The organism is Enterococcus sp. HMSC076E04 (assembly GCF_001814285.1).
Classification (GTDB): Bacteria; Bacillota; Bacilli; order Lactobacillales; family Enterococcaceae; genus Enterococcus_B; species Enterococcus_B lactis.
In genome coordinates this window covers 65,030-122,700 of sequence record NZ_KV815628.1, presented here as the reverse complement: position 1 = coordinate 122,700, position 57,671 = coordinate 65,030, and the positions used below count along the sequence as shown (strand labels likewise).

At 38.9% G+C, this 57,671-nt stretch carries 52 protein-coding genes (1 of these 52 cut by a window edge); 8 read left to right on the top strand and 44 right to left on the bottom strand.

Annotated elements, in window-relative coordinates:
• The 3 genes from pyk to dnaE form a co-directional block, all read right to left on the bottom strand.
• On the bottom strand, nt 1–1,336 hold the 5' portion of the coding sequence (pyk, locus tag HMPREF2961_RS11835) for a pyruvate kinase (protein WP_002290965.1). Its footprint begins 449 nt before the window's first position; the window shows 1,336 of its 1,785 coding nt (coding positions 1–1,336); its start codon is at nt 1,334–1,336; the stop codon falls past the left edge of the window.
• A gap of 73 nt (nt 1,337–1,409) precedes the next feature.
• The gene (gene pfkA, locus HMPREF2961_RS11830) at nt 1,410–2,372 is read right to left on the bottom strand and encodes a 6-phosphofructokinase (protein ID WP_002310395.1); all 963 of its coding nucleotides are present in this window, start codon (nt 2,370–2,372) and stop codon (nt 1,410–1,412) included.
• Between the two features lie 167 nt (nt 2,373–2,539).
• Nucleotides 2,540–5,851, bottom strand: a complete 3,312-nt coding sequence (gene dnaE, locus HMPREF2961_RS11825) for a DNA polymerase III subunit alpha (RefSeq protein WP_070704831.1) — start codon at nt 5,849–5,851, stop codon at nt 2,540–2,542.
• A gap of 229 nt (nt 5,852–6,080) precedes the next feature.
• On the opposite strand from dnaE, the gene HMPREF2961_RS11820 reads away from it, so the two are divergent.
• Entirely contained in the window at nt 6,081–6,266 is a 186-nt protein-coding gene (locus HMPREF2961_RS11820) for a YjzD family protein (RefSeq protein WP_002290959.1), read from the top strand.
• A gap of 60 nt (nt 6,267–6,326) precedes the next feature.
• Here the strand turns inward: HMPREF2961_RS11820 and HMPREF2961_RS11815 are convergent, their stop codons facing one another.
• On the bottom strand, nt 6,327–7,523 hold the full coding sequence (locus HMPREF2961_RS11815) for a multidrug efflux MFS transporter (protein ID WP_002290958.1): 1,197 nt from the start codon (nt 7,521–7,523) through the stop codon (nt 6,327–6,329).
• A gap of 169 nt (nt 7,524–7,692) precedes the next feature.
• Nucleotides 7,693–9,129: an NCS2 family permease gene (locus HMPREF2961_RS11810; RefSeq protein WP_002310391.1), complete on the bottom strand. Its 1,437-nt coding sequence runs from the start codon at nt 9,127–9,129 to the stop codon at nt 7,693–7,695.
• 292 nt (nt 9,130–9,421) lie between these two features.
• On the opposite strand from HMPREF2961_RS11810, the gene HMPREF2961_RS11805 reads away from it, so the two are divergent.
• Nucleotides 9,422–10,234 (top strand): Cof-type HAD-IIB family hydrolase, encoded by an 813-nt coding sequence (locus HMPREF2961_RS11805; protein ID WP_002314169.1) that lies wholly within the window; start codon nt 9,422–9,424, stop codon nt 10,232–10,234.
• 303 nt (nt 10,235–10,537) lie between these two features.
• On the opposite strand, the gene HMPREF2961_RS11800 is transcribed toward HMPREF2961_RS11805, so the two are convergent.
• The 5 genes from HMPREF2961_RS11800 to HMPREF2961_RS11780 all read right to left on the bottom strand — a co-directional run bounded on the left by HMPREF2961_RS11800 (nt 10,538) and on the right by HMPREF2961_RS11780 (nt 18,395).
• On the bottom strand, nt 10,538–12,691 hold the full coding sequence (locus HMPREF2961_RS11800; protein ID WP_002341286.1) for a peptidoglycan D,D-transpeptidase FtsI family protein: 2,154 nt from the start codon (nt 12,689–12,691) through the stop codon (nt 10,538–10,540).
• A gap of 305 nt (nt 12,692–12,996) precedes the next feature.
• On the bottom strand, nt 12,997–13,845 hold the full coding sequence (locus tag HMPREF2961_RS11795; protein ID WP_002290869.1) for a MurR/RpiR family transcriptional regulator: 849 nt from the start codon (nt 13,843–13,845) through the stop codon (nt 12,997–12,999).
• A gap of 221 nt (nt 13,846–14,066) precedes the next feature.
• The gene (thrS, locus tag HMPREF2961_RS11790; protein WP_002290867.1) at nt 14,067–16,010 is read right to left on the bottom strand and encodes a threonine--tRNA ligase; all 1,944 of its coding nucleotides are present in this window, start codon (nt 16,008–16,010) and stop codon (nt 14,067–14,069) included.
• Between the two features lie 335 nt (nt 16,011–16,345).
• A complete protein-coding gene (locus HMPREF2961_RS11785) occupies nt 16,346–16,525 on the bottom strand; it encodes a 2-hydroxymuconate tautomerase (protein ID WP_002287649.1) in 180 nt (59 codons plus the stop codon).
• A 46-nt stretch (nt 16,526–16,571) separates the two neighbouring features.
• Entirely contained in the window at nt 16,572–18,395 is a 1,824-nt protein-coding gene (locus HMPREF2961_RS11780; protein WP_002315274.1) for a heavy metal translocating P-type ATPase, read from the bottom strand.
• A 277-nt stretch (nt 18,396–18,672) separates the two neighbouring features.
• Here HMPREF2961_RS11780 and helD point away from each other — a divergent pair, with 277 nt between their 5' ends.
• On the top strand, nt 18,673–20,952 hold the full coding sequence (helD, locus tag HMPREF2961_RS11775; RefSeq protein WP_070704828.1) for an RNA polymerase recycling motor HelD: 2,280 nt from the start codon (nt 18,673–18,675) through the stop codon (nt 20,950–20,952).
• Nucleotides 20,953–21,034: 82 nt separating this feature from the next.
• Here helD and HMPREF2961_RS11770 read toward each other — a convergent pair whose 3' ends face one another.
• The 21 genes from HMPREF2961_RS11770 to HMPREF2961_RS11670 form a co-directional block, all read right to left on the bottom strand.
• The gene (locus HMPREF2961_RS11770) at nt 21,035–21,682 is read right to left on the bottom strand and encodes a hypothetical protein (protein ID WP_002290861.1); all 648 of its coding nucleotides are present in this window, start codon (nt 21,680–21,682) and stop codon (nt 21,035–21,037) included.
• 178 nt (nt 21,683–21,860) lie between these two features.
• Entirely contained in the window at nt 21,861–22,580 is a 720-nt protein-coding gene (locus HMPREF2961_RS11765; RefSeq protein ID WP_024635881.1) for a YebC/PmpR family DNA-binding transcriptional regulator, read from the bottom strand.
• 130 nt (nt 22,581–22,710) lie between these two features.
• A complete protein-coding gene (locus HMPREF2961_RS11760) occupies nt 22,711–23,862 on the bottom strand; it encodes a nucleotidyltransferase (protein ID WP_002315277.1) in 1,152 nt (383 codons plus the stop codon).
• Between the two features lie 219 nt (nt 23,863–24,081).
• The gene (locus HMPREF2961_RS11755; RefSeq protein WP_002315278.1) at nt 24,082–24,822 is read right to left on the bottom strand and encodes a class I SAM-dependent DNA methyltransferase; all 741 of its coding nucleotides are present in this window, start codon (nt 24,820–24,822) and stop codon (nt 24,082–24,084) included.
• Between the two features lies 1 nt (nt 24,823).
• Entirely contained in the window at nt 24,824–25,183 is a 360-nt protein-coding gene (gene rsfS, locus HMPREF2961_RS11750) for a ribosome silencing factor (protein ID WP_079997869.1), read from the bottom strand.
• Between the two features lie 21 nt (nt 25,184–25,204).
• Nucleotides 25,205–25,798 carry a bis(5'-nucleosyl)-tetraphosphatase (symmetrical) YqeK gene (gene yqeK / locus HMPREF2961_RS11745; protein WP_002314176.1) on the bottom strand — a complete coding sequence of 198 codons (594 nt, stop codon included), beginning with the start codon at nt 25,796–25,798 and terminating at the stop codon, nt 25,205–25,207.
• Nucleotides 25,782–26,432, bottom strand: coding sequence for a nicotinate-nucleotide adenylyltransferase (locus tag HMPREF2961_RS11740; RefSeq protein WP_002316969.1), 651 nt, complete (start codon nt 26,430–26,432; stop codon nt 25,782–25,784). Before HMPREF2961_RS11740 ends, yqeK begins: the two co-directional genes overlap by 17 nt.
• Nucleotides 26,433–26,441: 9 nt before the next feature.
• Complete coding sequence (gene yhbY, locus HMPREF2961_RS11735) at nt 26,442–26,753, bottom strand: ribosome assembly RNA-binding protein YhbY (RefSeq protein WP_002315279.1); 312 nt, start codon at nt 26,751–26,753, stop codon at nt 26,442–26,444.
• 15 nt (nt 26,754–26,768) lie between these two features.
• The gene (yqeH, locus tag HMPREF2961_RS11730) at nt 26,769–27,878 is read right to left on the bottom strand and encodes a ribosome biogenesis GTPase YqeH (protein WP_070704826.1); all 1,110 of its coding nucleotides are present in this window, start codon (nt 27,876–27,878) and stop codon (nt 26,769–26,771) included.
• A complete protein-coding gene (locus tag HMPREF2961_RS11725) occupies nt 27,875–28,402 on the bottom strand; it encodes a YqeG family HAD IIIA-type phosphatase (protein WP_002310373.1) in 528 nt (175 codons plus the stop codon). Before HMPREF2961_RS11725 ends, yqeH begins: the two co-directional genes overlap by 4 nt.
• Nucleotides 28,403–28,629: 227 nt before the next feature.
• Nucleotides 28,630–29,415: an acetyl-CoA carboxylase carboxyl transferase subunit alpha gene (locus tag HMPREF2961_RS11720; RefSeq protein ID WP_002310372.1), complete on the bottom strand. Its 786-nt coding sequence runs from the start codon at nt 29,413–29,415 to the stop codon at nt 28,630–28,632.
• On the bottom strand, nt 29,408–30,277 hold the full coding sequence (gene accD, locus HMPREF2961_RS11715; protein WP_002310370.1) for an acetyl-CoA carboxylase, carboxyltransferase subunit beta: 870 nt from the start codon (nt 30,275–30,277) through the stop codon (nt 29,408–29,410). The genes HMPREF2961_RS11720 and accD overlap by 8 nt, the downstream gene beginning before the upstream one ends.
• Nucleotides 30,278–31,657, bottom strand: coding sequence for an acetyl-CoA carboxylase biotin carboxylase subunit (locus tag HMPREF2961_RS11710; protein WP_002315280.1), 1,380 nt, complete (start codon nt 31,655–31,657; stop codon nt 30,278–30,280).
• A 7-nt stretch (nt 31,658–31,664) separates the two neighbouring features.
• Nucleotides 31,665–32,084 (bottom strand): 3-hydroxyacyl-ACP dehydratase FabZ, encoded by a 420-nt coding sequence (gene fabZ, locus HMPREF2961_RS11705; protein ID WP_002310367.1) that lies wholly within the window; start codon nt 32,082–32,084, stop codon nt 31,665–31,667.
• A 24-nt stretch (nt 32,085–32,108) separates the two neighbouring features.
• A complete protein-coding gene (gene accB, locus HMPREF2961_RS11700; RefSeq protein WP_002315281.1) occupies nt 32,109–32,585 on the bottom strand; it encodes an acetyl-CoA carboxylase biotin carboxyl carrier protein in 477 nt (158 codons plus the stop codon).
• A 2-nt stretch (nt 32,586–32,587) separates the two neighbouring features.
• Complete coding sequence (fabF, locus tag HMPREF2961_RS11695) at nt 32,588–33,823, bottom strand: beta-ketoacyl-ACP synthase II (RefSeq protein WP_002315282.1); 1,236 nt, start codon at nt 33,821–33,823, stop codon at nt 32,588–32,590.
• Nucleotides 33,824–33,841: 18 nt separating this feature from the next.
• Nucleotides 33,842–34,579 carry a 3-oxoacyl-[acyl-carrier-protein] reductase gene (fabG, locus tag HMPREF2961_RS11690; protein WP_070704823.1) on the bottom strand — a complete coding sequence of 246 codons (738 nt, stop codon included), beginning with the start codon at nt 34,577–34,579 and terminating at the stop codon, nt 33,842–33,844.
• An 11-nt stretch (nt 34,580–34,590) separates the two neighbouring features.
• A complete protein-coding gene (gene fabD / locus HMPREF2961_RS11685) occupies nt 34,591–35,508 on the bottom strand; it encodes an ACP S-malonyltransferase (RefSeq protein ID WP_002315284.1) in 918 nt (305 codons plus the stop codon).
• A 106-nt stretch (nt 35,509–35,614) separates the two neighbouring features.
• A complete protein-coding gene (locus HMPREF2961_RS11680) occupies nt 35,615–35,839 on the bottom strand; it encodes an acyl carrier protein (RefSeq protein ID WP_002287614.1) in 225 nt (74 codons plus the stop codon).
• 53 nt (nt 35,840–35,892) lie between these two features.
• On the bottom strand, nt 35,893–36,855 hold the full coding sequence (locus HMPREF2961_RS11675) for a beta-ketoacyl-ACP synthase III (protein WP_002315285.1): 963 nt from the start codon (nt 36,853–36,855) through the stop codon (nt 35,893–35,895).
• A 9-nt stretch (nt 36,856–36,864) separates the two neighbouring features.
• Nucleotides 36,865–37,305 (bottom strand): fatty acid biosynthesis transcriptional regulator FabT, encoded by a 441-nt coding sequence (locus HMPREF2961_RS11670; RefSeq protein WP_002310362.1) that lies wholly within the window; start codon nt 37,303–37,305, stop codon nt 36,865–36,867.
• 305 nt (nt 37,306–37,610) lie between these two features.
• Between HMPREF2961_RS11670 and HMPREF2961_RS11665 the strand changes: the two genes are divergently transcribed.
• Complete coding sequence (locus HMPREF2961_RS11665; RefSeq protein WP_025477264.1) at nt 37,611–38,576, top strand: GIY-YIG nuclease family protein; 966 nt, start codon at nt 37,611–37,613, stop codon at nt 38,574–38,576.
• A gap of 56 nt (nt 38,577–38,632) precedes the next feature.
• On the opposite strand, the gene HMPREF2961_RS11660 is transcribed toward HMPREF2961_RS11665, so the two are convergent.
• The 6 genes from HMPREF2961_RS11660 to HMPREF2961_RS11635 form a co-directional block, all read right to left on the bottom strand.
• A complete protein-coding gene (locus tag HMPREF2961_RS11660) occupies nt 38,633–38,863 on the bottom strand; it encodes a YkuJ family protein (RefSeq protein WP_002287607.1) in 231 nt (76 codons plus the stop codon).
• An 85-nt stretch (nt 38,864–38,948) separates the two neighbouring features.
• Nucleotides 38,949–39,836: an NAD(P)-dependent oxidoreductase gene (locus HMPREF2961_RS11655; RefSeq protein ID WP_002341272.1), complete on the bottom strand. Its 888-nt coding sequence runs from the start codon at nt 39,834–39,836 to the stop codon at nt 38,949–38,951.
• Nucleotides 39,837–39,924: 88 nt separating this feature from the next.
• Complete coding sequence (locus HMPREF2961_RS11650; protein WP_024635878.1) at nt 39,925–41,148, bottom strand: glycosyltransferase family 4 protein; 1,224 nt, start codon at nt 41,146–41,148, stop codon at nt 39,925–39,927.
• A gap of 16 nt (nt 41,149–41,164) precedes the next feature.
• Complete coding sequence (locus tag HMPREF2961_RS11645; protein WP_002315289.1) at nt 41,165–42,211, bottom strand: LTA glycolipid anchor biosynthesis glycosyltransferase, IagA/BgsA family; 1,047 nt, start codon at nt 42,209–42,211, stop codon at nt 41,165–41,167.
• Between the two features lie 170 nt (nt 42,212–42,381).
• Nucleotides 42,382–44,109 carry a phosphoenolpyruvate--protein phosphotransferase gene (gene ptsP / locus HMPREF2961_RS11640; RefSeq protein WP_002315290.1) on the bottom strand — a complete coding sequence of 576 codons (1,728 nt, stop codon included), beginning with the start codon at nt 44,107–44,109 and terminating at the stop codon, nt 42,382–42,384.
• Nucleotides 44,109–44,375 carry a phosphocarrier protein HPr gene (locus HMPREF2961_RS11635; RefSeq protein WP_002287602.1) on the bottom strand — a complete coding sequence of 89 codons (267 nt, stop codon included), beginning with the start codon at nt 44,373–44,375 and terminating at the stop codon, nt 44,109–44,111. Before HMPREF2961_RS11635 ends, ptsP begins: the two co-directional genes overlap by 1 nt.
• A gap of 476 nt (nt 44,376–44,851) precedes the next feature.
• Between HMPREF2961_RS11635 and HMPREF2961_RS11630 the strand changes: the two genes are divergently transcribed.
• Both HMPREF2961_RS11630 and HMPREF2961_RS11625 read left to right on the top strand, forming a co-directional pair.
• On the top strand, nt 44,852–47,086 hold the full coding sequence (locus tag HMPREF2961_RS11630) for an ATP-dependent Clp protease ATP-binding subunit (protein ID WP_002315291.1): 2,235 nt from the start codon (nt 44,852–44,854) through the stop codon (nt 47,084–47,086).
• A 283-nt stretch (nt 47,087–47,369) separates the two neighbouring features.
• Nucleotides 47,370–47,690, top strand: coding sequence for a DUF1827 family protein (locus HMPREF2961_RS11625; RefSeq protein ID WP_002315292.1), 321 nt, complete (start codon nt 47,370–47,372; stop codon nt 47,688–47,690).
• Nucleotides 47,691–47,730: 40 nt separating this feature from the next.
• On the opposite strand, the gene HMPREF2961_RS11620 is transcribed toward HMPREF2961_RS11625, so the two are convergent.
• From HMPREF2961_RS11620 to HMPREF2961_RS11600, 4 genes are all read right to left on the bottom strand, one after another.
• On the bottom strand, nt 47,731–47,982 hold the full coding sequence (locus HMPREF2961_RS11620) for a hypothetical protein (protein WP_002315293.1): 252 nt from the start codon (nt 47,980–47,982) through the stop codon (nt 47,731–47,733).
• 290 nt (nt 47,983–48,272) lie between these two features.
• Nucleotides 48,273–49,853 carry a peptide chain release factor 3 gene (locus HMPREF2961_RS11615; protein WP_002343012.1) on the bottom strand — a complete coding sequence of 527 codons (1,581 nt, stop codon included), beginning with the start codon at nt 49,851–49,853 and terminating at the stop codon, nt 48,273–48,275.
• A 396-nt stretch (nt 49,854–50,249) separates the two neighbouring features.
• A complete protein-coding gene (locus tag HMPREF2961_RS11605) occupies nt 50,250–51,626 on the bottom strand; it encodes a hemolysin family protein (RefSeq protein WP_002310348.1) in 1,377 nt (458 codons plus the stop codon).
• A 127-nt stretch (nt 51,627–51,753) separates the two neighbouring features.
• Nucleotides 51,754–52,872, bottom strand: coding sequence for an AI-2E family transporter (locus tag HMPREF2961_RS11600; RefSeq protein WP_002315297.1), 1,119 nt, complete (start codon nt 52,870–52,872; stop codon nt 51,754–51,756).
• Nucleotides 52,873–53,013: 141 nt separating this feature from the next.
• Between HMPREF2961_RS11600 and HMPREF2961_RS11595 the strand changes: the two genes are divergently transcribed.
• Complete coding sequence (locus tag HMPREF2961_RS11595) at nt 53,014–53,448, top strand: GNAT family N-acetyltransferase (protein ID WP_002315298.1); 435 nt, start codon at nt 53,014–53,016, stop codon at nt 53,446–53,448.
• A gap of 80 nt (nt 53,449–53,528) precedes the next feature.
• Here the strand turns inward: HMPREF2961_RS11595 and HMPREF2961_RS11590 are convergent, their stop codons facing one another.
• From HMPREF2961_RS11590 to recX, 3 genes are all read right to left on the bottom strand, one after another.
• A complete protein-coding gene (locus HMPREF2961_RS11590; protein WP_002310342.1) occupies nt 53,529–54,062 on the bottom strand; it encodes a nucleoside tri-diphosphate phosphatase in 534 nt (177 codons plus the stop codon).
• Between the two features lie 93 nt (nt 54,063–54,155).
• Nucleotides 54,156–55,334 carry an A/G-specific adenine glycosylase gene (mutY, locus tag HMPREF2961_RS11585; protein WP_002315299.1) on the bottom strand — a complete coding sequence of 393 codons (1,179 nt, stop codon included), beginning with the start codon at nt 55,332–55,334 and terminating at the stop codon, nt 54,156–54,158.
• The gene (gene recX, locus HMPREF2961_RS11580; protein WP_025477265.1) at nt 55,327–56,124 is read right to left on the bottom strand and encodes a recombination regulator RecX; all 798 of its coding nucleotides are present in this window, start codon (nt 56,122–56,124) and stop codon (nt 55,327–55,329) included. Before recX ends, mutY begins: the two co-directional genes overlap by 8 nt.
• 106 nt (nt 56,125–56,230) lie before the next feature.
• Here recX and rlmD point away from each other — a divergent pair, with 106 nt between their 5' ends.
• Nucleotides 56,231–57,613, top strand: a complete 1,383-nt coding sequence (gene rlmD / locus HMPREF2961_RS11575) for a 23S rRNA (uracil(1939)-C(5))-methyltransferase RlmD (RefSeq protein WP_002315301.1) — start codon at nt 56,231–56,233, stop codon at nt 57,611–57,613.
• The last annotated feature ends 58 nt before the right edge of the window (nt 57,614–57,671 follow it).

The following is a 57,671-nucleotide window of genomic DNA, read 5'->3' as shown; positions in this document are numbered from 1 at the left end:
TTTTAGCTGCTAGTTCAAACATTTCATCAGTTGTTGATGGTTTTTCAGCAACTGTTGGGTAAACACCCCAGTTTAACATCAAACCGCGTTTTGTGCGTTCGTCAAAAGTAACAGCCAAGATATCTGCATCTGGGCGATATTTTGAAATCATTTTTGCAGTGTAGCCTGATTCAGTTGCAGCAACGATTGTTTTGACGCCTAGATTTTTTGCAGCACGAGCTACAGATAAACCGATTGTTTCAGTTACATCTGTTTTATCGAATTCGTTCAATTGGAATGTACCTAATTCTGATAATGCATTTTCAGCTTCTTGGTCGATACGTGCCATTGTTGAAACAGCTTCAACTGGGTAGTCTCCGTTTGCAGATTCACCAGATAACATTGTTGCATCTGTTCCGTCAAATACAGCATTGGCAACGTCAGAAGCTTCCGCACGTGTTGGACGTGGGTTTTCTTGCATTGATTCTAACATTTGTGTAGCAGTGATAACTGGGATACCAGCAGCGTTACATTTTTTGATGATACGTTTTTGAACCATTGGTACTAGTTCAGCTGGGATTTCCACACCCATATCTCCACGGGCAATCATAACACCGTCAGAAACTTTGATGATTTCGTCAATGTTGTCGATACCTTCTTGAGATTCGATTTTAGGGAAGATTTGAACATGAGTCATGTCTTTTTCTTCTAAAATTTCGCGAATATCTAGAACGTCTTGTGCTTTACGTACAAAACTTGCAGCGATAAAGTCGATATCGTTGTCTAAACCAAAACGAATATCGTCCGCATCTTTTGGAGTAATACCTGGCAAACTGATAGAAACGCCTGGTGCATTTACCCCTTTACGTGATCCTAGCATACCTGCATTTTTAACTTCTACGACTAATTCACGGTTTGCTTCGTCTTTTTCAATGATTTCCATGTCGATCAAGCCATCATCGAATAAAACGTGTCCGCCTACGTGAACATCGTCAAATAATCCTGGGTAAGTAACCGCGATTTTTTCTTTTGAACCTACATGTTCAGGATCCATAGAGATGCGTGTTTGATCTCCTACTTCAAATTTGATGTATCCTGCACGACCAAAATCAGCTTCTGTTGTGCCTTGAACAGTTGTACGGATTTCAGCTCCTTTTGTATCTAAAAGAATACCGACATCTTTTCCTGTCTTTTTAACTGCTTCACGGACCATAGTCATACGTGATAATTGTTCTTCATGGTCACCATGAGAAAAGTTAAAGCGGAAGACATTTGCCCCAGATTCAATCAATTGAGAAATAATTTCTACTGAGTTACTTGCTGGTCCTAATGTACTAACGATTTTGGTTTTTTTCATTTAAAAAACTCTCCCATTCAATTTTGTTTATTTAAAGCTGTACACAGCTTAAATAGCTTGGTTTCTTTCACTCTTAAAATGAAAGTGAATTATTTAGATCATATAATGATAAGTCTGGTTTATGCTTGTTGTTTTCTAGTGTATCAATGATGTCAGCTGCAACGATTTCGTTGTCATGGATACCGACACATAATCCACCTTTTCCTTCTTGAAGCAATTCGACAGCGTAAGCACCGAATTTACTTGCTAAGACGCGGTCGCGTGCGCTTGGTGCTCCACCACGGACAACGTGTCCCAAGATAGATACACGTGTATGATAGTCGCCAAATTCTGAAAGTTTTTCAGCGAATTCATTTCCGCCCATTACACCTTCAGCCAAGATGATCAAGCAATGTTTCTTCCCACGATCACGGCCTTCTTGGATTTTTTTAGCAACTGAAGCCATATCAAAATCATGTTCTGGGATGATGATTTCATCTGCTCCGCCAGCTACACCTGACCATAAAGCGATGTCACCTGCATTGCGTCCCATTACTTCGATAACGAATGTACGAACATGAGAAGTCGCTGTGTCACGAATACGGTCAATTGATTCTAGCACTGTATTGATTGCTGTATCAAAACCGATTGTGAAGTCAGTACCAGGAATATCATTATCGATTGTTCCAGGAATACCTACTGCTGGGAATCCACGTTTTGTCAAAGCCATTGCGCCATGATAAGAACCGTCTCCTCCGATAACCACTAGACCTTCGATCCCGAATTTTTTCAATTGTTCGATTCCTTTTAATTGACCTTCTTCAGTTGCAAATTCTGGATAACGTGCAGAATACAAGAATGTACCACCACGTTGGATCTTGTCACCTACATCTGCCACATCAAGACGACGAATATCTCCAGCAACTAAACCGGCAAACCCATAATTGATCCCGTATACTTCCAGTCCTTCGTAAATACCTTTACGAACAACGGCACGAACAGCTGCATTCATTCCAGGTGCGTCTCCGCCACTGGTCAAAATTCCGATGCGTTTCATAATAAACATTCACCTCATTAAAATACTTTATCCTAAGTATAACTTAGGTTTACAACCATTTTTGCGTTAACCACGACTAACATTCTAACATTATTTTTCTCGCTTGTCTTGATTTACGGATAAAAAAATGAAAAAAAATGAAAGCAAGTAGTATTTTTTACCGTAAGTTATTTGAAAACCACATTATCTTCGCCAAGTAGAGAAACAAGTTGCCCCTTTATACTCTTGCTGTCATCCACCCAATAAGCATCCGACAGAACAACTTTTCGTTGTGTTTTTTCGTGGTACATAATTACTGGAATATATCCTGGGTGTTTCTGAAAAATCCCTTGTAATTGTTTCATTATCTCAGGATCTTCCCGTTCTTCTGTAATACGCAAATAGCACGTTTGTGAAGGATACTGTGTTTCTAACTGACGAGGATCAGCAAAGCTTTCTCCAATCAATTGTAGTTCCTGGTTATATTTGCTGATTTCGCTACGCCCTTGAACAAAGATCACTTGATCAACTGCAAACAGGTTACGATATTTTCGATAAAGAGTTGGAAAAACCGTGACAGAAATTTCTCCGCTACTATCGGTTCCTTCCACGAAGGCCATCAGTTCGCCTTTTTTTGTCCGAATCTCTCTAACTTCCTTTATCATCAATAGTAAATTGACTGGTTGATTAGGAACGATATCTGTAATCAGCTGAACCTGTTTAGCTAAACGAAGCCGGTCAAACCCTTCTGCAGGATGACCTGACAAATAAACACCTAAGTATTCCTCTTCCAGCTTCAGTCGTTCTTCTAGTGTATAGTCAGCGACTTCTTCTTCTTTTAATGCCATGATTCCTAGCAAATCTAGACTGCCACCACTGTAAACGATATTTTGGATTTTTCCTTCTAGATCAAGCATCAATTGTTTCCTGTTAGGAGATAATTCATCAAAAACGCCTACTGCTGTCAGTGATTGCAGCAACTCTAATTTCAGCCACCGCTTATCGATCCGTATGAGGAATTGATCTACTGACTTGAACGGGCCATTTTGTTTTCTTTCATTCAATACATCTTCTACAAAATCACGTCGGATGCCTTTTATCGCTGTCAGCCCGAATCTGATTTCTTCCTTATTGACCAACTCAAAACTATAATTGCTTTGATTGATGGATGGTGAAGAAAGTTTGAGTTTATTTTTACGTGCTTCAGCAATATATTCTTTCAATTTCGTTGTGTTATGCCGAACAGAATTCATTAGACTAGTGAAGAAAGCCCCTGGATGATGAGCCTTTAGATATGCCATTTGGAATCCCACGAAGGAATAAGCAAATGCATGCGACCGATTGAATCCATAGTTTGCAAATTTTTCAATATATTCATATACAGTCACTGCTGTTTTTTCCGAATATCCTTGTTGTAATGCTCCTGATACAAAATGCGACTTTTCTTCATCTAATACGTCTTTTTTCTTTTTACTAACTGCCCGCCTCAAAATATCTGACTGTCCTAATGTAAATCCAGCCATAGTCGAGGCGATCTGCATGATTTGTTCCTGATAGACAATCACCCCGTATGTGTTTTTCAAAATCGGGATCAGTGAATCATCGGGGTAGCGAATAGCTTCTTTTCCTTTTTTTCTGGCAATGAAGGTATCGATATTTTGCATAGGACCTGGACGATACAACGCATTGACTGCGGCAATATCTTCGATGTTTTCTGGTCCTAATCTTCGTAAAACGTTTCGAATACCAGCAGATTCAAATTGAAATACTCCTGAGGTTTCGCCTCGTTGAAACAAGAGTAGCGTTTTTGCATCATTTAATGGAATCTCTTTTAATCGGATTTCCTGCCCTTCTACTCGCTTAACAGCCTTTAAAGTAAAATCAATAATCGATAAATTGCGTAGTCCTAGAAAGTCCATTTTCAAAAGACCGATGGCTTCTACCTCATTCATCGTATACTGGGTCAGAAAAGCTTCATCAGAACCGCGTTGGAGCGGTACTAATTCAAGTAGATTCCTATCGCTGATAACTACCCCTGCTGCGTGAGTCGAAACGTGTCTTGGCAATCCTTCTAAAATCACTGCGGTTTTGAATAAAAGCTGGTTTTTTTCGCTTGCCTGAAGTAATTCTACTAGTTGACGCGATGTTTTATAGGCTTGGGTCAATGTGATTTTCAGCTGGTTTGGTATTGCTTTTGACCAGCGGTTTGCTTCACTTTGTGACAGACCAAACACTCTAGCGGCATCTCTAAGAACCATTTTTGCAGCCATTGTACCAAATGTCGCGATTTGCGCCATGTGATATTGTCCATACTTTTCTCGAACATAGTTCAATACTTCCTCACGTCGGTTGTCAGGAATATCCAAATCAATATCCGGCATCGTAAAACGTTCAGGATTTAAAAATCGTTCGAATAGCAAGTCATACTCTAATGGATCCACATCTGTGATTTCTAACACATAGGCTACTAATGAACCAGCAGCAGAACCACGGCCTGCACCGGTAACGATTTTATTTCTATGAGCAAAAGCCATTACATCCCATACGATCAGGAAATAATCATCGAATCCCATTTGATGGATGACAGATAACTCATAGTCCAAACGTTCTCGGTACTCCTTTGTATAATCAACAATCCGATGTTCTACTTGCGAGTAGCATAGCTCTCTTAAATATTCTCCAGCTTGTTTTCCTTGAGGGACAGGATAGTGTGGGAGTAATTTCTGATGAAACTGAAATTCAAATGAAATCGATTCGGCTAAGCGCTGAGCACCTATTACAGCTTGTGAAAGGCCTGCTTCTTCGAATCGTTTGATCATTTCTTGTTCTGAAAGCAGGTAACCATTTGCTGATGGTAAAGGTGCAGATAAACTTTCTAAAGGCATCTGACTTCCCTCTTTGATATGCTTCATCACTTCAAGCGCAAAAAGGTCTTCTTGCTGTAAACTAGCGATTGGATGCAATGCACAAAGCGGATAATTTTCTTTTGTCACATACTGATACCATTCAGGCAATTGATCAGGCGTATTTTCTGACAATCCGATATAAAAATCTTTAGCGAAAACATTTTCAAGCAAAAACTGCCAATGACTGAAAAAATGTTCCTCTTTATTGAAAGCCTCAGAAACAGAATGATTTGCCGGAACGACAAACACTAGATGGTCGGTTTCTATCATATCATCAAGTGCCATTTTTTCTTGGATCATTTTTCGACTGGAAAGTTTCATCAGCTGCTGATAACCTGTCTCATCTTTTGCGTACGCAAGCAAACCATAATTTTTTTCTTCATAAGTATAACTAAGATGTAATCCAATGATTGGCTGTATTCCTTCTTCTACACAAATACGATAGAATTCAGGTGCACCGTATAAGACATCTTTATCCGTTATGGCTAATGAAGTGTAGCCTTGTTTTTTTGCTTCTTGTACATATTCTCGAATACGGATCGTACTTTGTAAAAGAGAATAAGAAGTAATTGTATAAAGTTGTGGGAAAAACATCTTGCATTCCGCCTTTTTTTTCGTTAAAATTCACTAGCGTTAAAAGGTCTGATCCTTTTACTTTCATTAAATAACAAGTGCTGAAGTTGATTATTCTACTTCATTTGCTTGCTTCTAGTCTGTAGGAATGAGTTCTTTCACAAGAACTCGAATTTTATTGAGATTTAGTCTCGTTTCTTTACATTCAAAGAAAATCTGGTAAAATTAAGATAGAAAAGAGGTGTTCTTTATGCGATATATCGTTACATTATTCTGGGCTGTCGTTCTAGGTCAAGTAGTCGGTTATATTGGTGCTGCATTAACAAGCGGAACATATGATTTTACTTTGACAACAATCATTTCATTAATTGCGGGTGTCATTATCCTTTTGATTGGTGCAGTTGCGCCAAGAAAAGAAACCTCTGCCCATTCGTAAAAAACCAGCCAAGAGCTTGAGATATCTCAAGCTCTTTTTTATTTCCAATTTTCACCACTATTATAATCTACTGCGAAGAACTTTACGAAAATTGAATAGAGAAAGAAGAATATTTGACAGGACGAATAAACTTGTCACAATAAAAACAGCACTGTAATTATAAGCATGCGCAACTGTCGACCCCAGCATTGGTCCTAGAACCTGTCCAAAGTTACTGAACATCTGATTATAGCTATAGATTCGGCTAACCCCTTCTTGTGGCGTGATCTTACTGATCAGTGTATTGACAGAAGGCATCAAAGCACCAGTTGAAAAGCCTAAAATAAAACGAAGTATACCTAATTGGAGTGGTGTCGTGACAAACGCCATGGGCAAATAACAGCAAAATGATAAGATGAGTCCGCCAATTAAAACTTTTTGATTCCCAATCTTATCCCCTAGTTTTCCTAGTTTTGGTGAAGAAAAGACTGCAGAAACACCAGCTATCGAAACAATCAAGCCGCTGACAAACAGGATATTTTCTGTACTTCCGCTTAATTCACGAATATATAAGGTCAAAATAGGGCTGATCGTAGTGATCCCTATCTGTAAAATCAAGGTCGTGATGAAGAGACCAATCAAAATAGAGAGATGATCCATTTTTGAAAAAATTTCTTTGGTGCTTATCAGATCTTTTTTCTCGATTGGATGGAAATCTTCTTTGACTAAGAAGATGGTCAGCACCGTTGTGATCATCAACAAAGCCCCTGTGATCAAGAATACATTTTCCATACCAAACCACTGAGCCAATGCACCGCCCATTGAAGGTCCGATCAGATTCCCAGCAATCGCTCCGGTGGATAATGTTCCTAACGCCCATCCGCTCTTTTCTCTAGGCGCTTGTGAAGCGATCATTGCTGTTGCATTTGGAATATACCCAGACAAAATCCCGTTCCAAAAACGCATGATCAAAAGCCAATACGCGTTCGGCACAAAAGCTAAAGAACCCATCGTCAACGTCATCCCAGCTGCTGCACGGATCATCATGAGTTTTCGACCTTTTCGATCAGCTAGATTTCCCCAGATTGGTGCAACCACGGCAGATGCAAAAGCAGTAACAGAGATTGCTAGTCCCGAAAACAATTCGATTTGATCTTTTGGTGTTCCTAGTTGCTCAACATAAACTGGTATGAATGGCATAACTAAACTAATACTTGCACCAGTGAAAAAACAGCCAATCCACGCAATCACTAAATTTTTTCTCCAATTAATCTCCATCTATCATCCCTCTTTCGTCTCTTTTATCATACCTATTTTCGAATAAACAAGCAACGATCTCGCTAGTAAAAAGAGAAAAATCCCGCAAAGATCATTTTATATGTAACGTTCTTTTTATGTAAAACAAAAAGAGACCAGAACAAATGCTGTTCCAATCCCTTCTCTTTATTTAAATCGTTGCTAGAATGATGAAGTTGATGATGAATAAAATATCAACAATCCACAAAGCAACAGAAACTTCATTGAATTTTCCTTTGATTACTTTGACAATTGTATAGAAAATAAATCCTGCTGCAATCCCATAAGAAATGCTATAGCACAATCCCATAAAGATCGATGCAAAGAAGGCTGGTAAAGCTTCTTCCATATCTAGCCATTTGATGTCTGCAAAAGAAGCCATCATCATTACCCCGACCAAAATCAGTGCTGGCGCAGTTGCTTGATTTGGTACGATAGCGATCAGCGGGGAGAACAAACTACTTAATGCGAATAGCACTGCCACTACTACTGAAGTCAAACCAGTACGTCCACCGGCCCCGATCCCAGCTGCAGATTCGACATAAGTTGTTGTATTCGATGTACCAAAGATAGCACCTACGGAAGTAGCGATTGCATCGGCAAATAGCGCTTTATCCATTTTTGTTTTGAACCCGCGACCATCTTCCAATGCGATCTCGTCCTCTTTTGAGAAAATACCTGTGCGGCGTCCTGTACCGATAAATGTTCCGATCGTATCGAATGTATCAGATAAACTGAATGCGATGATTGTCATCAATACTTGAGGGATCTTGGAAGAATCACTGAATAAAGATTGCATTCCTTCAGAACCAAATGCTGCACCGAACGTTGTTCCTAATTCTTTAAATGAATTGCCTAACGAATTCGTTTGCCAATCAATGGAACTTAAATCAACCACACCCATAAAAATCCCAAGGACTGTGGTCGCTACGATACCGATAAGAATAGCACCACGGACGTTTTTTACAACTAAAATGGCTGTCAGTACCAAACCAATCACGGCTAACAAGATAGGTGCGTTGTCAAAATTGGCTAACGCGGGAACGATTCCGCCATTTATCGTAACATTTGTTGCTTTTCCACCTTCAACGACAGAACTCGAAATAGCAGATTGGTCTGCTGAAAAAGATAAGAATCCTGCATTTTTGATCCCGACATACGCAACGAAAATACCGATTCCGCCACCAATCGCATGTTGAAGACTTTCAGGAATCGCCCGAATGATCATCTTTCGGATATTTGTAACAGTAATAAAAATATTGATTAATCCGCAAATAAAAACCATTGCCAGGGCTTGTTGCCAAGAATAGCCAAGCCCGAAAACGACCGTAAAAGTGAAAAATGCGTTCAATCCCATACCAGGTGCCTGAGCATATGGGACATTCGCGAACAATCCCATGACTAGCGTACCAATGATTGATGCAATGATTGTGGCTAGAAATACTGCTTGGAACGGCATACCTGATGCTGATAAAATCGTCGGATTTACGAATAAGATATAACTCATGGCAAAGAATGTCGTTACTCCCGCCATTATTTCAGTTGATACATTTGTATTGTTTTTCTTTAAACCGAAAAACTTTTCCATAAAAAGTTCCACTCCCTGAATTTTTTTCTGATGGAAAACTATAATAATAATAAATATGCAAAATATGGCAAATCCATCGAACAATTTCAAATTATATAGACGTTTCATTCGTTTTTCAACGTTTTTTTAACAAAAAAACCAAAAACAATACTTAATGTTCGTGTTTAGCTCGTATTCATTTATTTACATAGCCATAACTGTATTTTTTGTTAGGAATAACTGATTGCTCTTGTTAATTACCTAAAATATGCTAGACTAAAACAAATGCTAGTTGAGGAAGGAAGGACCTTTATTGAATAAAAAATTAATTGCCATCGATCTGGACGGAACCACCCTCAATCAAGATTCGATGATTACCTCTAAAACAAAAGAGACCCTGAAAAAAGCAATCAATGCTGGTCATCATGTCAGTATCGCTACTGGACGCCCATTTCGAATGAGCCATCAATTTTACCAACAATTAGAGTTAACAACACCGATGGTTAATTTTAACGGCGCACTGGTGCATATCCCTAATCAACATTGGGATGGCGAAAGAGAAACGTTGATTAATCGTGAAATTGCTTTTGAAATCTTATCGCAAAAAAAACAATTGAATCTAGACTTTATCGCTGCTGAAAATCGGGATACTTTTTTTATCGACAGCTTTGACTTCTTTGATGAAAAAATTTTTGCTTCTTCACGTCCTGGAGAGAAAAACTTGCTTTCTCCTAAAAATCTGACGACAAATCCTACATCTTTGCTTGTCCGAACAGACAAGCGTTTTGCAGAAGCTGTATCTGCTGAATTAACACGTCAATTTGGCAGTTATGTGGATGTTCGTACATGGGGCGGTCCCACGGCGATCTTAGAGATTGTTTCAAAAGGAATCCAAAAAGCAAAAGGTGTGCAAGAGATTGCTAACTACCTATCGATTGATCAACAAGACGTGATTGCTTTTGGTGATGAGCATAACGATTTGGAACTGCTGGATTATGCAGGATGGGGAGTGGCTATGGCTAATGGTACTGATCAGCTCAAAGGCATCGCAAATGATGTCACTCCTTTGAGCAATCAAGAAGACGGTTTAGCTGTTTATCTGGAAAAATTACTTAAACTACAATAGAGAATTAGATTCCACTAAAAAAGGTTGTGACAATTTTTGTCACAACCTTTTTTGCCGAGTAAACGGTGCTCAATCAGCTGTCCTTCGGTATTAGCTCAAAAACGGCAAAATATGAGAAGCTATTTTGCCGTTTTGTTTCTCTAATACTCAGGTCAGGGCGCTAATTTCACAACCTCTTCTTTAAACGGTGTTCAAAAGCCAGTTTCTCGGTATGAAGTCAATTTTAAGCAAAAATGTGAGAAGCTATTTTCACAAAATTTTTCTTCATACTCGAAACTAAGCTGCTTTTTCACGACCTCTTTTTTATTTTGCCATGAACATATCATAATACGCGTCCATTATTTCTTTAGCAATCGTCAAGTTCATGTGGTCTTGTTCATCTAATAAGTTCGGCAAGACAACACTGATTGCGATTTCCGGATTGTCTGTTGGTCCGTATGCCACAATATTACTATTGACTGTCGTAATATCTGGGTGACCTTCCGCAACCGTTTCTGCAGTCCCTGTTTTTGCAGAAAGGTCCATTTTCGCACTGGCTAATGGTTTAGCTGTTGTGTAAGGGTCGGTACCATGAACAACCTGATGGAATCCTTCACGGAGGATTGCCATATTTTCTGCAGATATATTGACCGTATTTTCTACTGTCGTGCCAATTTCTTTTTTCACTTCACCCAAATTCCCATTTTCGTCATTGCCATAGATTGCTTTGACTAGGTGAGGCTGTACTCGTTTCCCGCCATTAGCGACTGTTGAAGCATATTGAGCTAATTGGATCGGTGTATATGTGTCAAACTGTCCAAATGCCAAATCGGTAAAGTTACCTGGAGTATACCATTCTTTGCCATTATCCGCATTGAACTTCTTCATATACTCAACAGAGCGTGAAATCCCAGGAGATTCATTCGGCAAATCGATCCCAGTCGTTGTACCAAGACCAAACTCTTTGAAAGAGTCTCTCAATTGTTGATAAGCTTTAGCTTCTTCGTCTAAACTAGGTAGTCCCATTCCAGGAGTATAGTCTAGCCCTAGCATCTTTAATGCCACTTTGATCATATACGTATTAGAAGACAATTCCAATGCTTTGACTGCATCAAGAGCAACTTGTCCGTTTCGGTTAAAGACAGAGCTTTTTTCTGAAGCACCTTGTAGACGAATCGGTTCATCAATCAACACTTGATTTCCGCTGATCGCGTTACTTGCCCAACCTGCTGTCAAAGTACCGGCCTTGACTACAGACCCTGGAGCAAAAGCGCTAGTGATTGTGCCCAAAGCATTCTCGGTGATTTCCTTGGAACCTTGCTCATGACTGAAACCAGTCATGGCTAACACTTCTCCTGTCTGAGGATTCATGGCTACTGCATAAGCACCAGGCGAGTACTGTGCTTTACCGTTATTGATCAATGTTTGATAATTTCTTTTTAAGATTTCTTCTACTTTCGATTGGAATTCTGCATTCATCGATAACATTAAATTAGAACCTTTTTCCCCAGAGAAGATTTCTTTTTGATTCGAAACATTGCCTTCATTATCAAGAGAAACTTCATATTGGGTTTTGGTTCCTTGTAGGACATCTTCATATTGTTTTTCCAAATAACTTTGTCCCACACGATCATTTCGAGAATACCCTTTTGCTAAATACTTCTCTGCTTCATCTGCCGGAAGACCTTGTTTTTCAGTCGTCACACTACCTAAAATACTTTTCAGTGAATCTGCTGCGTTATATTCGCGTGTCCAGTCTGTGCCTGTCGAAACTCCTGGAAGCTCAGAAGCACGTTCCGCCACAACAGCTAATTCTTGGTCAGTAACACCAGAGTTCTTGATATAGACTGTGTTTAATTCGTATGCACTGTTCATCCGTTTAAAGATGGTAGCAATCTTTAATTGTTCCTCGTTCAAGTTGATCTCATCATCTGTTACTTTATTGACCATCGCGCTGTATTGTTCGCTGTTTCCTAATTGCTTTTCTTTTGCCGAAAGTCTTTTTGTGGCTTCCTTCAAATGTTCCGGATCAGCCAGCCAAAAATCTTTTTTATCTCTATCTGTCAGATTTTCATCTGCCGGCACATCAATCAGCGAGTTCAGCTTCGTTGCGATTTCAAGTAGGTCTTTAGCCGTCACTTGTGTGCCCCTCGTATAGGTGATTGCCTGATTCGCTTTATTTGTGACTAACGCTTTTCCTGTGGAATCGTAGATCATTCCACGAGGGGTACTTTCTTGGACTGTAATCGTAGAAGTAGATTTCACTCGCGCTTCCATCTCTTCACCATTCACGATCTGCAAATAGCCCAATCGAGCAATCAACGCAACAAATAACGTAAATATAATGAAAAAAAGAAAATTTAAGCGAAAAGGAACATGCGACCGACGAAACGTTTTGTTTTTAGGCTCTTGTGCCCCTTTTCTTATTTTTTCTATCCAAGAAGTATTTACTATTTTTTTCATAAAATCTTTCATCATTTCCTATCCTTCCGCCTATTTACATTCATGCTTCATTGTACCCAAAAACTTCTTAATAAAAAAGAAAAAATGAGCGGAGCAAGAAATTCTTTACCTAATTTCAAGATAAAATCAACTTTTTGTTTCACAGCAAACCTCTGAAGTTGCATATCCAACTATTTTTTTCATTAAAAACTAAACTTATTTTTGAAAATTATGCTTTCTAAAGTCGTGAAACACTTTAATAGAACATTTCTTTGTGGAAAACTATAAGTTGTTATTCTAAAAAAACTTATATCAAAAATAGTAAGGTAAATTTAGTTTTTTTATTTTGAATCCATAAAATAGTCTTGGATTGCTTCTCTTGTTTTTTTCACTTTTTCACTAAGTGATTCGTTTTTAGCCATATAAAAATAAAAAATGATATCAATCGTAGCGAATTGGGCCAAAAGTGAATTGGTTGCCGCACTTCGATTGGTGATTTCTTTCGGTCTTGATGTTTGTACGAGTACATCGGCTATCTTGCTAAGTGGGTTATTTCCAAATTGCGTCAACGCAATGATCTCGATATTCATATTTTTTGCTAGCTCAGCTAATGCAACTACATCTGCGCTTCTCCCTGAGTTCGAAACAAGCCAAAGTACTTTCTTCTTCTCATTGCTGACAAGTTGTGGGAGCAAGACATGGATATCTTTTTCAAAAATGATTGGCTTACCGACACGAGACCATTTTTGCAGAATGTCTTCTACCACTAAAGAAGAGGCACCAACACCATATAAAAAAACAGACTCAGCCGATTCCAAACATTCTACGACTTTTTGGATCGTTTCTTCTTCCAGAATATCTACTGTTTCTTTTATCGCTACTTGCGCATTGTTCCCAAGTTTGTTTTTGATAGAGTAAAAGGACTCATTTGCTTCGATATCGCTAAATCCTTCATCGATTCCAGTCTGTAGTTCTGTTGAAATTGTGATTTTGAAGTCCGTCAAACTTTGAAACCCGATTTTTTTTGAAAAACGTACAACTGTCGGCGCACTCAAACCTGAAGCTTCCGCTAATTCATTAGCTGTCATTGTGGGGACCTTCTCAATATTTCCAATAATGTAGTTGGCCAACTTTTTTTCTGCTGAAGAATAATCTTCCATCATACTTTCAATACGACTAATTACGCTCATAAGTTCCTCCATCCTTTTAATAATCGTCTATGTAAGTATACCATATCAGTTCCTTGTTAACGGTCGTGTACTGGATAAAAAAACAAAAAAACAATCCGCACGATAGGATAGCTCATTCCATCAATCCCACAAATTCTATTGACCATCTGTGGGATTGTGGAATATCTGTTCTCTATTGTTTGGATTGTTTTTTATTTAGTGCTTTTTTATAGATGTTTTATCTATTTGTTTTCTCTGCTGTAATTTTTGACTTCTGCTTCCATAGCATCAATAAAGATATTCAAATCTTCTACAGCTGTTTCTTTGCTTCCGTAACGACGTACATTCACTGTTGCATCTTCCAATTCTTTATCACCGACAACTAATTGGTAAGGAATTTTTTGTGTTTGAGAGGCACGAATCTTATAGCCCATTTTTTCATTGCGGTCATCGACTTCTACACGTAAACCTTTCATTTGCAAGCGTTCTTTGATTTCATAAGCATAATCGCCATGTGCATCAACAGAAACAGGGATGATTGTCGCTTGTATTGGTGCTAGCCATGTTGGAAAAGCACCTTTGTATACTTCTGTCAAATAGGCGACAAAACGTTCCATCGTAGAAACGATTCCGCGGTGGATAACTACTGGACGATGTGTATTTTCCCCATCTTCTCCAACATATGTCAAATCAAAGCGTTCTGGCAATAAGAAGTCTAATTGTATAGTTGACAATGTTTCTTCTGTCCCAAGAGCTGTTTTGACTTGGACATCTAATTTTGGTCCGTAAAAGGCTGCTTCACCTTCTGCTTCAAAGTAATCTAGCTCTAATTCATCCATAGCAGCTTTCAGCATTGCTTGGGCTTTTTCCCACATTGCATCATCATCAAAATATTTATCTGTATTGTTTGGATCGCGGTAGCTTAAGCGGAAACGATAATCTGTAATATTGAAGTCAGCATATACTGCGACCATCAATTCAAGCGTACGCTTAAATTCATCTTTGATTTGGTCAGGACGAACAAATGTATGACCATCGTTCAACGTCATTTCTCGTACACGTTGTAAACCTGACAAAGCACCTGATTTTTCATAGCGGTGCATCATTCCTAATTCAGCGATACGAATTGGTAATTCACGGTAAGAATGGATGGCGTTTTTGTAGACCATCATGTGATGAGGGCAGTTCATTGGACGAAGAACAAGCATTTCGCCATCTCCCATATCCATTGGCGGGAACATGTCTTCTTGATAATGATCCCAGTGTCCAGATGTTTTGTACAACTCAACATCTCCCATGATCGGTGTATACACATGTTGGTAACCTAGACTAACTTCTTTGTCTACGATATAACGTTCGATCGTACGTCGGATTGTTGCCCCTTTTGGAAGCCAGAATGGCAAACCAGAACCAACTTCTGGAGAAACCATAAACAAGTCAAGTTCTTTCCCTAGTTTACGATGATCTCTTTCTTTTGCTTCTTCACGCAGACGGATATATTCTTTCAAAGCTTTTTTATCAAAAAAGGCTGTTCCGTAAACTCGTTGCATCATTTGATTGTTTGAGTTTCCACGCCAGTAAGCACCTGCCACTGATAATAATTTGAATACTTGTATACGACCAGTAGACGGAACATGTGGTCCACGGCACAAATCGATGAATTCACCTTGTTGATAGGCAGTAATCACTTCTTCTTCTGGCAATTCACTAATCAGTTCTACTTTGTACGGGTCACTTGCAAAAATTTCTAATGCTTCTTGTTTCGAAAGAACACGGCGTTCGATTGGCAGATTTTCTTTGACGATTTTCATCATCTCTGCTTCGATTGCGGGAAGATCTTCTGCAGTTACTTGATTTTGTCCATTGTCTGTATCATAGTAAAACCCTGAATCAATAGCTGGCCCAACACCAAAGTGGATATTTGGATAGAGGCGGCGCATTGCTTGAGCCATCAAATGAGCTGCTGAATGTCGGACTAATCCAAGTGCATCTTCATGGTCTGGTGTGACGATCTCAATACTTGCATCTTCCTCGATTGGACGAGTCAAATCAATAAGTTTGCCGTTCACTTTACCAGCTAAAGCTTTTTTTGCTAAGCTTTTTGAAATACTTTCAGCGATTGCCAATGTTGTTGTACCAGCCTCAAATTCTTTGACTGCACCATCTGGAAAAGTAATTTTTATCATAATAGTTTCCTCCTTGAAATGTTTTGATTGATCAGATCATCAAGCTGAAAAACAAAAAATCCTAGCATCTCTTGAAAAGAGATACTAGGACGAAAAGTTCGTGGTTCCACCTAATGTTCAAACGCACATGCGTTCCTCAAACGTTGTAACGGTCCGACCGCCCTTGCTTCAACAAGGGTTTCGAAAGTGGTCATCCTTTGGTTTTCTCCTGGAAAAGTTTCAGCCTAGCTTTTCCTCTCTTATCGAAGACTCTCAAATTCAGTTGGCTTTCTCATCAATCAATTATGTGTTTATTTAACCACTAATAAATAGAAAAATCAAGTGTGAAACCAAACTTATTTTTTCCATTCCCCATTTACACCGTATGTTCCTTTTTTCATCTCGTTGATGATAACATGGATGTGTTCTTTTGGTGCTTGCGTGTTTTTATGAACAGCTTCCGTGATATCTTTCATCATATTTTCTAATTGTTCCGGACTGCGACCTTCTACTAATTCGACATGTACGAATGGCATAATGTTCTCTCCTCTTTCTGATCGTTCTTTTTTCATCTCGATTCTATCATACTATGTTTGTCTTGGGTACTGAATCCGGAAAAATGGCTGGGTCTTTTTTTGCTCTCAGCGCACTCAGGATAGAGACCGTATCCACGACTTCTTGCAAAACAGCCCCGAATAACGCAGGAACCAGACCCGTACTTGCAATTAACATCAAAAAAATACAAATAAAGATGCCAATCAGTACAGATTGTTTCGCTATTCTCATCGTATCTTTTGAGATCACTACTGCTTTTGCTACACGTAAAAGATCATCTTTCAAGATGACCGCATCTGCACTTTCACTAGCAGCTGTAGAACCATGAGCGCCCATTGCAATGCCGATATCTGCAGCAGCAAGTGCTGGTGCGTCATTCACGCCGTCTCCTACCATCGCCACAGGTCGTTGATCTTTAGGGATACTTTCTAAAATAGTCAATTTGTCTTGAGGCAAGCAATGAGCATGTACAGAATCTAATTTGACTTCCTCTGCAATCGCTTGAGCAATGGCTGATCCATCTCCGGTAATCATCATCAAATTTTTCACACCAAGATTTCTTAGCTCTTTGATTGTCCTTGCTGCTTCTGAGCGAATCTGATCCGAAAATAGGATGGTTCCTGCAAAGGATTGATCAATGGCTACATAGATTGCTGTTTCAGAAGTCTCGATTTCTTCCACTGAAACAAAAGAAGCGCGTCCAATCTTTACGTCATGATTATTGACTACTGCTTGGATTCCTTGACCTGTCACTTCTTTCAGTTGACTAACAGGATACAGTTGGCTGTTTTTCACGTTGTTCACTAACGAACGAGCTAAGATATGGCTAGATTCCTGTTCTGCACTTGCTGCATACATAAGTAGCTCTTCTTTTTTCATTCCATTGACTGGTTGAATCGCCTCTACTTCTAATATTCCTTTGGTAAGCGTTCCTGTTTTATCAAAAGCAATCGTTTTTGTACGTGCGAGCTTTTCAATCGTTGTTCCAGTTTTAACAACAATCCCGTTTTTACTTGAACGGCTCATCCCAGCAACTAAAGCGATCGGCGCAGCTAAAATCAATGGACAAGGCGATGCTACGACCAATACTTCTGCAAAACGCAAAGGATCTTTTGAGAACCACCAAGAAATACCGCCAATCAAATATGCGATCAATGTAAAGGGAACCGCATAACGATCAGCTAAACGGACGAATCGGGCAGGTTTTTCTTTTGATTCTTCGACTAATTTAATGATCATTTGATATTGGCTATCTGCAGCGCGTTTTTCAGCAATCATTTGGATTGATCCGTCTCCATTTAAAGACCCAGACATGATCTGATCTCCAGGTTTCTTTGTTTCTGGACGAGACTCTCCTGTCAAAGAAGATTCATCGACTGATGATTCTCCTTTGATCACTCGACCATCAACTGGTACAAGCTCGCCAGGCTTGACTAGCAGCTGATCATCCACATTTATTTCATCAATTACTATATCCTGCCATCTTCCTTCTTTGAATCGATGGGCGATTCTTGGGGTGTTGTCTAATAAAGATTGCAATTCTTTACCTGCTCGTTTATTCGCGTAATCTTCTAGACTATCTCCACCTGTAAGCATGATCAATATCATCAAACTAGCCCAATATTCTTTGACGGCTAATGTTGCAAGGATTGCGGTAATCGCTAATATATCTACACCATATCTTCCTGAACGCAATGTTTTGATCATTTCCAAAAACATCAAGAAGGCGAGAATCCCTCCAGTAAATGCAACAATCATAAAAGCAAGTCCCGGCTGATGGAAAACAAATTCACTTAACAAAGCTACTCCGCCAATAAATAAAGTAAGTAAAAATTTTTTAAAATGTGTCATAGTTTCTTCTCCTCTTTTTTGTGACTTAGAGGTTAGTCATCCATCTTCAATTGCCTCTCTTTCTCTTAAGCTTAGTCCTTGCTTAACACTTTTTAAAACAATAGGCCTTAATTGAAAACAATTATCACTATCAGCGTTTCCAATAGTCGCCAGTCCGACAAACGAATCTATCGAGCAAAGAGGACTTTTTTCGATTCATCCGTTAAAAAGTACCTTTTTTCGAAAAACTGTGCTATACTTTTAATTCGTTATTTACGGCGGAAGGAGCAAACATGTGATGAATGAGAAACAACTAGAACAAACGCACGTGGATGAAACGATCGAACTAATCCAGATCGAACAAAATATGCTGGATACAAAACAACGAGAATTGACTCAAGAAATGAATCATTCGACAAAAGACACAGCTAATCACAAGATTCGAGCTGGTTCCAATGAAACTTTTTATGAATCTGCTGTTGAATATCGCCAACATGAGCAAGAATTGCTTTTAAAATATCATACTCTTGAGGCGCAGCAAAAACGCCTACAAACGTTGTCTGTTATGAAAGACAGTCCTTACTTTGCCCGTATCGATTTTAAAGAAGACCGTGAAACAGAAACATTGTATCTAGGTATCGCTTCTTTAAGAGATCTAGCAGAAGAAACAATTGTTATTGACTGGCGCGCACCAATTGCCAACCTTTATTATGAAGGTGAGATTGGTCCCGCATTTTATGAAACTGAAACAGATAGAATAGATGTCGATCTGCAGTTGAAACGACAATTTAAAATCCAAGAAGGACGTATTTTATCTATGGTAGATACGTCGGAAGTAATCAACGATGACTTTTTGCTAGAGATATTGGACGAAGCATCAAGCAACCATATGAAAAATATCGTCTCTACGATACAAAAAGCACAAAATGCAATCATTCGGGACACAACAAGTAAAGTGATGCTGATTGAAGGAATCGCCGGAAGCGGAAAAACGTCTGCTCTGCTTCAACGTATTGCTTTTCTGTTGTATCATAATCGCAAATGGCTAGAGGCAGAAAACGTGCTTCTATTTTCACCAAACCATTTGTTTTCTGATTATATCTCGACTGTATTGCCTTCATTAGGTGAAAGCGGTGTGCCTACACAAACATTCAAAAATTATATTTCACAGCTGTTGCCAGAGTTTTCTTTATTAGACGAACAGCAACAAGAAAGTGGTTTTTTGCTAGGCGAAAAAGATCCGATACAAGTGATGAAAAGCGGATTGACCTTAGTGGATCAGATTGATCGCTATATCCAAAGCATCACAAGCTACGGTCCCTTGTTCCGTGATATGAAAATAAATGGCCGTACGATCCTATCAAAGGAATCGATTCGCCAATGGTATAAAGAAACAAATGAACAACTTCCCTTGCATCACAGACTCTCTCTATTACAAACAAAACTACTGAAAAAATTAGGCGGTCTGCAAAAAGATGAAACACGTCAGCAATGGGTCAAAGATCTCGCGGAAGAGCAGCTCCAAGAACTATACGCAACAGATCCTAATCTTGAATATACAGAACAAAAGGAGCGTTCCTTACGTAAAAAACTGGCTAACCAAATCGTACGTAAACGATTCCGTCGAATTCATCGAGGAATCATGAATTATCAATTTGTCAATATAACGAAACAATATCTCCACTTTTTACAAACTGTGCCACTTTCTCTTCTGACACGGCATAAAATCAGCGAGACCAGATGGCAAGAACATTTAGCAACTATTCGTACACATTTGCGTCAAAGAGAGTTGCCCCAAGAGGATGCTGTCCTATTCTTTTTACTGATGCGCCGAACGTATCCGGTGACGGTCACACACAAAGCTCGCTATATCTTTATTGATGAAATGCAGGATTTCGCACCATCACAAGTCGCATTGTTGCAAGCCTTGTTCCCAAAAGCAAATTTGACTTTCTGTGGAGATCTAAATCAAAATGTCTTTGGAAATGAAACAATCGTGGGATCATTGGAAGAACTTTTCGTGGACCGTGAAGTCACCCGTTTCCAATTAACGACAAGCTATCGTTCCACAAAAGAAATCACTGATTTTGCTAATCACTTTATTGCAAAAGAACATCAAGTAGAGACTACAGCAAGAAAAGGCGATTTGCCTTTGCTCATCCAAGGAACAACTGATGATGTCAAACTGAATTGGTTAGCAGATACCATTCGAACGACTCAGGGAAAAGCCCGGTATTGGCGTACAGCAATCATTGCTAAAATCCAAGAAGAATGCGAGACTCTTTATGCTCAACTGCCAGACGAGTTGAAACAACAAGTCCAGCTGATTTTAAATGAGAGTGATTTTATGAAGCGTTCCATTATTTTACTTCCGGCCTTTTTAGCAAAAGGTCTGGAGTTTGACCGAGTTTTCTTGTGGGATGTAGATGCAGATCATTTTTCTTCTCAACAAGACAAATTGATCCTTTACACCATGTGTACACGTGCGATGCATGAATTGACACTTTTTACCTCCAATAATGAAAGTCCTTTGTTAAACAATATGGATATTTCATCTTATGAGAAAAAAGTATTGTAACTAAAAAGACAACTGCTATCGTTAATGTTAGCAGTTGTCTTTTTAGTTACAGTAATAATTGCAGAAAAAGTAATTCTATCATTTATTCTATATATAAATCCAAATCTGTTTCAGGATATTTTAATTTGACAAGCGAAATAATCATTTTCAGTTCTTCCATGTTTTCTGGATATTCTGGGTCAAATACCTTACTATGACGTCCAATACCGCCATTGTCGATCAATCGGTAAATTCGGTTCCATTCAATGAACTGATCGATTGATTGGAAATTGCTGATTGGATACCCCCCACAATCCAAAATTTCTGATACACGAAATGCTAGGTATGCACTATCGACCACTTTATTTTTTTTCGTATCTATCTTCTCATTTCTTTCGATGAGAATTTTTTCAGGATGATGCTTTAAGCTCCACTCCAATAGTAGAAAGAAAGCCTCCATCCGATACTCTTCTTCAAATAACCGAAAGGCTGAATCAGAACGACGAAAAAGCAGCGGAATCAAATATTTTTGTCTATAAATCAGCATTGGTGCGCGGTCCACCATACACTCTAAATAACGGTTCAGATACCCTGTACCGACATAGTTTCCTAATCGATAGCCTTCAACGCCGAATCTTGCGTATTTTTGCGCTAATTTTGAACAATCAGTTACGTTCACTGCTAACTCTTCTACTTTGCGGTAACCGCTTAAGATACGTTCAAAAGGTTCTAAAGTGATTTTTGCTTCCATATTCTTCCCCGTCCATCTTCCACATACTTCATATCATTTCATATGATACTTATGCTCTCATCATACCACAGGTTGAATTAGAATAGAAAATAAATCACACAAAAAAACAAGACAATCTGTTAGTGAGATTGTCCTGCTTTTTGAAAAAGACTGAATGCTTTTCGTTAAAACTGATTGCTTAGTCTTCTAATGCCACATTATGGAACACATGCTGTACATCTTCTAGATCTTCTAGCGCATCAATCATTTTTTCAAATGTTTCTTGGTCTTCTGAAGATAATGTAACTTCGGTTTGAGGAATCATTTGGATCTCAGCAATTGAAAAATCAGTGATTCCTTTTTCTTTTAATGCTTCTTGGATACTATGGAAATCCGCTACTTCACCGTAAACGATGATTTGTCCATCTTCTTCTATCACATCACGAACGTCGATGTCTTTTTCCATTAGATATTCAAGGATCTCATCAGCGTCTTCTCCTGCAAATGCAAAGATCGCTGTATTGTCAAACATATAAGAAACCGCTCCAGAAACACCCATGTTCCCGCCATTTTTCCCAAATGCTGCTCGTACGTCTGCTGCTGTTCGATTCACATTGTTTGTCAATGTATCAACGATCACCATTGAGCCGCTTGGTCCAAATCCTTCATAACGTAATTCAGAGTATGTTTCATCTCCTGCACCTTTTGCTTTTTCGATTGCTCGGTCAATAATATGTTTTGGTACATTATAAGTTTTAGCGCGATCAATGACGAAACGTAGTTTTTGGTTTGCATGCGGATCAGGATCACCTGATTTTGCTGCCGCGTAGATTTCAATCCCAAATTTTGCATAAATCCGGCTATTATTAGCATCTTTAGCAGTTTTCTTTGCTACGATATTTGCCCATTTACGTCCCATATTTTCACTTCGCTTTCTGATTTGATAGTTTCATAACGCAAAAACGTCCTGTTCCATTATACTTGTGAATCACGATTCTGTGAAGCTTTTTTTCTTTCTTCCTTCATTCTTCTCATTTTCAGTCAAAGGTCTATACTTGGATTGGGATTTGTCCGAAATTCTGTTCTGGAATATTGCCTCCCAATTGATAGATTTGATCACTTCTAACTAACAGTTCCGCTTCTTGTGCCTCTTTTTTTCCGATTCGGGAATAAATAGAAATCTCTTTTTTTTCTTTTAAGAATCTTCTTCCAGCATCGGTAAATCCAAGTAGTCGAAGATAATTTTTATTTTGTTGGATAGGAATCTCTTGCTTTTTGATATTCAGCAAGACATAACAAGATAATCGTTGGATCCGCGTCCATGTATATCTCTTTGTTTTTACTTTTGATACAAAATCTGCAAAACCGTTAGCTGTTGCAGCTGCTGTCTTCATGCGAGTTTCTATTCCTTCGGTCATCTGATAGATATCTGTCAATTCCATCAAAGTAGAAGATAACAACCGATAACGCAAATACGGCCAATAGGATTCCCAAGTCTGTAACGAACAAGTGGAAAGATCTTCTTCTGTCTGAAATGGCACAAGTCCAGCGATCCTTTTTCCTTCTTCTAACGCATGGCGAATGGCTGTTGCACTGGCTATTGTTTGATCTTTGATTGTTTTTTCATGATAGCCTGCACTTTTACGCTGGATCGGATGTAACTCCATAGGGTGGATATACTTAGCATTTTCTTTTGCATAACTTAATCCTAAAATATGATTGGGTGAAGAAAAATCAAGCGCAATATCGGGATACAGACTGCGAAAAACTGCAGTCATTTTTTGCGGATAACTATACGTTTGATCAGACAGTTCGTGAAAAGACTCTTCTATCTTATCTTGATTCTGTTGAACAAATCGGCCGAAACTACCATAGTCAAACGAGGTCTCTTCTTCTGTTCCAAAACACAAACTGTCACAGTCCAATGCTTGCAAGATTTTCACTGCACCTTTAGCGAAATAATCAGCTGACTGAACCGCCCATTCGACAGGAAGCTCTACTACTAAATCCACACCATTTTGCAAAGCTTCATTCGCACGATGCCATTTATCGATGATAGCCGGTTCGCCTCGTTGCAAAAAATTCCCGCTCATTACAGCAATGACGACCTCTGCTCCTGTTGTTTTTCGTGCCATTTCAGCATGATAGCGATGTCCATTGTGAAATGGATTGTACTCTACGATAATCCCGCAGCTTTTCATGTCCGTCCTCCTTCATAGTTTATCGATAAAAAAACACTAGAGACAAGTAAGGAAAAGTCAAAAATCAGAAAAAATACCCGAACTATATAAACTATTCTCGCAAACACAATACTTCTGCGAAGAAAAGCTGCACCGCAAGAGCAATGCCTATATCGTTCGGATATATAATTTATGTTGAAGATTTATTCTTTTTCTTGTTAACTCGAGCAGGCAAAATTGCTAGTCTTTGTATGCTACGAAGAACCAGCGCTTTGATTTCTCTGATGCTGCTTCGTCTGTAAAATCAGAAAATGCTTCGACTTTCGAAAACCCACTGTTTTCCAGCATTCTTAAATAGCTTTCCAATGGATAGGTACGCTCTTCATGTAGTTCATCTTCACGGATAAATCGCCCAGATCCTTCTGGTTCCTCAACGAAAAAAGTCAAAAAATGTTCGATGCTGTGTTTCTCACTTCCTGGATAGCTATCCCATAAAAAAGCAAAATTATCCCCTTGATAATGATAGCTATATTCTGGAAAAACCTCGTCTACTTGATAGGTGGAGTGCACGTCAAATAAAAATCGGCCATTTTCTTCTAACGCTTGATAGACTTCATCAAAAACTTGCTGTACCTCTTGTCTATTTTTCATGTAGCACAACGAATCAGAAAAACAAGTAATTGCTTGATATTGACCGATTTCTGATAAATCGAGCATATTGCCTTCTACAAATTGGATCGATGCGTCTTCTTCATATGCTCGCTGGCTTGCGATCATCAACATCTCTTCTGAAAGGTCTAACCCTGTCACTTCATATCCATCTTTTGCAAAGGCAACCGCTAATGCTCCAGTACCGCACGCCAGTTCCAAAATATTTTTTGTGTCTTCTTGCAAATGACGTTTCGAAAAAGCTAACCACTGCTGGTAAAGCATTTCGTCCATCACTTCATCGTAAATGAAAGCAAATGTTTCATAAGCCATGTTAATCCAACCATTCATTAAGATCGACTAACGGCGCATCTGACCATAGTTTTTCCAAATTATAGAAGCTTCGTTCTGGCGCATGGAAAACATGTACGATCAAATCTCCAAGGTCGATCAATACCCATTTTCCGCCTTCTTTTCCTTCAATACGTTTTACTTCATATTTGTTTTCTTCTTCTTTATCAATGATTTCTTCTGTAATTGCGTTGATTTGACGTTCACTATTTGCTGAACAGATCATAAAATAATCTGCTAACAAGGAAACATTTCGAACGTCTAAAGCGATAATGTCTTCTGCCCGTTTTGAATCTGCTGCTTTAACCGCAATTTTTAATTGTTCTTTACTATCTATGATGATTTCCTCCTAATATTGAGTGGCTTATTTTTTTGCTACCCAGTAATTATATGTTTCGATTGTTTTTGGATAAATCTGTTGTTCTTGTGCAAGTAGATGGGATAGCGTATGTTTTGTTTCAAATGCTACTGCTTCATCTAGATCAACCCATGCAATTGTCCGTGCATCTTGCACCCCAGGAAAATCCCGACCTGGTTCAATATAATCTGCTACATAAATGATTTTGTCCAGGAGACTCATTTTAGCAGCGCCAGTCGTATGCACTCGTATCGCGTGAAGAATCTCTGAATCAGTGATTCCTAATTCCCGTTCTACAAATGAAGCACCAACAAGCCCATGCCAGATAGCATTATTATAATTCAATAATTCTGGATCAAAACCGTCTCTTACGATCACCATTTTGAACTCCTCATCTGGTCGTTCTTTCGCATAATCGTGTGTCAATGCAGCGATACTAGCTTTTTCAGGAGAAGCACCGTATTTTTTGGCAAGAGCAACAGCTGTTTCTTCTACTCCAAGCACATGCTTGAAACGTTGTTCGCTCATTCTCATCTGTATTTTTTGCATCAGGTTTTCTCTAGAATAAGCAGTATATTCATTACTATAGTCCATCTTCATACAACCCTTCATTTTGGATATAATCAATTACTTTATCTGGAACAAGATAGCGGATAGAACAGCCTTCTTTGATCTTTTGACGTATTTTTGTGGAACTTATGTCGATTTCAGGTACATCTACCCAAATCACAGGATATGGCGTATCTGTTGTGTAACCTGGTCGACGTATGCCCACAAAATTGACCATCGAAGTCAACTCATCAATTTTATACCATTTTGGCAAATATTCTACCATATCCCCGCCGATAATAAAGTAATAATCTGTATCCGGATTGTTTTGTGTCAATTCCTTCATCGTATCATAGGTGTAGCTTTTCCCACCACGAGCTAATTCAATCGTTTCAATCTGCAAAAAAGGGTTGTCTTCCACCGCTAATTCCAACATGTTGAGTCGGTGTTTTGCATCAATCGTCTCTTTCTCATCAACATGAGGCGGCTGATAAGAAGGCATTAAAAATACGCGGTCAAGACCTAAATTCCGGCCAGCTTGTTCAGCCATCACTAAATGAGCAAGGTGAACGGGATTGAACGTTCCACCTAGGATCCCTACTTGCTTTTTCTTCTCTAAGAATTGAGGCATTTCTTTAGGAAATAGTTGTGAATGAACAAATGTCTTAGCTTGCGTATTCATCATGGTCACTCCTTATATTGCTTTTACTTCATTTGATAACCTTTGATACTTTTCTTTTGTAGAAGGTTTGTATAATACGATCACTCGTCCAATGATTTGGACGATTTCACAATCGATTTCTTTTTCTAATACTTGAGCTGCTTCTTCTGCAACCTCATCTGTATTTTGAAGTAGAGATACTTTGATCAGTTCTCTTTTTTCTAAAGCTTCTTCAATTTGGACGATCATTGCTGAATTAATTCCACCTTTACCGATTTGAAAAATCGGCTGAAGATGATGCGCTTTGCTACGTAAAAAACGCTTTTGTTTTCCTCTTAAACTCATAATTTTCCTTCTTCCTTAAATCAATGCTTTGCGTTTCAATACATCTACACCCTTTGGCGCCCAGCCCGCAATTACTGCTGGCGCTGTTACAGTGATCCAGCCTAGACCGGCAAAAACGATGTCTGTTTTTTCTTTCACAGAAAACTCAAAACGAACAAGCTCCGGAAATGCCTCGACTTCATCAGGACGAGGAGGCTGTAATAATCCACCTACATGTTTTTGATAAAATTCGTCTGCTTTTTCCAGTTTCGTTCGATGAATATTTACATCATTTGACACATAAGCAATAAATGAAGCACGATTGCCGCTGATAAAATCAAACCTTGCAAGTCCACCCAAGAAAAGTGTTTGCCCTTCATTCAGCTGATAAACTTTAGGTTTGATTTCTTTTAACGGGGCAATGATCCGCAAATCTTTTTTACCTAAGTAGTGCGCCATTTGATGTCGATGGATGATCCCCGGTGTATCAATCAAAAAATGTCCATCATCTAAAGGAATCTCGATTTTATCCAAGGTCGTTCCGGGAAACTGTGAGGTTGTGATCACATCTTGTACTCCCGCTGTATTTTTGATGATTTGATTGATAAGCGTTGATTTCCCTACGTTTGTTACTCCGACGATATAGACATCCCGTCCATCGCGGTATTCTTCAATTTTTTCTAATAGTTCCGTCATCTCATGAGATTTCTTAGCACTAGTTAGTAATACATCTACTGGACGAATCCCTGCTTCGTGAGCACGTTCCTTCATCCATTGTGTTAATTTAGGTTTTTTCAATGATTTCGGTAATATATCCACTTTGTTTCCCACTAAAAGTACTGGATTATCACCGACAAAACGGTGTAGTCCTGGAATCAGTGAACCATTGAAGTCAAAAATATCCACCACATTGACAATCAATGCATCTTTTTGCCCTAATTCATTCAGTAAGCGTAAAAAGTCGTCATCCGTCAATGAGACATCTTGGATCTCATTATAATGGCGTAATCTGAAACAACGCTGACAATAGACTTCCCCGGAAGCTAACCCTTTTTCCAAAGCCGTTTGCGGCGTGTATCCTAATTCACCGGGTTTGCTTGTTTGTATAACGGTACCACAGCCGATACATTGTAATTCTTCTGTCATTCGATTCCACCTCGCCAGCCCATATCAGGGTATTTTGCTAATAGATAGGCCATAATTCTTTTTTCCCAAAAACGATTAAATTGTGTCTTCCAACTATCTGTTGCGATGATGGGTTTTACAAGGATGCTACGTATCCCTGCACGGTTGGCTCCACGTATATCAGTCATGATCTGATCGCCTACCATTACTATCTCATCATCTGCTAAATCCAATTGTTTCTTTGCTATGTTGATCCCTCTTGCTAAAGGTTTCATTGCTCGTGCAACATACAAAAGATCAAATTTTTCAATCGCTCGCGCGACACGTTTTGAATTATTGTTTGAAACAACAACAACAGGGATTCCTGCATTTTTCATTTCTAAAATCCACGTAAGCAACTCTTCTGTTCCATCTGGATTATTCCATGCAATCAACGTATTGTCTAAATCTGTCAATACTGCTTTGATGCCTAGATTCTTTAATTGGGCAGGTGTAATCTGATAGATGGCTTCTACCATCCATGTTGGTTTGTAATTTGAAAACATGTTGTCTCCTCATCTGCAAAAAATGAAGGAGCACATAAAGTACTCCTCAACCCCGTATTATACTGCATATCAGCAAAAAAAACTACCTCTATACTCGTTCCTCTTTCAGAAAAAGCATTTCTTTACAAAATGACCAAAAATAAAGATTGATCACAGAAAAATTTAGAAACAAAAAACAACTAAGCGAGCAAGAATCATTCTTTACTCTTTGCTTAGTTGTTAAACACCTAATATTGGCGGAACCTCTTGTATCGTTTTTCCAGTAGTTCATGCTGGTCGAATCGAACAAGTTCCGTCAATTTTTCAATCAACGCTTTTTTCATGATGTGAGCAACTTTTTGCCGTGGCAACTGCTCGCCGTTGAACGTTTCAGGAATCACTCGATCCACGATTCCTAGCTCACGTAGTTCTGGTGCAGTAATTTTCATCAACTCGGCTGCTTCTGCAGCGCGACTGCCGTCTTTCCACAAAATCGAAGCAAACCCTTCTGGGGAAAGTACAGCATAGATCGTTTCTTCTAGCATCCAGACTTCATCCGCTAAACCTAGAGCAAGGGCACCGCCACTTCCACCTTCACCAATGATGACGGCGATGATTGGTACTTTTAAATCAGACATTTCGAGCAGATTTTTGGCAATTGCTTCTCCCTCGCCACGCTCTTCTGCTCCTATACCGCAATAGGCACCTGCTGTATTGATCAATGTAATCACCGGTCTATTGAACTTTTCCGCTTGCTTCATCAGTCGTAAAGCTTTGCGATAGCCTTCAGGATGAGGAGAACCAAAATTTCTGCGGATATTTTCCTGAAGATCCCTTCCTTTTTGAATACCTATCACTGTTACTGGTTTGCCATCTAATCGAGCGATGCCACCAACAATCGCTTCGTCATCTGCAAATAAACGGTCACCATGGCATTCCTCGAAAGAATCGAAGATCTCTTCAAAAAAGTCCAAGCTAGTCCATCGTTCTTTAGCTCTTGCTAACTGAACGACATCATGTGCTGTTTTATCCACGATCTATCCATCCTTTCTGTGTATGCAATTCAAGAAGCGTATGGATTTTCTGCTTCAATTCCATGCGGGGAACAATCTGATCGACGAAACCATGAGACAATAAGAATTCGGCCTTTTGAAAATCTTCTGGAAGTTCCTGCTTGATCGTCTGTTCGATGACACGTCTTCCAGCAAAACCAATCAAGCTTTGGGGTTCTGCTAAAATGATATCACCTTCCATTGCAAAACTGGCAGTTACTCCTCCGGTCGTCGGGTCTGTCAAAACAGTTAGATAAAAAAGGCCTTCATTACTGTGCCGTTTGACAGCAGCAGAGATTTTCGCCATCTGCATCAGAGAAAAGATGCCTTCTTGCATCCGAGCGCCTCCTGAAGCCGTGAACAAAACGACTGGGAGTTTTTCCTTTGTTGCTCGTTCGAATAACCTAGTGATTTTTTCTCCAACAATCGTGCCCATACTTCCCATGATAAAATTGGGATCCATCACTCCAATAATGAAGGGGATTCCCTGAATGGTTGCTTTACCAGTGAGGACTGCTTCATGGAGCCCCGTTTTATCTTGCATTTTTTTTATTTTTTCCGTATATTCAGGAAATGCTAGCGGATCTTCGGTTACAAGATCCGTATCCCATTCTTCAAAACTTTTTTCATCAATGATCAAAGCTAGACGCTGCCATGCACCGATTCGAAAAGCGTATCCGCAATGGGGGCATACTTTTTCTTCACCGATGTCTTTCGTATAAAGGATATGTTTGCAATTTGGACACTTCGCCCACATGTTATCGGGAACAGATGGCGAGTTAGCAGGTTTGCTCTCTCTATTAGGATTGATCCGAATATATTTCTTTTTCTTAAACAGAGCCATCTATGCGCCTCCTATCTCCGTTTCTGGTGTCCAATTCGGTAAAAATTCTTCTTGTAAAAATGCTGTGCTGTAATCACCTGCTATTACTGCTGGATGACTAATCAAATCCATCTGAAATTCTGCGTTCGTAATGACCCCTTCTGTGATAAATTCACTTAAGGCTCGCTGCATCTTCATCAATGCTTCAAAACGTGTATTTCCATGGACAATAATTTTCGCAATCATTGAATCATAATATGGCGGGATCGTATAGCCTGGATAAACCGCACTGTCTACCCGCAACCCCATCCCACCTGCTGGAAGTAGCAAGTTTTGGATTTTCCCTGGTGAAGGAGCAAAATGAAAAGCGGGATTTTCTGCATTGATTCGGCACTCGATGGCGTGTCCTTGGAATACTACTTCTTCTTGACGCACATTCAAAGGTTCGCCGGCTGCTATCTCCACCTGTTTTTTTACTAAATCGATCCCTGTGACCATTTCTGTGACGGGATGTTCCACTTGGATTCGAGTATTCATCTCCATGAAATAAAAATCGCCTTCTTCATCCATCAGAAACTCGATCGTTCCGGCATTTTCATAATTGACTGCTTTAGCTGCTCGAACAGCAGCGTCTCCTAGTGCTTCTCTTTTTGATTGTGAGATCACTACAGAAGGAGATTCTTCCAGTACTTTTTGATTGTTACGTTGCAAAGAACAATCTCGTTCACCTAAATGAATGACATTGCCAAAATGATCACCTAAAATCTGAACTTCTATATGGCGAGCAGGATAAATGATTTTTTCCAAATACATATCATCATTTCCAAATGCCGCTGCTGCTTCTTGCTGAGCTGAAGAAAAATGCTGTGGAAGTTCTTCTTTTGATTGAACTTTTCGAATGCCTTTCCCGCCACCGCCTGCAGCTGCTTTCAGCATCACTGGATAACCGATCCTGTCTGCTATTTCCAATGCTTCTTCTACAGTAGATAATACACCAGTACTTCCTGGGATGACCGGGACATTTGCTTCTTGCATCAATTGACGCGCATTGATTTTATTCCCCATTGCATCAATTGTTGCGCTTTTAGGACCAATAAATGTGATATTGCACTCTTCACACATGGAGGCAAACCGGCTATTTTCAGATAAAAATCCAAAACCTGGATGAATTGCTTCAGCTTTTGTTACGATTGCAGCGCTCAGTACTTCTTGAACATTCAGATATGAATCAACCGCTTTTGCCGGACCAATACAGATTGCTTCATCTGCTAGCTGTGTATGAAGTGCTTCGGCATCTGCCTCTGAATATATCGCTACGGTTTGGATCCCTAATTCGCGGCATGCACGAATGATACGCACAGCGATTTCGCCACGGTTAGCTATCAAGACTTTAGAAAACATATTTCACCTATCCAATCATAAAGGTTAATTCCGCTTCGGCTACTTTTTTACCGTCAACCTTAGCGATTCCTTTGCCTATTCCGGCTGAGGCTTTCACTTTCAATATCTCAACTTCAAGATATAAGGTATCGCCCGGTGTAACTTTCTTACGGAATTTTGCTTTGTCTAATCCGCCGAAGTAAGCCGTTTTACCCTTGAACTGTTCAAGAGAAAGTAATGCGACTGCTCCTGCTTGCGCCATTGCTTCAACAATCAGTACCCCTGGCATAACAGGCTCTTCTGGAAAATGTCCTTGAAAAAAGGGCTCGTTGATCGTTACATTTTTCTTAGCAATGATCCGTTCTCCTTCAACCATCTCTTCCACTCGATCAATCAAAAGCATTGGATAACGATGCGGAATAATTTCTTTGATTTCTTGTATGTTCATTTATTTCCCTCTTTCCTGCTTTGCTTATTTTGGCTGGATCCTAAAGAGTGGCTGCCCATATTCAACAACTGACTCGTTTTCTACAAGGATTTCTGTGATTACTCCATCGGCCTCACTAGTTATCTCATTCATTAGTTTCATCGCTTCAATAATGCAGATAACTTCTCCTTTGGCAACTTGATCACCTTCTTTTTTGAAAGCTGATTTGTCTGGTGCCGGTTGCAGATAAACGATTCCCACGATTGGCGAAACAACCTCGATTCCATCAAATACTACCGATTCTTTTTCCTTCGTTGGTTCTGGAACAGTTGTTGCTTGTTCAGGCATGGCGTTAACTGGCTCCGAAACTGGCAACGTTTCGTTTGTTTGAACCATATTCATGCCTCGACTTGTTTTATTTTTATTCATGTACAATTCAAATTGACCTTCACGCAAGTCAAATTCCGTTAGCGAAGATTGATCAAATTGACTAACTAATTCTCTAATTTCATTGATATCCAAAATTATTCCTCCCAGCGTTTCATACAAAGAACCGCATTATGTCCGCCAAACCCTAATGAATTGCTCATTGCATAAGTAAAGCTTGCAGGTTTGCTTTCGTTTTTGACAACTGTCAAATCAATCTCAGGATCTTGTTTTTCTACATTGATCGTAGGTGGGATAAATTGATGTTCCAATGCCATCAGAGTGGCTAATGCTTCGATCCCGCCGGCTGCTCCCAATAAATGTCCAGTCATTGATTTCGTACTGCTGACATAAGTATCTCTGAAATTTTCACCTAGTGCGAGTTGGATTGCTTTTGCTTCTGCCTGGTCATTAGCTGGCGTACTCGTTCCGTGCGCATTGATATATCCAACTTGCGCCGGCTGTATACCAGCTTCTTCCATCGCAAGCTTCATTGCTTTAGACGCACCAGAACCATCTGGAGTAGGGGCTGTCATATGGTAAGCATCACAATTTGAACCGTATCCAACGATTTCTCCATAGATTTTGGCACCGCGAGCTTGTGCATGCTCTAAAGATTCAAGAACTAGAACACCTGCTCCTTCCCCCATCACAAAACCATTTCGATTTTCATCAAACGGGATCGAACCACGATTAGGATCAGTTGATTCCGAAAGTGCAGTTAAAGCTGCAAATCCAGCAATCCCCATCTCACAAATCGTTGCTTCTGTTCCTCCAGCAAGAATGACATCTGAATAGCCATGTTTGATGTTACGGAATGCTTCACCGATTGAATTCGTTCCGCTAGCACAAGCTGTTACGATAGCTGTACAGATACCTTTTGCGCCTACTCGTAAAGCAATATTTCCAGCTGCCATGTTGGCAATCGCCATTGGCACGAACATTGGAGAAACTCGTTTTGCGCCTTTTTCATGCAGACGGATAACTTGATTTTCGATTGTCGGAAGACCACCGATTCCTGATCCGATGATGACACCAAACCGGTCTTGATTCATTTTTTCTTTATCTAAACCGCTTATCTCCATTGCTTCTAAAGCAGCGTAGATCCCATAGATCGAAAACATATCCATTCGTTTGCTATCTTTTTTAATAAAATATTTATCGTAAGGGAAATCTTTGACTTCACCCGCTAAGGTAATCCCTGTTTCTGAAGCATCAAATTTAGTGATCGGTGCGATGCCATTCGTACCCTCTTTTAAGCTATTCAAAAAGCTGTCTGCGTCATTTCCAATAGGTGAAGTGACTCCATAGCCAGTAATTACCACTCGATTCATTTATTTGCTCTCCTTTTCTTATCCGTGCATGACCAATCCGCCATCGACATTGATGACTTGGCCGGTGATATATGGATTTTGTGCTAAGAAAACTGCTGTTTGTGCAACATCTTCTACTTGTCCGAAACGTTGCATTGGAATTTGCTTTTCCGCTTGCTCCTTGACTTTATCTGCTAAAAATTCCGTCATATCAGTTGTGATGAATCCTGGTGCAATGGTGTTGCATGTGATACCTCTAGTCGCAGCTTCTCGTGCAACCGATTTTGTCAATCCTACGACACCAGCTTTGCTAGCTGCATAATTTGCTTGTCCGATATTTCCAATCAATCCAGATACACTAGAGAGATTGATGATGGCCCCTTCTCGCTGTTTCATCATTTTTTTCAAAACGTGCTGCGTCATATTGAAGGTACCGATCAAATTGATATCCAGACATTTTTTGAAATCTTCTGCATCCATCCGCATCACAAGTTTGTCATTTGTGATTCCGGCATTGTTTACTAAGATATGGATCGATCCAAGCTTTTCTTCTGCTTCTTTGATCATTTGTCCTGCTTTCTCATAATCAGAGATATCGCCGGAAACTCCTACGCATTTTACACCGAATGCTTCAATTTCTTCTATCTTTTCTTTTGGAATCTCTCCGCGCCCATTCAAAATAATATTTGCTCCAGCTTTTGCAAAAGCTAAGGCCATCGCTTTGCCAATTCCTCTTGTGCTACCTGTGATAAATACATTTTTCCCTTTTACATCCATAACCTTCCTCCTTATAATTTTGCTATTGTTTCATCAAATGTCTGCTTATTCTCAACACGCAGAACTGGTATCGTTTTATCAATTTTTTTCATAAATCCGCTTAATACTTTTCCGGGACCGACTTCAATGACTTGCTCGATACCGATTGTTTTTAATTTATGGATACTCTCGTAGAAACGAACAGGTTGCATGACTTGCTGTTCAAGTAGTCCCGCTATCGTCTCTTTCTTCATTATTTCCGTTGTTGTGTTGCTGATGACTGGAAAAGAAGGGTCAGAAAATTGAATATGACTTAGATCCTTCGCCAGTTTTTTTGATGCTGGTGCTAAAATAGCTGTATGGAAAGGTCCACTGACATTTAGTGGGATCATCCTTTTGATTCCTTTTTCTTTTAAGAGCAAAACAGCTTCATCTACGGCTTTTTCTTCGCCACCGATCACGATCTGCTGAGGTGTATTGTAATTAGCAGGAGACACGATGCCGTACTTGCTTGCTTCATGACAGCTTTCCTCAATCGTCTCAATCGGTGCATTCATTACTGCGACCATTTTTCCGCTTCCAGCTGGGGCAGCTTCCGTCATATAAGCGCCTCTCTTCGCTACTAGTGCAACGGCTTCAGTGAAGGATAACGCATCACTGGCTACTAATGCCGAATATTCTCCTAAACTCAGTCCTAAAGCTGCATCTGGGACGATTCCATGCTCCTTCAATAAGCGATAATACGCAATGCTGACTGTTAGAATAGCTGGCTGTGTATATTGTGTCTGATCCAAACGTTCATTTTCTGAAAAGCAGAGGTCGGCCATATAGTAGCCGAGAATCTCACTTGCTTCATCAAATGTCTGCTTTACAACGGCTTCTTCATATAAATCTTTTCCCATACCTTGATATTGTGCACCTTGGCCACTAAATAAGAATGCTGTTTTCATGTTTTTCTCCAATATATCCAGAATATATGTTTGATTCTTCTTATTCAAAAAGGCCGAGACATCCCTATTTCAGGAAATGTCCCAGCCCCCAACCTAATTTTAATGATTATGCAGTTTGTTTTTCTACGTAAGTCACTAAATCTTGAACCGTTTTGATTCCGTCTTCTGTTTCGATTTTTACATCAAATTCATCTTCAATTTCATTGATGATTTGGAATAAATCCAAGCTGTCAGCTTCTAAGTCTTCTTGGATGTCAGTAGTCAATTTGATTTCTTCAGTTTCTTTTCCTAATTCTTCTGCAATGATTTCTTGAATTTTTTCGAATACCATAATAATATATTCCTCCGATATTGTTTGCTTTTTTATTTTTATAATTTAACAGTTTACAGCTCCATGAGGATACTTCCCCACGTTAAACCTCCGCCATAGCCTGTAAATATTACTTTCTGTTGTTTTCCCAAGGTGATCTTTCCGCTAGAAACTGCTTCATCCAATAAAATAGGGATACTTGCAGCAGAGGTATTCCCGTACTTATCCATATTGGTCAGGAATTTTTCTTGCGGCATCTTTACTTTTCGGGCGATTTTCTCAATGATCCTGAGATTTGCCTGATGCAAAAGCAGATAATCAACTGGCGTGTCTATCATAACTTCTTGGATATTGTTTGCAACATCTCGAACGGCGAAATCAAAAATATCTCTGCCGGTCATTCGCAAATAATACGAACCTTCTGAATCTTCTGAATAGAACGGGTTTTTATTTTGCTGGTAGCCAGCAGTCAGTGAGGTACTTCTGGTACCATCAGTTGCTAATTTTTCTTTCAGCAATTTTTTTTGTGGGTTTGCTTCTAAGAGAACCCCGCCTGCTCCATCACCAAATAATACAGCAGTCGTGCGATCAGACCAATCGATTAGCTTAGACAGTGTTTCACCACCAATTACCAATCCTTTAGTTGAGCCGCAGCGGATCATTTTTTCAGCCATGCTTAACGCATAAACAAATCCTGAGCATGCCGCGCTGATATCGAAAGCAATAGCATTAGCTGCTCCCAATTTTCCTTGTACTTGTGCTGCTACAGATGGTGTCGTGTAATCGGGCGACATTGTTGCTACTAAGATAAAATCCAAATCTTTAGGGTTCAGCTTTTTTTGTTGCATCAATTTTTCCGCCACTAAGATGCATAAATCAGATGTCTCCTGATTTGTTACACATCTTCGTTCACGAATACCCGTCCTTGATGAAATCCATTCATCCGAGGTATCCATCATCTTGGAAAGATCATTATTCGTAATGATCTTTTCAGGAAGGACGCTGGCTGTTGCAGTAATCATTCCAAATTGTTCCATTAAATATCCTCACTTATAGTCTTGCAAGAAGTCATGCAAGTTTTTCAGTGCATCCAGCAAGGCATGCTGTTCTTCCGTAGCCATTCCTTCTAAGATGTTCTTGACCATTTCACGATGAAAATGCTGATGGACCCGAAACAGTAACTTTCCTTTTTTCGTTAGTCCCAACTTTACAACACGACGGTCATCTTCACTGCGGATACGTTCGACATAGCCTTTTTTTACTAACTTGTTAATAGCAGTGGTCAAGGTCCCAACAGTAATTGATAGTTCTTTGGCTACTTCTGAAGTTGTTTTTTTCTTGTACATCCCGATTGCCTCGATCGTGTGCATCTCTGTGATTGACAGATCTTTGAATTGAGATTTTTTCAACTCAGACTCTTCGATTGTCAAAATATCATTGAAGACACTAACAAGATAATCATTTACTGTTTTTAAATCTGGTTCCATGTTCCACCGTCCACTAATTAGTTTGATTATCAAATCTTTTGATGTTCAAACTATATCTTAACTTTTTTCAAAATGCAACCGTAAAAGTTCATTTTTTTGCTATATGAGTTTATTTTAAGATTTTACTCATTTAAAAAAACTGATAGATCAGCATTTTTTATTTACTTTATTAGAAAAACTATTATACTGACATATTTTGATTATCAAAGTATTTCTTGTTGATAGAATGATCCAATTTCCTAAAACTTGTCCATTATTTCAAAATTTGTTATAGTCTTTTTATTCAAAGCGTGAAAGGAGACCCTATGTTAAAAGAAAAAATAAAAAATCTCCCCATGCTGCCGGGTGTCTATCTTATGAAAAACCAAGAAGGGATGGTCATCTATGTTGGTAAAGCAAAACGGCTCAAAAATAGAGTAAGCAGCTATTTTCATCAGAATAAACAGCATTCAAAAAAAGTATTACGTATGATTCATCATATAACAGATTTTGATTTCGTCGTAGTAGATACAGAATTAGATGCTTTGTTGCTTGAGTGTCAACTGATCCAACATTACCGTCCTTTTTATAACCGACAAATGAATTATTTCAGTAACTACAATTATGTACATATTTCCAATAAGGGATTTGTATTAACAGATACTCCTACGGCTCGAACATACGGGCCTTTTCGTCTCTATAAAAAAATGCCGTCTATTTTGCGTATAATGGAAGAAACGTATCAAATGCCTTGGTTGTCTGAAATCAGCTTATTAGCTTTGCGAGTCCAGCTTCCTGACTTACAGGAAATGACTTTTGAACAGAAAAAGAAGGAGATCCAAGGACTGTTTCAGGGTCGCAATAAAAAACTGCTGACTTACTTGAAAAAGAGACAACAACATTTCATCTATCAGCTGAATTTCGAAAAAGCTGGCATGCTTCAAAAAGATATCGAATTAGTTACTTATTTCATCAGACGGATCCAAGAACAAAAGCAGTTTTTAAGAACACCATCCCTCACATTCAGCATGCCACTGGCAGCGGATGAAAGTCAGAAAAAGCACTACCTTATTTGTTACGGACAGCTTGCAGAAACAATGATTGCTTCTGGGGACAATCCACCTGACTTTTATTATGAAAAAAAAGAAGCTCATTTATCTTTGAAACGCCAATTATCAAAAGAAGAAATCGATCCTGTACAAATTTTGATTAGTTACCGCAAAAAATTAGGAAAGGAACAGATCGAAATGGAACAATTAAACAAAAAAGAAGCTGAAAAGCAACTAAATTAGCTGCTTCTCGGCTTCTTTTAGGCATCTTCAACTTCAAATGTCAATTATCCTAAAATTTATTGGATTAAGTCATAGATTTCCATCGCTACGATATCGATATTATCGAATTCGTATTGCTGATGAGTATCTGTTTCAGTTAATTCAAACGTATCGGTCGCTTTATCATAAGTTACTGTACACTTTTCTACGCCTTCTTTTTCAAAACGGCGAACTTGCAGTTCATTATCTGCTGACTCGACCATAGCCTCCAGTCGTTTTATGATTGCGACTAATTGTGAATGTGTCATCGGAGGTCCTCCTTTTCTTATTTCTGTTATATTGTATCAAAAGCATAGCCTACTTGCATTGATTTTCTCTAAAAAAACTCGTTTTTTATGATTTTTTTTCTGGTATTTTCCCTTCAGGCCACCAAAGTTTGATCAACGCTTGTGTTCCGTCATTCTCAAAACCTTTATCTGCCAACTCTTCATATAGTTTCAATGCTTGGATGGTTGCTGGCAATACAAGGTTCATTTTTTCTGCTTCTTCTAATGCAATCTTTAAATCTTTGATAAAATGTTTGACAAAAAAACCAGGCGTGTAGTCTTCTTTCAAGATACGTGGGGAATAATTACTTAAAGACCAGTTAGCTGCACTTCCTCCCGAAAGTGTCTCAATCACTTTTTCTAAATCGAGACCGTTTTTTTGTGCATAGACAAGCATTTCCGTCATTCCTGTCATCGTGCCTGCGATCATGATTTGATTGGCCATTTTCGTATGCTGACCTTTCCCAGCAGAGCCATGCAATGTAAATGTCGTACCAAATTCCTTGAATAAAGGAAGTACTTGATCATAGACCGATTCTTCTCCACCTACCATGATTGTCAGTGTGCCATTCTTTGCTCCTAAGTCACCGCCTGACACCGGTGCATCTAACGCATCTGCACCTTTTTCTTTTGCTGTTTTTGCAATTTTTTCTGCCAGAGTTGGTGTACTTGTAGTCAAATCAACTAAAATACGTCCTGAGACATCTGCAGAAAAAATCCCCGATTCTCCATAGTAGATTTCTTCTACATCTTTAGGATAACCTACCATTGTGAACAGAATATTGCTTTGTTCTGCTACAGCCTTTGGTGTATCCGCCCAGACAGCTCCTTCTGTTACTAAAGGATCAGCTTTTGCTTTTGTCCGATTATAAACAGCGACTTCGTGACCTGCTTCTAGTAGATGGCGTACAACAGCACTTCCCATAACGCCTGTTCCGATAAAACCTAGTTTCATTCTTTCGACCTCCTAAAAATCAAAAATCCTTGCTTCTATGCTAGTATACGCTAGAAACAAGGATTTTTTTATAAAAAATGTTTGAATTTTATCTTTTAAATGAATTTAATTTGATTTTGATTCGTTCAATCGAATCTTCTTCTTCTTTTCTTCGCATCTCTTCTTCATGGTAAACAACCATATCTTGATAAAATTCGATCATGGCTTCGCCGAAATGAGTAGACGAAATGTCATAAAGTTTGGCTTCTAAAACCTTCGAATCTCTAGGGACTTCACTGGAAATATAATCAATAAGTGCGGGTGCAAAGTCTTCATCGGTTTCAAAAGTTTTCCCTAATGAAGGATGATCGAACAATCGGTTCAAATAAGCATTTCCTTCTACGACACAAGGCGTGCCGGCTGCCATCGCTTCGGTATAAGTAAGCCCTTGTGTCTCTGAAGTAGAAGCACTGACAAAATAATCTGCCGCTTTATAATAAAGGGCTACATCATTATTGTCCACTTCTCCTGTGAACTGCACAAATTCTTCTAACTGCAGTTCGGAAATCAATTCCTCTAACTCTTCTACATAAGGACCTTTTCCTACAATAACTAATCTGGCATTAGGGTAAGCCGAGATAACCTGAGGAAATCCGTTAACCAATGCTTGGATATTTTTCTCATAAGAAATCCTGCTTAAAGAAAGAATCATCAGATGATTTTCCTGAAGTCCTAACGACTCCCTTAACTTGTTGATATCCTCCTGAGTGATATCAGAACGTTTGAACTTCTCAATGTCGATACCAGTAGGAATCACACGAAGCGGTGCTACTACACCATAGCTACGTAATGTATCAATAACACGTTCACTTGGACAGACTACACCTGTCGTATGATTGGCAAATAATCTGGATAAGTATTTTACATGGGATTGCCTGATCACTTTTCCTTTACCGATATAATGAAGGTAATCTTCATACATCGTATGGTAAGTATGGATCAGGGGTAATTTCAACTTCTTAGCTACCATCTTCCCGAGTATTCCTGCTCCGAATTCTGTATGGGTATGGATCAGATCTAATTCTAGTTCTTTGGCAACCAAATAAGCATACCACATGCCTCTAACAACAACTCTTCGATCCTTGAAAGAAATAAACGGTACACTTGGCATTCGAATCACATCTTTTTCCAACTTGTCCGCATTCGGATCGGTTGTCGTAAAGATATAGACTTCATGCCCATGTTTTTCTAATTCTTGTTTTAATGTTTTGATCGATGTAGCCACTCCGCTGACTTGCGGAAAGTAGGTATCGGTAAAAAAGCCGATTTTCATGTTTTTCGCCTCCAAACTAGTCCTTTGTCTGATGTACTTTTTTTAATTTGCTAGAGACTTTTTCATTCAGCACACTTTCATATACGTTTTTTAGTTCTTCACCGATTTTATTGATACTTCGTTCTTTTGCTGTTTGATAACCGGCTTGTGTCAAACTCGGTAGCTCTTCATTGGTAATCTGTTGAATCAGTTGGATAAACGCTTCGTTTGTCTTCCCCATATAGCAGTTCTTGCTATCTTCTAACCAGCCATTATACACTGGAATATCTCGAACAAGTACATTTTGCTTGCTTGCTAAAGCTTCTAAAACAACGATTCCTTCCGTCTCTTCATAAGAAGGAAAAAAGAATAGATCTGCACCTGAATATGCTCCTTCGATGATTTCCCCTCGTATATATCCAGGAAACAGAACATTCTCAGGATGGTCTTCTTTTACAATTTTTCGAATGTTTCGAGGAATCGAGTACATCGGAACATGACCAAACCAAATGAATGTATAGTCGGGCATCTTCTTAGCAATTTCTACGAAATCAATGATTCCTTTACGTTCGAAAAACAAACCGACACAAATGATTACTTTTTGATCCGGAGATAGTTTGAAATACTCTCTGAACTTTTGTTCTTTCATTGGATCAGGGCGATATTTCTCTAGGTCGATCCCATTGGAAATAGCTTGAATCGGTACACGGATACCATAGCTTTCCAACAACTGTTTTGAATAAGGTGTTGGCGTGATCAAATAGTCCGCTTTTTGGTACAATCCAACCAAATATTTTTTTACAATAGGAGAAAGCTGGTTCGATCCGATAAAGGAATTTCGGAAGTCTTCCTCTGTTGAATGCGCATGATAGACAACTTTTTTACCTTCTCTTCTGGCTTTATTGACCATATTATGACTATTGATTCCGTATGTATTGATGTGCAGGATGTCATAATCATCTTTGTCGTCTAGTGTATAAGAGATACCGACTTCCGTCAGAGCACGTTTTTGATGATCAAGCGCACGCCCGATGCCAGATTTTGCAAGCATCTTTTCACTTTCAAAATATAATAATACCTTCACCTTACGTCCCCCTTCATTTATATAGTATAACATAGCCTCCAAACTGTCACTCAAACTTAAGCCCTATTTTTGTCTAATCTTGCTGACAAAAACGTTTTCTTAAAAAAGAACAGAAAACAAAAAAGCTGGCGTAGCTCTTTTACAAGCTACACCAGTTTTTGATACGTTGTTTATTTTACATATTCATGAACAAGTTCAACGACTTCTTCCATCGTATCGCATTCTTTCAATGCACGATCAGCAAGTTCAGCCATTTTCGCTGTGTCCAAGCGTTTCATTAAACTACGTGTTTTAAGAATAGATGTCGCGCTCATTGAGAACTCATCTAGACCCATACCTACTAGCAACGGAACAGCGGTTTGATCTCCAGCCATTTCTCCACACATACCTGCCCATTTTCCTTCAGCGTGTGCTGCATCAATTACATTTTTGATTAAACGTAAGATTGATGGGTTATATGGTTGGTACAAGTAAGAAACGCGTTCATTCATACGGTCTGCTGCCATTGTGTATTGAATCAAATCGTTCGTACCTACGGAGAAGAAATCCACTTCTTTTGCAAACTTGTCTGCTAAGACTGCTGCTGCTGGAATCTCAATCATGATGCCGACTTGGATTGTATCAGATACTTCCTTGCCTTCACTGATCAATTTTTGTTTTTCTTCTTCAAAGATCGCTTTTGCTGCGCGGAATTCTTTGAGCGTAGCTACCATAGGGAACATGATACGTAAGTTACCATGAACAGATGCACGAAGTAATGCACGCATTTGTGTGCGGAACATTTCGTCACCTTGTTCAGATAAACTGATACGTAATGCACGATATCCTAAGAATGGATTCATTTCATGAGGTAATTGCAGATATGGTAGTTCTTTATCCCCGCCGATGTCCATTGTACGAACAACAACTGGTTTTCCTTCCATACCTTCTAATACAGCTTTGTAAGCTTCGTATTGGTCATCTTCTGTTGGGAAGTCCGGAGAATCCATATATAGGAATTCAGTACGGTACAGACCAACTGCTTCTCCACCATTGTTATGAACACCAACTAGATCTTTTGGTGTTCCGATGTTTGCAGCTAATTCAAAATGCTTGCCGTCAGCTGTGACAGTTGCTGCATTTTTTAGTTTTTCCCATTCTGCTTTTTGTGCTGCGTAATCCGCACCTGCTTTTTCAAATTCAGCTTTTTGTTCCTCTGTAGGATCGATGATCACATCGCCTTCGATCCCGTTAACAGCCAACATATCGCCTTCTTTGACTTTAGCAGTGATTTCTTTTGTCCCAACAATCGCTGGGATTTCTAAAGAACGTGCCATGATAGCAGAATGTGAAGTACGTCCACCAATATCTGTTACAAACGCTTTTACAAAATTGCGATCTAATTGTGCTGTATCACTTGGAGTCAAGTCATGTGCAACAACGACCACTTCTTCGTTGATCATTGATGGATTTGGTAAAGTAACGCCTAATAAGTGCGCTAAAATACGTTTAGCAACGTCACGAATATCTGCAGCACGCTCTTGCATGTAAGCATTGTCTTCCATTGCTTCGAACATACCGATATACATATCCGTTACTTCTTTTAGCGCTGATTCAGCATTTACGCTGTTGTCTTTAATGTTTTGCTTGATTTGACCTACCATTTCTGGATCTGAAAGAACCATCAAATGGGCATCAAATACTTGCGCTTCTGCTTCACCTAAGCTTTGCGCTGCTTTTTCACGAATTTGCTGCAATTCTTCAGTAGATTTAGCTAATGCAGCATCCAAACGAGCTTCTTCAGCCGCAGTATCTTCTACTGTTGCCTTACTGAATGTTAAATCCGGTTGAACTAGCAGGTAAGCTTTTGCAACGGCTACACCGTCACTAGCGGCAATCCCTTTTAGCATTTCAACCATTATTCAGATAAGCCTTCTTTCTTCATTGTTTCAACGATTGCTGCCATTGCGTCAGCTTCGTCAGCACCTTCTGCAGTGATAGTAACATCAGAACCTTGACCTACACCTAAAGACATAACGCCCATGATTGATTTCAAGTTTACTGATTTACCTTTATACTCTAAGTTTACATCAGAGTTAAATTTGCTTGCTGTTTGTACTAATAATGTAGCTGGACGTGCGTGGATCCCAGTTTCTGCTACTACGTGAAATTCTTTCTTTTCCATATTAATCGGTCTCCTTTAAGTGAGTGTTGTTTTTATGTGAGGGTTTTCTTTTTTAGTAATTCAGAGAATCCTAACAAGTGTCACCCTTTCATCTGTAAAGATTAACATTTTTTTTCGTTAGATACAACAGTTTTCATTCAATTTCAGATAAAAGTATTCAAATTATTCCGGATTCTTTTTCATCCTTTTCTTCACATTTTATAACAAACGTGTTTATTTTCTTTTTCTTGTCGCTATCTCTTCTCCTGACGTTCATCATTCTTTCCTTTGACCTTCTTTGTTTTTATATGAAACGAATTACTTGCTTCCCTTTCGATTTTTAGTATAATAAGAATCAAAGGTCAGGAATGGTCAATAGGCATTTTACCTTTACTACCTCATAAATCCCTAAAAAATAGGGGTTATTCTTTTACCTCATGAAAAACGAGATGTAAAATATGGATGTACCCATTTTTGTGAAAGGACGTGAATGATTCATGCTTTGTCAAAACTGCGGCAAGAATGAGGCAACGATTCACTTGTATGCCACTGTCAATGGTCAGCGGACACAACTTGATTATTGTCAGAGCTGTTATCAAAAAATCAAAAATCAGCAAAATGGAGGTCTAACTAGTATGGCCCAAAACGACCCATTTGGATTTGGCAGTTTGGACGATCTTTTCCGTTCCATGTCTCGCCAAATGCAACAGCAAGGAAACTATGAGCAAACACCGCCAACACAATTTGGTGGAAACAACAACTTCAATGGTGGACAACCACCTCAAGGAAATACGGAAGGTTTACTAGGAGAATACGGAATCAACATCACTGAACAAGCTCGACAAGGGGATATCGACCCTGTGATCGGTCGTGATGATGAAATCAAACGTGTCATCGAAATTTTAAATCGCCGAACTAAGAACAACCCTGTCTTGATTGGTGAACCTGGTGTTGGTAAAACAGCAGTTGTTGAAGGGTTAGCACAAAAAATCGTAGATGGCGATGTCCCACAAAAATTAATGGACAAAGAAGTCATTCGTTTAGATGTCGTATCCTTAGTCCAAGGTACTGGTATACGAGGTCAATTTGAAGAACGTATGCAAAAATTGATTGAAGAAATTCGTCAAGCAGAAAATGTGATCCTATTTATAGATGAAGTGCATGAAATCGTCGGCGCTGGTTCCGCAGGCGACGGAAACATGGATGCTGGTAATATTTTAAAACCTGCTTTAGCTCGAGGAGAATTGCAGATGGTTGGTGCTACTACCTTAAACGAGTACCGCATCATCGAAAAAGATGCTGCCTTAGAGCGTCGTATGCAACCGGTACGAGTAGATGAACCAACTGTCGAAGAAACGATCAGTATCTTGAAAGGACTGCAAAAACGTTATGAAGACTATCATCATGTAAAATATACTGATGAAGCCATCGAAGCAGCCGCAACTTTATCCAATCGTTACGTCCAAGATCGCTTCTTGCCGGATAAAGCCATCGATTTGCTAGATGAAACAGGTTCTAAGAAAAATTTAACGATCCAAATCGTTGATCCTAAAACGATTGAGAAAAAACTGCAAGAAGCGGAAGAACAAAAAGTTCTTGCTTCTCGAGAAGAAGATTTCGAAAAAGCGGCTTATTACCGTGACCAGATCAACAAACTTCAAAAAATGAAAGAACGCCAGCTCACTGAAGAAGAAACACCTGTCATCACCGAAAAAGATATGGAAAAAATCGTTGAACAACGAACAGGTATTCCAGTGGGTGAATTAAAAGAAAAAGAACAGACACAATTGAAAAACTTAGCAGATGACTTGAAGGCTCATGTCATTGGTCAAGATAACGCTGTAGACCGTGTAGCGAAAGCGATTCGCCGAAACCGTGTTGGATTGAACAAACAGAATCGTCCAATTGGCTCCTTCTTATTTGTCGGACCAACCGGTGTAGGTAAAACAGAACTTGCCAAACAGCTTGCCTATGAATTATTCGGTTCACAAGATTCAATGATTCGTTTCGATATGTCTGAATATATGGAAAAACACAGTGTCTCTAAATTGATTGGTTCTCCTCCAGGTTATGTTGGATACGAAGAAGCTGGTCAATTAACAGAAAAAGTTCGGAGAAATCCTTACAGTCTTGTCTTATTAGATGAAGTTGAAAAAGCTCATCCAGATGTTTTGCACATGTTCTTGCAAATCTTAGATGATGGCCGATTGACGGACGCACAAGGAAGAACCGTCAGCTTTAAAGATACGATCATCATTATGACAAGTAATGCCGGTACTGGTAAAGTAGAAGCAAATGTTGGCTTTGGTGCGGCACGTGAAGGTGTTACTCGTTCGGTATTAAATCAATTGAATAATTACTTTACACCAGAGTTTCTAAATCGTTTTGACGGAATCATCGAATTCAGTGCTTTGTCAAAAGAAAACTTGATGACCATCGTTACACTGATGCTAGACGATGTCAATCAAATGCTGGCAGCACAGCAACTTCATATCGAAGTTCCTACGAATGTCAAAGAAAAATTAGTTGACTTAGGTTATGATCCATCCATGGGTGCTCGTCCCCTTCGACGAACAATCCAAGAACAAATCGAAGATGGCATCGCTGAATTTTACCTTGACCACCCTTCTATTCACGAGCTGAAAGCAAAATTGGATAAGGATGGAAAAATCATCGTGACTTCTAAACCAGAACGTTTAGCAAAAGAATCAACCGAAGAAACGGCTGAGTAAACCTAGTATGTATATAGAGGCTGGGACAGAAGCGTTTAACTCCAAGAAATAAGAGGTAATTCACGAAAATTGCTTTTCAAATCTTTGTGAATTTCAGCTTATTTCCGAAGGAGTTGCTTCTGCTTCCGCCGTTTATACGTGTTTAGAGCGTGAGACAAAAGTGTTATTTACTTTTGTCCCACGCTCTCTTTTTTCAGAAAAGTCAAAATACTGTTCATTTTATAAAAAAGAAATTATAATAAGAGAAACAAGCAATTAAAAATACATAAAAGAGGTGAGCGCCATGAAATTGGTAAATGTAACAAACAGCCATTCCCGTCTTGTATTGAACCAGCTTGAAAACACTGATGCCCATCTGGTCAAAGTCTACACAGCCGGAAATACCACTATTGTCTACACTGAAGCCCCTGAACATAATGAAATTTTGTTAATCAATGATAAACGTAAAATCCAGCCGAAAGAAATCGAAGAAGCTAAAAATTATTTCTTGGATAAAATCAAAGATGCTGTTTACCACGAGGATGAAATCAAAGTAATCGAATTGGCCGGGCTTGTTGAAATCTCTATTCCAAAACACGAATTAGGCGCGACGTTAGCCGTTTAATCAACTTTTTGAACATAATTAAAGAAGCAAATGAGACGATTCACGCCTCATTTGTTTCTTTTGCTTTCTGGCTCTTTATTTTTTTACGCTTCTTTTGTGTCTTTCTCTTTTCATTTTTTGATCTACTCGTATCTTTATTTTTTACTTTTTCTTCTTTCTGGATGATTGATCGCACTTCTTGTGCAATCTGCTCGTTTTTGTCCCAGTCTTTTACATCCAACAATCGACATAATCGTAACATTTCTGCTTTTTTCTGTTTTTTTCTTTGACGCCTTTGCCATTCTGTTTCCATTTCACAAATCCTCCTCTCTTTAATAGTATGTACGCAAAGTAATTTTTATATTTTTTTAGATTAGATATTTTTTATAGTTTTAAACGATAAAAAGAACCGTAACGGAAAATCCGTCACGGCTATCAACAAAGTATAAGAATGTATTTTCAAAATTTTTATTTGCACTTGAAACTGAGTGGCAGACTCATGGTTTCTTGGTAAACGGTATTCAACCAAATCCAAAACAGGAGAAGCTGTTTTTGTTTGGCTTTCCTTATTACTTGATGCAACGCAATTTTTTTACAACCTCTTTACATCAAACTTTTTAATTTTACATTAGGATATTTATCCGCAAACCACCGTTCTGCGAATTGGTTTTCAAATAAGAACAACGGCTGATCAAAACGATCACGCGCTAAGATATTACGGCTTGAACTCATCTTCTCATCCAAATCTTCCGGATCAATCCAGCGAGCAATTTTGTGCCCCATCGGAGACATGATGACTTCTGCATTGTACTCATTTAACATACGATATTGGAATACTTCGAATTGCAGCTGACCAACAGCCCCAATGATATATTCTTCCGTTAGATATGTTTTATAAAGCTGAATCGCTCCTTCTTGAACCAATTGATAGATTCCTTTATGGAAGGATTTTTGTTTCATGACATTTTTAGCAGTCACTTTCATGAACAGCTCTGGAGTAAATGAAGGAAGTTCTTCATAAGCAACTTTTAGTTTGCCTTCGAACAATGTATCCCCAATCTGATAATTACCAGTATCATATACACCGATAATATCACCTGCTACTGCTTTTTCGACATTCTCTCTCGAATCTGCCATAAATTGCGTAACATTGCTTAATTTCAATTTTTTATTTGTACGTTCTAACCAGACATCCATTCCTCGCTCGAATGTTCCAGAACAGATTCGGACAAAAGCGATTCGGTCACGATGGGCTGGGTTCATATTTGCTTGTATCTTGAATACGAAACCTGAAAATTCTTCTTCATAAGGGCTTACCATCTGATCATCTTGTGTTTTATGCCCATAAGGAGCTGGTGCTAATTCAACGAAAGTTTCTAAAAAAGTCTGTACACCGAAATTAGTTAATGCAGAACCAAAAAATACTGGTGTCTGATCGCCACGAGCAATTTTTTCTTGATTAAATGCATCTCCAGCTTCTTTAAGTAGTTCTACTTCTTCTAAAACTTGTTCATATAAGGAATTTTCAGTTAAAGGATGATTATCAGGAAGCAGACCATCTTCATCCAATTCTACTAAACGTTCTCCTTGATAATTTTCCGGACGATAAAACTCTACACGATTATGGTAAATATCATAAAGACCTTCTAAACCTTTTCCCATACCAATTGGCCAATTCATCGGATAAGACTCGATATCTAACAACTCTTCTAATTCTTCTAACAGTTCTAATGGTTCGCGACCATCACGATCTAGTTTGTTGATAAAAGTAAAAATCGGGATGCCACGTTTTTTAACCACTTGAAACAATTTCTTTGTCTGTGCTTCGATCCCTTTGGCACTGTCGATTACCATGACCGCACTATCCACGGCCATCAAAGTACGGTAAGTATCTTCAGAAAAATCTTCATGTCCTGGCGTGTCCAAGATATTTACTCGTTTTCCTTGATAATCAAACTGCATAACAGAACTAGTGACAGATATTCCACGTTGTTTCTCGATTTCCATCCAGTCTGATTTGGCAAAATTACCTGTTTTCTTTCCTTTTACAGTTCCAGCTTGACGGATAGCTCCACCAAACAATAGTAATTGTTCTGTAATCGTTGTTTTCCCCGCATCCGGATGGGAAATGATCGCAAATGTTCTGCGATTGTCCACTTGCTGCTTTAATTCTGGATTATTCATAACCTAACTCCATTTCTTCCATTCAATTATTTATCTTTTTCTAGACAGATTGTCTGTTCTCTTAAGGAAAGACAATTTCATATAGGGCTGTGACAAAAGCCGTGTCGCCGTCCCTTTTTCCGAGTAAACGGTGTTTAAAAGCTTGCATCGGTAATAATCCCCACCAACCCAAAAACAGGAGAAGCTGTTTTTGCTTGGCTGTTATTATTACTTGATACAGGACAGCTTTTTTACAACCTCTGTTAACTACTACAACTGAATCAGTATAGCATGGATTCAGCGAATGAAAAAGCCACCAAATCATAAGAGTCAAATATTTTTGTCAGCTGACTAAAGAAAAGACATGTTGCTTGTTTATTCAAGCAACACGTCTTTCTTTTATAACCAAGTTTCCAATTATCTTCTTGGTTCGTCATCTTCGAATTCTTTTCTGAAGTATCTGCGTTCTTCTTCAGGTTCCGCTTCTGTTTCTTCCGGATCATGAAAAATGACACGGATTTTAAGGATTCGAGAACCTTCCATTTCTTCAGAAACCAGCGTAATATTATCGACATCAAACGATAACTTTTCTCCTTCATCCGGAATCATGCCTAATGCTGTAATCAAATAACCAGCCATCGTGTCTACATCACTCATATGCAAATCACTGTCAAAAGCTTCATTGAATTCATCAATCAGCATTCGTCCTTGGATAATATATTCGTGTTCATCGATTTTTTCATAAAGATTCTCAACTTCATCTGATTCATCATCGATTTCTCCGACGATTTCTTCTAAAAGATCTTCTAATGTTGCTAAACCAACGACACCGCCATATTCATCCAATAAAATAGCCATTTGATTCTGTGTCTTTTTCATTTCATATAATAGATCATCAATAAAGACCGTTTCAGGAACGAATAAAGGCTCCTGCATGATTTTTTTGATATCTAAATGATCAAAGCCAAATTTATGGGCTGCTTTTAGTAAATTCTTTGTATGAAGGATTCCAACTACCTTATCTTTGTCCTCATTATAGACAGGAATTCTTGAATAGTTTTCCGATAAAACTTTATTCACATTTTCTTCCACAGTGTCATTGATATCAATCATAAATGCATCCGTTCGTGGGACCATTACTTCTCGGGCAACTTTCGTATCAAGAGAAAAAACCCCTTGGAGCATTTCCAATTCTTCGTTGTTCAATACGCCTTCGTTTTCAAGCATATAACGCATTTCATCTCTGGTCATTTTTGAATCTTCATCATCAAAGGTCATCGGTGTGATACGTGCCAACAAACTTGTGGAAGCAGAAAGCAACCAGACAAAGGGCTTAGCTACTACGCCGATCAAGCGTATCAGCCCTGAAGTGAACTTTGCGACTTCTTCTGATTTATTTAAAGCAATACGTTTAGGGTACAATTCTCCAAAAACAATCGATACATAGGTCAAAATAGCCAGCACAATGATATTTGCAATATTTTTTGCTGCTGTACCGCCACCTAATACCGGAGCTAACCGTTCCGATAAAGTATTCGCTAGTGACGCACCAGACAAAATGTTGACCAAAGTGATTCCTACTTGGATTGTCGATAGGAAATTATTTGGATTCTGCAATATTTTTAAAAGCTTTTGAGATTTCACATCTCCTTCATCAGCTTTTTGCTCGATTCGATTCTTATTGATCGAAACAACAGCAATTTCGGAAGCTGCTAAAAAAGCATTGATCAATGTCAAAACGATCAATAATAAAATCTGCGCTAACAGCGACTGACTCTCAGGGTCAGCATTCATAATCGCATTCTCTCCTTATAAAATTAATTTTTAGTTTACGATAGAAAAAAACGTGGCACTATAGCCACGTTAAAATGGTATCACAAAGCAATTTTCTTTGCAATAAAAACAAGTGTACTAAAACTATCTACGAGGTCGTAGCAATTTTTTTCTTGTTTTCATTTTGTTTATCTTCCTTGATGATTTTGATTATATAGGAAATGATTGTCTTGCAGATTGCATAAAAAGGAACACCTAAGAAGATACCAAGCAATCCGGCAATGTTTCCTGCTACTAGAAGGACGATAATAATCGTTAATGGATGGATCTTCAGTGATTTCCCAATTACATTCGGATAAATGATGTTTCCATCTAACTGTTGGACGATTAGTACAACTAAACAACAAAGTAATGCTTTTATCGGATCGTTGAAGATCGTCACTAAAAATGCAGGTGCTAGCCCTAGATAAGGTCCTAAATATGGTATCAGGTTCGTCAATCCTGCAATGACCCCAAACAAGAAAGCATAATCTACACCGATGATCATATATCCTAAAAATGTAAAAGTGCCGACGAATAGACATTCAATTGCTTGTCCACTAATATAATTAGCTAATGTTTTATTCAGCTGTCCCAATAATTCCACAATTTGATTTCTTCTTTTCTCTGGGAAAAACTGTTGGATGTTTGGCACTAGTTTTTCGCCATCTTTCAACATATAGAACAAGATGAAGGGTGCCGTAATGATCACTACGGTTGCCGAAGCAATCGTTCCAACGATCGAACCTAAACTGTTGGAAACGCCACTAAGGAATTGTTGGATGATCGTCCCGTAAGAAATATCTAATTGTTCAAAATATTTATTGATATCAACTTCCTTGAACACAGGCAATTCGGCAACCTCTTTTAACCAATTTTCGACCTGTTTGATAAAATCAGGCATATTGGATGCCAATGAGGAAATTTGCTGTACTAGACTTGGAATGACACTGAGTAAAATCCAAATAATTGCTGCAACTAAAAGGAGCAGCACAATTGCGACAGCCCATATTCTTTTGATTTTTGCTTTCATCAGCAGCTTGACGATAGGATTCAGCAAATAGTAAAGAAAGCCTGCAATCAGTACGGGTGCAAATAACGTGGAAAAAAATGTCCCGATCGGTTCAAAAATAAAATTTATTTCTGATGAAATCATGATTAGTGCAGCTATGATCAATAATTCAAGCGACCAAAACATTAGTTTAGACTGTCTAAGTTTTTCAAACAATAGATTTCCTCCTTTCTTTCTTCCTAGTATATATTATATTCGCTAAAAATTCTTTTATTCTTTTTTTATTTTTGAAAACTTTCCATACTTTTTATTTATTTTATTTTCCAGTATACTATACGAAAGGAAGGTGGCTAGACCATGAAAGTTGTACAAACAAAAGATACAATGAGCGATATTTACTTAGATGCTGTAAGAATCAGACATCAAGTCTTTGTAGTCGAACAAGGTGTCCCTTTGTCTCGAGAAATAGATAAAGATGAAGCACATTGCATCCATTTCGTCTTGTACTCAGATAAAAAAGAACCGCAAGGAACTGTACGTCTTTTGCCTTTAGAAAACGGAAAAATGAAATTACAGCGAATGGCGATTCTTTCTGAATACAGACACCAAGGCTTAGGTAAGCTATTGATTGAAGAAGCAGAAACCTTTGCTAAGAATCAAGGCTATAATACGATTTTATTAGGAGCGCAGTCTACAGCGGAAGCTTTTTACGAAAAGCTTGGTTACATAGCTTACGGTGAGCCTTTTGAAGACGCTGGCATGCCTCACATTTATATGAAAAAGACTTTATAAAAAATTTTTCGAAAAAAAAAACAAAAAAACAGCAAGCTTTTGAGAAAGATTTCTCACTGGCTTACTGTTCTTTTTTGCGTTTACTTACGCGACAATTGCTTGTAACGGTCATACCAAATATCAATATAGCCTTCTGAGAACGGGCCATCTCCATTATTGATCCAGTCAACCAGAATCTTCACATTTTCTTTTAGGATGAAGTCAATATCGTTCGGGTAATTCATCATTTTGCTGTGCATCTCGTACTCATCGACATCCAATAGTCGTTTCTCGCCGTCAGGAAACACCTTGATATCCAAGTCATAGTCGATATATTTCAAGGCCTCATCGTCCAGCAAAAAAGGTGAAGCTAGATTACAATAATAGGAAACCCCCTTTTCTCTGATCATTGCTATTACATTGAACCAGTATTTTTTATGAAAATACACAATCGCTGGTTCGCGCGTTACCCATCGGCGTCCGTCAGATTCAGTGACTAATGTGTGATCATTCACGCCGATCATAGAGTGTTCGCTTGTTTTCAATACCATGGTATCTCGCCACGTTCGATGCAATCTGCCGTCGTGCTTGTAACTTTGGATCGTCACAAACTCTCCTTCTTTTGGAACTCCCATAGCAACCCTTCCTTAAGCAGCATTTTGTGCTTTGTGTTTGGGTGTTCATTACACCGACATCATAATTATTATATCAATAAAAATGAGCTTTGCCTAGAAAGGATTCCTATTGTTTCGATTTTTCTCCAACTGTTCCACTAGTTTCATTTGTACCTTCGGAAAAACGACTGAATCAAATGCAGCAGGCTTCAACCACTTCGAAGTTTTGTTCTCGGTAAATTCTTGTTCTGCTTCCTCGGTTGCCCGTCCGTAAAAAAGGAGGACATGCCATTTCAGATGACTAAAGACATGAGTAACTTCTCCTAAATGACGTGTCTGCCAAATAAAAAGTTCCTGCTTTTCAAAGGGAAGCTCTTTTCCGTCTTCTGCTACTAGATCATCAAACAAATCGACTTCCCGTTTTGCTTCCCATCCTTTTTTCAATCGCTCGTACTCCTCTTGTGTCACTTCCACCATTGGAAATGTCCACATATTCGCTAGCAGTTTTTGGCTATCTCTTTCTTCAAAATAATACGCTCCAGAATGATTTTGAAGAGCCGCACTGATATAATAAACGTCTTTTGGCTTTGCTTTTTTTGTTTTTACAGGAAAGCTCGTTTGGATCCCTCGTTTGTTGGCTAAACAAAAGGCTTGGATCGGACAAGCTTCACACTTTGGAGAAGTTGGTGTACAGATAGCTGAGCCTAGATCCATCATTGCTTGGTTGAATTCACCTGGATACGTTTCATCAATGATTTTCCGCATCGCTTCATCAAAGATTTTCCTGCTGGAAGCTTTGGCGATATCTGCTTCAATGCAAAACAATCTGCTTACTACTCGCATCACGTTACCGTCAACTGCAGGTTCTGGAAGTCCAAATGCTATACTTGCTATCGCTCCTGTCGTATAGGGGCCTATCCCTTTCAATGAGCTGATTTCTTCAGGCGTTTGCGGCATTTTTCCGTCAAATTCAGACATGATCTGTTTAGCAGCTGCTTGGATGTTTCGGGCTCTTGAGTAATAACCAAGCCCCTCCCAAGCTTTTAAAAGCTTTTCTTCTGGAGCAGTTGCCAATTCTTCAATTGTAGGAAACCATTCCATGAAGCGATAGAAATAATCGATCACTGTATCTACTCTGGTCTGCTGGAGCATGATTTCAGAGATCCAGATACGATAAGGATCCCGATTGTAGCGCCATGGCAGGTTTCTTTTTTCTTGTTCATACCATTGAATGAACTGATCTTGAAATTCTTTTGTTTCTTCGTCTGTCCATTTTTCCCATTCTTTATTCACTTTCCTCTTCCTTTTCCGTAATGAATCGCTGGATCATATCCAAATCAAATCCTTTTTGATATAAGCTTTGTTTTACTTTTAGGTTTCTTTTTTTAGGTTCAAATCTTGAATTTCTTCGCCATAGTTTATCCCCTTGTTTGACTAAATAATCATATTCTGTTTCCTGGTCTACTTCTTGCGGAAGATCAGCCATCGCTTGTTGGATCACTTCTTGAGAAAAACCTTTTGTCATCAGAGTTTGTTGGATTTTCCGCAATAATTCTTTTTGGCTTTTCCCATGATTTTTTCCAAATATTTTTTCAGCCGTTTGACGTGCATTTTGAACTTGGTCTTCAACTGTATACTGGTCGAGCGCCTGTTCAATAATCTCTGGTTTTAATCCTTTTTGCTGCATTTGCTGTGACAATTTTTTTGGACCTTTGTCACTTAAGCGCATATTCGTGCGCACATAACTTTCCCCATAGACCAAATCATTGACAAGATCCAATTCTTTTAAGCGGGCTACGATTTTATTTCGATCTTCTTGAAGGATTTCCTTTTCTTTTAAGTATGTTCGGATTTCTTTTTCCGACCGTAACTGATAGCTTAAGTAATTCATTGCTAGCTGAAATCCGAAATCAGCTCCACTGCTCTTCTTGATCTCTTGGATAGTTTCTTCGTCTAATTCCCGTCCTTTTAACAAACGATAGCGTACTAATACATCTTCAGATACTTGTAAAGCTTCTCCTTCAGATAAATCTACGCGATAGAAAGGGCCTTTGCCTTTACTGATTCTCGTAACGGTTAACATAAACATCCTCCTCGAACATATATTCTCTATCATACCATAGAAAATCCCCGTAATCAGGTATTATATGTTAGAATAAACCACAGAAAAAAGAAAAAGGGAGATACTTATGGCAGAAACAATTGTCAAAAATGGACAAACGGTTCCTTTGAAAATCAAGCGTTTAGGCATAAATGGCGAAGGAATTGGTTATTTCAAACGATTGATTATATTTGTTCCGTATGCACTACCAAAAGAAGAAGTACTAGTCAAAATCACGAAAGCAACTCCTCGTTATGCAGAAGGAGAATTAATAAAAGTCAAAAAGCCAAGCAAAGATCGCGTAGTGGCGCCATGTCCTGTTTATTATGAATGCGGTGGCTGTCAATTACAACACTTAGCCTATCAAGCACAATTGGATTTTAAAAAGGATCTACTCTTGCAAGCATTGGAAAAATTCAAACCAGCAGGCTTTCGATCCTACCAGTTGTTACCGACGATTGGGATGGATGATCCATGGCATTATAGAAACAAAGCACAATTTCAATTACGAAAAAATAAACAAACGCAAAAGGCCGAAGCTGGTTTATATGAAGCAAACTCGCATCAGTTAGTTCCTATAACAGACTGTTTGGTACAAGAACCCCGAACACAAAAAGTGATGAATACTGTTGTTCAACTATTGAATAAATTTGATGCACCCATCTATGATGAACGGACAAACAGTGGTATTTTCCGCACGATCATGGTCAGAGTCGGTGTCAAAACTGGAGAGCTGCAAGTCGTTTTTATTACTCGCAGTAAAAAATTCCCACAAAAAAACGCAATGATTCGTGAGATCAATGAACGCCTGCCCGAAGTTGTTTCGATCATGCAAAATGTCCAAGCACAAAAAACATCTCTCGTGATGGGGGATGAAACGATCCACGTATGGGGAAAAGAAGCCATTGAAGAACAAATCAATGAAGTGACTTTCGATCTTTCTCCTCGCGCCTTCTTTCAGTTGAATCCTCAGCAGACCGAACTGCTTTATGGTGAAGGAATCAAAGCATTAGATGCCCAGCCTGATGAAACAATCGTAGATGCTTATTGCGGAGTTGGTACGATTGGTTTAAGTGTAGCAAAAAAGGTCAAAGAAGTCCGAGGAATGGATACCGTTCCTCAAGCAATCGCTGATGCAAAAAGAAATGCGGAAAGATTAGGGTATCACAACACTCGATATGAAGTCGGTACAGCCGAACAAGTTCTACCTAAATGGTTGAATGAAGGTTTTCAGCCAGATGGTATCATCGTAGATCCGCCACGTACGGGTTTGGATAACGCATTGATTCAATCGTTACTGAAATTTCCACCAAAAAAACTTGTTTATATCTCCTGTAACGTTTCTACACTTGCCAGAGATCTGGTTCATTTAAGTAAAAAGTTCAATGTTGAATATTTACAGTCTGTTGATATGTTTCCTCAGACTGCACGTTGTGAAGTCGTCGTGAAGATGACGAGACTTGCTGATTAAATGAGAGAAGGCGTGAGCCTGCCATTCAGCTCCGAGTCACAAGGAACAATTTCAAAAA

What these genes read in the sequence shown, in the direction of transcription:
- pfkA (WP_002310395.1), bottom strand. Translation starts at nt 2,372, where the DNA reads ATGAAACGCATCGGAATTTTGACCAGTGGCGGAGACGCACCTGGAATG.
- dnaE (WP_070704831.1), bottom strand. Translation starts at nt 5,851, where the DNA reads ATGTTTTTCCCACAACTTTATACAATTACTTCTTATTCTCTTTTACAA.
- HMPREF2961_RS11820 (WP_002290959.1), top strand. Translation starts at nt 6,081, where the DNA reads ATGCGATATATCGTTACATTATTCTGGGCTGTCGTTCTAGGTCAAGTA.
- HMPREF2961_RS11815 (WP_002290958.1), bottom strand. Translation starts at nt 7,523, where the DNA reads ATGGAGATTAATTGGAGAAAAAATTTAGTGATTGCGTGGATTGGCTGT.
- HMPREF2961_RS11810 (WP_002310391.1), bottom strand. Translation starts at nt 9,129, where the DNA reads ATGGAAAAGTTTTTCGGTTTAAAGAAAAACAATACAAATGTATCAACT.
- HMPREF2961_RS11800 (WP_002341286.1), bottom strand. Translation starts at nt 12,691, where the DNA reads ATGATGAAAGATTTTATGAAAAAAATAGTAAATACTTCTTGGATAGAA.
- HMPREF2961_RS11795 (WP_002290869.1), bottom strand. Translation starts at nt 13,845, where the DNA reads ATGAGCGTAATTAGTCGTATTGAAAGTATGATGGAAGATTATTCTTCA.
- thrS (WP_002290867.1), bottom strand. Translation starts at nt 16,010, where the DNA reads ATGATAAAAATTACTTTTCCAGATGGTGCAGTCAAAGAATTTGAGGCT.
- HMPREF2961_RS11785 (WP_002287649.1), bottom strand. Translation starts at nt 16,525, where the DNA reads ATGCCATTCGTACATGTCGAATTAGTAGAAGGTCGCAGTCCGGAACAA.
- HMPREF2961_RS11780 (WP_002315274.1), bottom strand. Translation starts at nt 18,395, where the DNA reads ATGACACATTTTAAAAAATTTTTACTTACTTTATTTATTGGCGGAGTA.
- helD (WP_070704828.1), top strand. Translation starts at nt 18,673, where the DNA reads ATGAATGAGAAACAACTAGAACAAACGCACGTGGATGAAACGATCGAA.
- HMPREF2961_RS11770 (WP_002290861.1), bottom strand. Translation starts at nt 21,682, where the DNA reads ATGGAAGCAAAAATCACTTTAGAACCTTTTGAACGTATCTTAAGCGGT.
- HMPREF2961_RS11765 (WP_024635881.1), bottom strand. Translation starts at nt 22,580, where the DNA reads ATGGGACGTAAATGGGCAAATATCGTAGCAAAGAAAACTGCTAAAGAT.
- HMPREF2961_RS11760 (WP_002315277.1), bottom strand. Translation starts at nt 23,862, where the DNA reads ATGAAAAGCTGCGGGATTATCGTAGAGTACAATCCATTTCACAATGGA.
- HMPREF2961_RS11755 (WP_002315278.1), bottom strand. Translation starts at nt 24,822, where the DNA reads ATGGCTTATGAAACATTTGCTTTCATTTACGATGAAGTGATGGACGAA.
- yqeK (WP_002314176.1), bottom strand. Translation starts at nt 25,798, where the DNA reads ATGAAGATGGACTATAGTAATGAATATACTGCTTATTCTAGAGAAAAC.
- HMPREF2961_RS11740 (WP_002316969.1), bottom strand. Translation starts at nt 26,432, where the DNA reads ATGATGAATACGCAAGCTAAGACATTTGTTCATTCACAACTATTTCCT.
- yhbY (WP_002315279.1), bottom strand. Translation starts at nt 26,753, where the DNA reads ATGAGTTTAAGAGGAAAACAAAAGCGTTTTTTACGTAGCAAAGCGCAT.
- yqeH (WP_070704826.1), bottom strand. Translation starts at nt 27,878, where the DNA reads ATGACAGAAGAATTACAATGTATCGGCTGTGGTACCGTTATACAAACA.
- HMPREF2961_RS11725 (WP_002310373.1), bottom strand. Translation starts at nt 28,402, where the DNA reads ATGTTTTCAAATTACAAACCAACATGGATGGTAGAAGCCATCTATCAG.
- accD (WP_002310370.1), bottom strand. Translation starts at nt 30,277, where the DNA reads ATGGCTCTGTTTAAGAAAAAGAAATATATTCGGATCAATCCTAATAGA.
- HMPREF2961_RS11710 (WP_002315280.1), bottom strand. Translation starts at nt 31,657, where the DNA reads ATGTTTTCTAAAGTCTTGATAGCTAACCGTGGCGAAATCGCTGTGCGT.
- fabZ (WP_002310367.1), bottom strand. Translation starts at nt 32,084, where the DNA reads ATGAACATACAAGAAATCAAAGAAATTATTCCGCATCGTTATCCAATG.
- fabF (WP_002315282.1), bottom strand. Translation starts at nt 33,823, where the DNA reads ATGAATCGAGTGGTAATTACTGGCTATGGAGTCACTTCACCTATTGGA.
- fabG (WP_070704823.1), bottom strand. Translation starts at nt 34,579, where the DNA reads ATGGATGTAAAAGGGAAAAATGTATTTATCACAGGTAGCACAAGAGGA.
- fabD (WP_002315284.1), bottom strand. Translation starts at nt 35,508, where the DNA reads ATGAAAACAGCATTCTTATTTAGTGGCCAAGGTGCACAATATCAAGGT.
- HMPREF2961_RS11680 (WP_002287614.1), bottom strand. Translation starts at nt 35,839, where the DNA reads ATGGTATTCGAAAAAATTCAAGAAATCATTGCAGAAGAATTAGGAAAA.
- HMPREF2961_RS11675 (WP_002315285.1), bottom strand. Translation starts at nt 36,855, where the DNA reads ATGGAACAATTTGGAATGATTACTGCAACAGCCAGCGTCCTTCCTGAA.
- HMPREF2961_RS11670 (WP_002310362.1), bottom strand. Translation starts at nt 37,305, where the DNA reads ATGGAACCAGATTTAAAAACAGTAAATGATTATCTTGTTAGTGTCTTC.
- HMPREF2961_RS11665 (WP_025477264.1), top strand. Translation starts at nt 37,611, where the DNA reads ATGTTAAAAGAAAAAATAAAAAATCTCCCCATGCTGCCGGGTGTCTAT.
- HMPREF2961_RS11660 (WP_002287607.1), bottom strand. Translation starts at nt 38,863, where the DNA reads ATGACACATTCACAATTAGTCGCAATCATAAAACGACTGGAGGCTATG.
- HMPREF2961_RS11655 (WP_002341272.1), bottom strand. Translation starts at nt 39,836, where the DNA reads ATGAAACTAGGTTTTATCGGAACAGGCGTTATGGGAAGTGCTGTTGTA.
- HMPREF2961_RS11650 (WP_024635878.1), bottom strand. Translation starts at nt 41,148, where the DNA reads ATGAAAATCGGCTTTTTTACCGATACCTACTTTCCGCAAGTCAGCGGA.
- ptsP (WP_002315290.1), bottom strand. Translation starts at nt 44,109, where the DNA reads ATGGTTGAAATGCTAAAAGGGATTGCCGCTAGTGACGGTGTAGCCGTT.
- HMPREF2961_RS11635 (WP_002287602.1), bottom strand. Translation starts at nt 44,375, where the DNA reads ATGGAAAAGAAAGAATTTCACGTAGTAGCAGAAACTGGGATCCACGCA.
- HMPREF2961_RS11630 (WP_002315291.1), top strand. Translation starts at nt 44,852, where the DNA reads ATGCTTTGTCAAAACTGCGGCAAGAATGAGGCAACGATTCACTTGTAT.
- HMPREF2961_RS11625 (WP_002315292.1), top strand. Translation starts at nt 47,370, where the DNA reads ATGAAATTGGTAAATGTAACAAACAGCCATTCCCGTCTTGTATTGAAC.
- HMPREF2961_RS11620 (WP_002315293.1), bottom strand. Translation starts at nt 47,982, where the DNA reads ATGGAAACAGAATGGCAAAGGCGTCAAAGAAAAAAACAGAAAAAAGCA.
- HMPREF2961_RS11615 (WP_002343012.1), bottom strand. Translation starts at nt 49,853, where the DNA reads ATGAATAATCCAGAATTAAAGCAGCAAGTGGACAATCGCAGAACATTT.
- HMPREF2961_RS11605 (WP_002310348.1), bottom strand. Translation starts at nt 51,626, where the DNA reads ATGAATGCTGACCCTGAGAGTCAGTCGCTGTTAGCGCAGATTTTATTA.
- HMPREF2961_RS11595 (WP_002315298.1), top strand. Translation starts at nt 53,014, where the DNA reads ATGAAAGTTGTACAAACAAAAGATACAATGAGCGATATTTACTTAGAT.
- HMPREF2961_RS11590 (WP_002310342.1), bottom strand. Translation starts at nt 54,062, where the DNA reads ATGGGAGTTCCAAAAGAAGGAGAGTTTGTGACGATCCAAAGTTACAAG.
- recX (WP_025477265.1), bottom strand. Translation starts at nt 56,124, where the DNA reads ATGTTAACCGTTACGAGAATCAGTAAAGGCAAAGGCCCTTTCTATCGC.
- rlmD (WP_002315301.1), top strand. Translation starts at nt 56,231, where the DNA reads ATGGCAGAAACAATTGTCAAAAATGGACAAACGGTTCCTTTGAAAATC.